The sequence below is a fragment of the Metabacillus sediminilitoris genome, assembly GCF_009720625.1.
In the GTDB taxonomy this organism is placed as follows: Bacteria; Bacillota; Bacilli; order Bacillales; family Bacillaceae; genus Metabacillus; species Metabacillus sediminilitoris.
This window is the reverse complement of sequence record NZ_CP046266.1, coordinates 1432574-1490244: the sequence shown is the minus strand read 5'-3', so window position 1 is coordinate 1490244 and position 57671 is coordinate 1432574. Positions and strand designations below refer to the sequence as shown.

53 protein-coding genes, 3 pseudogenes and 2 riboswitches (2 of these 58 running past the window's edge) are annotated in these 57671 nt (G+C 36.1%); of the genes and pseudogenes, 12 read left to right on the top strand and 44 right to left on the bottom strand.

Annotated elements, in window-relative coordinates; all coding sequences use genetic code 11:
* Positions 1-192, top strand: partial view of a hypothetical protein gene (locus GMB29_RS07240; RefSeq protein WP_136358966.1) — the 3' portion only. 30 nt of this gene lie to the left of the window's left edge; the window shows 192 of its 222 coding nt (coding positions 31-222); the start codon falls outside the window, past its left edge; it ends in the stop codon at positions 190-192.
* Positions 193-280: 88 nt separating this feature from the next.
* On the opposite strand, the gene putP is transcribed toward GMB29_RS07240, so the two are convergent.
* The 8 genes from putP to GMB29_RS07200 all read right to left on the bottom strand — a co-directional run bounded on the left by putP (position 281) and on the right by GMB29_RS07200 (position 10457).
* The gene (putP, locus tag GMB29_RS07235) at positions 281-1744 is read right to left on the bottom strand and encodes a sodium/proline symporter PutP (RefSeq protein WP_136358968.1); all 1464 of its coding nucleotides are present in this window, start codon (positions 1742-1744) and stop codon (positions 281-283) included.
* A 313-nt stretch (positions 1745-2057) separates the two neighbouring features.
* The gene (gene pruA, locus GMB29_RS07230) at positions 2058-3605 is read right to left on the bottom strand and encodes an L-glutamate gamma-semialdehyde dehydrogenase (protein WP_136358970.1); all 1548 of its coding nucleotides are present in this window, start codon (positions 3603-3605) and stop codon (positions 2058-2060) included.
* Positions 3606-3628: 23 nt separating this feature from the next.
* Positions 3629-4546 (bottom strand): proline dehydrogenase family protein, encoded by a 918-nt coding sequence (locus tag GMB29_RS07225; RefSeq protein ID WP_136358972.1) that lies wholly within the window; start codon positions 4544-4546, stop codon positions 3629-3631.
* Between the two features lie 273 nt (positions 4547-4819).
* Positions 4820-5509 carry a YesL family protein gene (locus tag GMB29_RS07220; protein WP_136358974.1) on the bottom strand — a complete coding sequence of 230 codons (690 nt, stop codon included), beginning with the start codon at positions 5507-5509 and terminating at the stop codon, positions 4820-4822.
* Positions 5510-5631: 122 nt separating this feature from the next.
* Complete coding sequence (gene arfA, locus GMB29_RS07215; protein WP_136358976.1) at positions 5632-7149, bottom strand: arabinosylfuranosidase ArfA; 1518 nt, start codon at positions 7147-7149, stop codon at positions 5632-5634.
* A gap of 59 nt (positions 7150-7208) precedes the next feature.
* Positions 7209-8057, bottom strand: coding sequence for a carbohydrate ABC transporter permease (locus GMB29_RS07210; protein WP_136358978.1), 849 nt, complete (start codon positions 8055-8057; stop codon positions 7209-7211).
* A 3-nt stretch (positions 8058-8060) separates the two neighbouring features.
* Positions 8061-8963 (bottom strand): carbohydrate ABC transporter permease, encoded by a 903-nt coding sequence (locus GMB29_RS07205; protein ID WP_227551712.1) that lies wholly within the window; start codon positions 8961-8963, stop codon positions 8061-8063.
* A 186-nt stretch (positions 8964-9149) separates the two neighbouring features.
* Entirely contained in the window at positions 9150-10457 is a 1308-nt protein-coding gene (locus GMB29_RS07200) for an ABC transporter substrate-binding protein (protein ID WP_136358982.1), read from the bottom strand.
* Between the two features lie 336 nt (positions 10458-10793).
* Between GMB29_RS07200 and GMB29_RS07195 the strand changes: the two genes are divergently transcribed.
* The 3 genes from GMB29_RS07195 (at position 10794) to GMB29_RS07185 (ending at position 12701) form a co-directional block, all read left to right on the top strand.
* On the top strand, positions 10794-11702 hold the full coding sequence (locus tag GMB29_RS07195) for an ArsR/SmtB family transcription factor (RefSeq protein ID WP_136358984.1): 909 nt from the start codon (positions 10794-10796) through the stop codon (positions 11700-11702).
* 292 nt (positions 11703-11994) lie between these two features.
* Complete coding sequence (locus GMB29_RS07190; protein WP_136358986.1) at positions 11995-12180, top strand: hypothetical protein; 186 nt, start codon at positions 11995-11997, stop codon at positions 12178-12180.
* A 341-nt stretch (positions 12181-12521) separates the two neighbouring features.
* A complete protein-coding gene (locus GMB29_RS07185) occupies positions 12522-12701 on the top strand; it encodes a hypothetical protein (RefSeq protein WP_136358988.1) in 180 nt (59 codons plus the stop codon).
* Between the two features lie 380 nt (positions 12702-13081).
* On the opposite strand, the gene GMB29_RS07180 is transcribed toward GMB29_RS07185, so the two are convergent.
* The 5 genes from GMB29_RS07180 to GMB29_RS07160 all read right to left on the bottom strand — a co-directional run bounded on the left by GMB29_RS07180 (position 13082) and on the right by GMB29_RS07160 (position 17583).
* On the bottom strand, positions 13082-14512 hold the full coding sequence (locus GMB29_RS07180) for a sensor histidine kinase (protein ID WP_136358990.1): 1431 nt from the start codon (positions 14510-14512) through the stop codon (positions 13082-13084).
* Between the two features lie 7 nt (positions 14513-14519).
* Positions 14520-15728 carry a beta-ketoacyl synthase N-terminal-like domain-containing protein gene (locus GMB29_RS07175; protein ID WP_227551567.1) on the bottom strand — a complete coding sequence of 403 codons (1209 nt, stop codon included), beginning with the start codon at positions 15726-15728 and terminating at the stop codon, positions 14520-14522.
* An 83-nt stretch (positions 15729-15811) separates the two neighbouring features.
* Positions 15812-16057 carry an aspartyl-phosphate phosphatase Spo0E family protein gene (locus tag GMB29_RS07170; protein ID WP_136358992.1) on the bottom strand — a complete coding sequence of 82 codons (246 nt, stop codon included), beginning with the start codon at positions 16055-16057 and terminating at the stop codon, positions 15812-15814.
* Positions 16058-16404: 347 nt separating this feature from the next.
* Positions 16405-16641, bottom strand: coding sequence for a CZB domain-containing protein (locus GMB29_RS07165; RefSeq protein WP_136358994.1), 237 nt, complete (start codon positions 16639-16641; stop codon positions 16405-16407).
* Between the two features lie 42 nt (positions 16642-16683).
* On the bottom strand, positions 16684-17583 hold the full coding sequence (locus tag GMB29_RS07160; protein ID WP_136358996.1) for a methyl-accepting chemotaxis protein: 900 nt from the start codon (positions 17581-17583) through the stop codon (positions 16684-16686).
* 403 nt (positions 17584-17986) lie between these two features.
* On the opposite strand from GMB29_RS07160, the gene GMB29_RS07155 reads away from it, so the two are divergent.
* Positions 17987-18196, top strand: a complete 210-nt coding sequence (locus GMB29_RS07155) for a hypothetical protein (protein ID WP_136359229.1) — start codon at positions 17987-17989, stop codon at positions 18194-18196.
* Between the two features lie 179 nt (positions 18197-18375).
* Here the strand turns inward: GMB29_RS07155 and GMB29_RS07150 are convergent, their stop codons facing one another.
* Together GMB29_RS07150 and GMB29_RS07145 are read right to left on the bottom strand one after the other, a co-directional pair.
* The gene (locus GMB29_RS07150) at positions 18376-18603 is read right to left on the bottom strand and encodes a hypothetical protein (protein WP_155443848.1); all 228 of its coding nucleotides are present in this window, start codon (positions 18601-18603) and stop codon (positions 18376-18378) included.
* A 273-nt stretch (positions 18604-18876) separates the two neighbouring features.
* Complete coding sequence (locus tag GMB29_RS07145; RefSeq protein ID WP_136359225.1) at positions 18877-19854, bottom strand: ring-cleaving dioxygenase; 978 nt, start codon at positions 19852-19854, stop codon at positions 18877-18879.
* 269 nt (positions 19855-20123) lie between these two features.
* Here GMB29_RS07145 and GMB29_RS26920 point away from each other — a divergent pair, with 269 nt between their 5' ends.
* Entirely contained in the window at positions 20124-20291 is a 168-nt protein-coding gene (locus GMB29_RS26920; protein WP_168733995.1) for an SE1832 family protein, read from the top strand.
* Between the two features lie 80 nt (positions 20292-20371).
* On the opposite strand, the gene GMB29_RS07140 is transcribed toward GMB29_RS26920, so the two are convergent.
* The gene (locus GMB29_RS07140; RefSeq protein ID WP_136359223.1) at positions 20372-27211 is read right to left on the bottom strand and encodes a 5'-nucleotidase C-terminal domain-containing protein; all 6840 of its coding nucleotides are present in this window, start codon (positions 27209-27211) and stop codon (positions 20372-20374) included.
* 402 nt (positions 27212-27613) lie between these two features.
* Here GMB29_RS07140 and GMB29_RS07135 point away from each other — a divergent pair, with 402 nt between their 5' ends.
* Together GMB29_RS07135 and GMB29_RS07130 are read left to right on the top strand one after the other, a co-directional pair.
* Positions 27614-28180: a helix-turn-helix domain-containing protein gene (locus tag GMB29_RS07135; protein WP_136359324.1), complete on the top strand. Its 567-nt coding sequence runs from the start codon at positions 27614-27616 to the stop codon at positions 28178-28180.
* Positions 28081-29004, top strand: a complete 924-nt coding sequence (locus GMB29_RS07130) for an IS3 family transposase (protein WP_155443847.1) — start codon at positions 28081-28083, stop codon at positions 29002-29004. Before GMB29_RS07135 ends, GMB29_RS07130 begins: the two co-directional genes overlap by 100 nt.
* Before the next feature lie 51 nt (positions 29005-29055).
* On the opposite strand, the gene GMB29_RS07125 is transcribed toward GMB29_RS07130, so the two are convergent.
* Positions 29056-30159 (bottom strand): 5-methyltetrahydropteroyltriglutamate--homocysteine S-methyltransferase, encoded by a 1104-nt coding sequence (locus GMB29_RS07125; protein WP_227551564.1) that lies wholly within the window; start codon positions 30157-30159, stop codon positions 29056-29058.
* Positions 30160-30447: 288 nt separating this feature from the next.
* On the opposite strand from GMB29_RS07125, the pseudogene GMB29_RS07120 reads away from it, so the two are divergent.
* Positions 30448-30604, top strand: a pseudogene (locus tag GMB29_RS07120) (HD domain-containing protein); the annotation flags it as partial.
* 64 nt (positions 30605-30668) lie between these two features.
* Here GMB29_RS07120 and GMB29_RS07115 read toward each other — a convergent pair.
* The 21 genes from GMB29_RS07115 to GMB29_RS07015 all read right to left on the bottom strand — a co-directional run bounded on the left by GMB29_RS07115 (position 30669) and on the right by GMB29_RS07015 (position 49353).
* Positions 30669-31517, bottom strand: a complete 849-nt coding sequence (locus GMB29_RS07115; protein ID WP_136355651.1) for an energy-coupling factor ABC transporter ATP-binding protein — start codon at positions 31515-31517, stop codon at positions 30669-30671.
* A gap of 34 nt (positions 31518-31551) precedes the next feature.
* A complete protein-coding gene (cbiQ, locus tag GMB29_RS07110; protein ID WP_136355650.1) occupies positions 31552-32328 on the bottom strand; it encodes a cobalt ECF transporter T component CbiQ in 777 nt (258 codons plus the stop codon).
* 14 nt (positions 32329-32342) lie between these two features.
* Positions 32343-32621, bottom strand: coding sequence for an energy-coupling factor ABC transporter substrate-binding protein (locus tag GMB29_RS07105; RefSeq protein ID WP_136355648.1), 279 nt, complete (start codon positions 32619-32621; stop codon positions 32343-32345).
* A complete protein-coding gene (locus GMB29_RS07100) occupies positions 32622-33377 on the bottom strand; it encodes an energy-coupling factor ABC transporter permease (protein ID WP_136355646.1) in 756 nt (251 codons plus the stop codon).
* A gap of 81 nt (positions 33378-33458) precedes the next feature.
* Positions 33459-34103, bottom strand: coding sequence for a 5,6-dimethylbenzimidazole synthase (gene bluB, locus GMB29_RS07095; protein ID WP_136355644.1), 645 nt, complete (start codon positions 34101-34103; stop codon positions 33459-33461).
* A 3-nt stretch (positions 34104-34106) separates the two neighbouring features.
* Positions 34107-34997 carry a GHMP family kinase ATP-binding protein gene (locus GMB29_RS07090; protein WP_136355642.1) on the bottom strand — a complete coding sequence of 297 codons (891 nt, stop codon included), beginning with the start codon at positions 34995-34997 and terminating at the stop codon, positions 34107-34109.
* Positions 34998-35066: 69 nt separating this feature from the next.
* Positions 35067-35669 (bottom strand): cob(I)yrinic acid a,c-diamide adenosyltransferase, encoded by a 603-nt coding sequence (cobO, locus tag GMB29_RS07085; RefSeq protein WP_227551561.1) that lies wholly within the window; start codon positions 35667-35669, stop codon positions 35067-35069.
* Entirely contained in the window at positions 35644-36213 is a 570-nt protein-coding gene (locus GMB29_RS07080) for a nitroreductase family protein (RefSeq protein ID WP_136355640.1), read from the bottom strand. Before GMB29_RS07080 ends, cobO begins: the two co-directional genes overlap by 26 nt.
* Positions 36210-36992 (bottom strand): uroporphyrinogen-III C-methyltransferase, encoded by a 783-nt coding sequence (gene cobA, locus GMB29_RS07075; RefSeq protein WP_136355638.1) that lies wholly within the window; start codon positions 36990-36992, stop codon positions 36210-36212. The genes GMB29_RS07080 and cobA overlap by 4 nt, the downstream gene beginning before the upstream one ends.
* A gap of 131 nt (positions 36993-37123) precedes the next feature.
* Positions 37124-38641 (bottom strand): cobyric acid synthase, encoded by a 1518-nt coding sequence (locus GMB29_RS07070; RefSeq protein WP_136355636.1) that lies wholly within the window; start codon positions 38639-38641, stop codon positions 37124-37126.
* Complete coding sequence (locus tag GMB29_RS07065) at positions 38634-40010, bottom strand: cobyrinic acid a,c-diamide synthase CobB (protein WP_136355634.1); 1377 nt, start codon at positions 40008-40010, stop codon at positions 38634-38636. Before GMB29_RS07065 ends, GMB29_RS07070 begins: the two co-directional genes overlap by 8 nt.
* Before the next feature lie 18 nt (positions 40011-40028).
* A complete protein-coding gene (locus GMB29_RS07060) occupies positions 40029-41153 on the bottom strand; it encodes a cobalt-precorrin 5A hydrolase (RefSeq protein ID WP_136355632.1) in 1125 nt (374 codons plus the stop codon).
* On the bottom strand, positions 41150-41923 hold the full coding sequence (gene cobM / locus GMB29_RS07055; RefSeq protein ID WP_136355630.1) for a precorrin-4 C(11)-methyltransferase: 774 nt from the start codon (positions 41921-41923) through the stop codon (positions 41150-41152). Before cobM ends, GMB29_RS07060 begins: the two co-directional genes overlap by 4 nt.
* Positions 41923-42624: a precorrin-2 C(20)-methyltransferase gene (gene cobI, locus GMB29_RS07050; protein ID WP_136355628.1), complete on the bottom strand. Its 702-nt coding sequence runs from the start codon at positions 42622-42624 to the stop codon at positions 41923-41925. Before cobI ends, cobM begins: the two co-directional genes overlap by 1 nt.
* Complete coding sequence (gene cbiE, locus GMB29_RS07045) at positions 42624-43835, bottom strand: precorrin-6y C5,15-methyltransferase (decarboxylating) subunit CbiE (RefSeq protein WP_136355627.1); 1212 nt, start codon at positions 43833-43835, stop codon at positions 42624-42626. The genes cobI and cbiE overlap by 1 nt, the downstream gene beginning before the upstream one ends.
* Positions 43819-44937 (bottom strand): cobalt-precorrin-5B (C(1))-methyltransferase, encoded by a 1119-nt coding sequence (locus GMB29_RS07040; protein WP_136355625.1) that lies wholly within the window; start codon positions 44935-44937, stop codon positions 43819-43821. Before GMB29_RS07040 ends, cbiE begins: the two co-directional genes overlap by 17 nt.
* Before the next feature lie 3 nt (positions 44938-44940).
* Entirely contained in the window at positions 44941-45588 is a 648-nt protein-coding gene (locus GMB29_RS07035; RefSeq protein ID WP_136355623.1) for a precorrin-8X methylmutase, read from the bottom strand.
* Positions 45578-46384, bottom strand: a complete 807-nt coding sequence (gene cobK, locus GMB29_RS07030) for a precorrin-6A reductase (protein WP_136355621.1) — start codon at positions 46382-46384, stop codon at positions 45578-45580. Before cobK ends, GMB29_RS07035 begins: the two co-directional genes overlap by 11 nt.
* Positions 46381-47265 (bottom strand): sirohydrochlorin chelatase, encoded by an 885-nt coding sequence (locus GMB29_RS07025; protein WP_136355619.1) that lies wholly within the window; start codon positions 47263-47265, stop codon positions 46381-46383. Before GMB29_RS07025 ends, cobK begins: the two co-directional genes overlap by 4 nt.
* 21 nt (positions 47266-47286) lie before the next feature.
* Complete coding sequence (gene cobJ / locus GMB29_RS07020) at positions 47287-48927, bottom strand: precorrin-3B C(17)-methyltransferase (RefSeq protein WP_136355618.1); 1641 nt, start codon at positions 48925-48927, stop codon at positions 47287-47289.
* 45 nt (positions 48928-48972) lie between these two features.
* Entirely contained in the window at positions 48973-49353 is a 381-nt protein-coding gene (locus GMB29_RS07015; RefSeq protein ID WP_136355616.1) for a (2Fe-2S) ferredoxin domain-containing protein, read from the bottom strand.
* Between the two features lie 126 nt (positions 49354-49479).
* A riboswitch (cobalamin riboswitch) is annotated at positions 49480-49669 on the bottom strand.
* A 179-nt stretch (positions 49670-49848) separates the two neighbouring features.
* Positions 49849-50047: riboswitch (cobalamin riboswitch) on the bottom strand.
* Between the two features lie 349 nt (positions 50048-50396).
* Here GMB29_RS07015 and GMB29_RS07010 point away from each other — a divergent pair.
* Both GMB29_RS07010 and GMB29_RS07005 read left to right on the top strand, forming a co-directional pair.
* Positions 50397-50636: a GNAT family N-acetyltransferase gene (locus tag GMB29_RS07010; RefSeq protein WP_136355614.1), complete on the top strand. Its 240-nt coding sequence runs from the start codon at positions 50397-50399 to the stop codon at positions 50634-50636.
* A 143-nt stretch (positions 50637-50779) separates the two neighbouring features.
* Positions 50780-51058: pseudogene (locus GMB29_RS07005) on the top strand (tyrosine-type recombinase/integrase); the annotation flags it as partial.
* 34 nt (positions 51059-51092) lie between these two features.
* Here GMB29_RS07005 and GMB29_RS27965 read toward each other — a convergent pair.
* The 6 genes and pseudogenes from GMB29_RS27965 to GMB29_RS27620 all read right to left on the bottom strand — a co-directional run.
* A pseudogene (locus GMB29_RS27965) lies at positions 51093-51200 on the bottom strand (integrase); the annotation flags it as partial.
* 177 nt (positions 51201-51377) lie between these two features.
* Positions 51378-51518 (bottom strand): hypothetical protein, encoded by a 141-nt coding sequence (locus GMB29_RS26915; RefSeq protein ID WP_168733893.1) that lies wholly within the window; start codon positions 51516-51518, stop codon positions 51378-51380.
* Positions 51519-51569: 51 nt separating this feature from the next.
* Positions 51570-51767: an IDEAL domain-containing protein gene (locus GMB29_RS06995; protein WP_196305231.1), complete on the bottom strand. Its 198-nt coding sequence runs from the start codon at positions 51765-51767 to the stop codon at positions 51570-51572.
* A gap of 294 nt (positions 51768-52061) precedes the next feature.
* Positions 52062-54824, bottom strand: coding sequence for a phosphoenolpyruvate carboxylase (ppc, locus tag GMB29_RS06990; RefSeq protein ID WP_136355612.1), 2763 nt, complete (start codon positions 54822-54824; stop codon positions 52062-52064).
* 287 nt (positions 54825-55111) lie between these two features.
* Positions 55112-55867: an alpha/beta fold hydrolase gene (locus tag GMB29_RS06985; RefSeq protein WP_136355610.1), complete on the bottom strand. Its 756-nt coding sequence runs from the start codon at positions 55865-55867 to the stop codon at positions 55112-55114.
* A 609-nt stretch (positions 55868-56476) separates the two neighbouring features.
* Positions 56477-56608, bottom strand: a complete 132-nt coding sequence (locus GMB29_RS27620) for a hypothetical protein (RefSeq protein ID WP_264766597.1) — start codon at positions 56606-56608, stop codon at positions 56477-56479.
* Positions 56609-56877: 269 nt separating this feature from the next.
* Here GMB29_RS27620 and GMB29_RS06980 point away from each other — a divergent pair, with 269 nt between their 5' ends.
* A protein-coding gene (locus GMB29_RS06980; protein WP_136355609.1) for a YsnF/AvaK domain-containing protein crosses the window boundary here: on the top strand, positions 56878-57671 show its 5' portion. It continues 103 nt past the right edge of the window; only the first 794 of its 897 coding nucleotides appear in the window; it begins with the start codon at positions 56878-56880; its stop codon lies off the right edge, out of view.

The window sequence follows — 57671 nt, the reverse complement described above, 5'->3', positions numbered from 1 at the left end:
TTTTCTATTCCAATCATCGCTATCCTTACACACCATTTTCAAAGACAGTCGAAAACAAAACATAAGATGATCAAAGACGAATTAGAATTGGAAAAACTAAAACATGAAAACTATTTAATAGAAACTGAAAAGTTGAGACTTGAACTCCAACAAAAACTAGTTAACCCAGCGGATGAAAGAAAGATCCTTTGAACTCATACCAAGCTTTGGCCTTCATCTGCGTTTGAGCCTCAAAAAAAATCCCCCTTATACAGGGGGATTTCTTCTATTAATTATAAAGTTACATTGATTTTGTAAACTCATTAAAATCATCATTTACTTGTACAGAAGGTTTTGCTGTTACTAAGCTGACAATGTAAACAGCTAATAAGCTTGCAGCAAAACCTGGTACCATTTCGTATAATACATCTGATAATCCTAATTTAGACCAGACAATCACGGTTGTTGCACCAAAAATCATTCCCGCAAGTGCACCCCATTTTGTCATTCTTCTCCAATATAAGCTTAAAAGGATGACTGGTCCAAATGAAGCACCAAATCCAGCCCAGGCATAACTTACAAGACCTAAAATCGTGTTATTTTGCGTCCATGCCAGGCATAGGGCTAAAATTGATACGACTAATACTGATAAACGTCCCATCAAAACAAGCTCTTTATCTGATGCTGAGCGGCGGAAAAACGTTTTATATAAGTCTTCCGTTAATGAACTTGACGTAACGAGTAACTGTGAAGAAATCGTACTCATAACTGCTGCTAAAATCGCAGAAATTAAAAATCCGGTAATAATTGGGTGAAATAATATATTCCCTAATTCAATAAAGATCGTCTCAGGATCACTAATTGTCATGCCTTCTTTAGAATAGTAAGCAATGCCAAGAAATCCTGTTAACATGGCACCAATAGTAGAAAAGATCATCCAGCTCATCCCAATTCGACGCGCCTTTTTGATTTCTTTAACAGATGTGATGGCCATAAAGCGGACAATGATATGCGGTTGTCCGAAATAACCTAATCCCCAGGCAAATAATGAAATAATGCCAAGAACGCTTGTCCCTTTAAAAATATCTAGTAAATCAAGATCAACTGAACGAATTTCAGCTAGTGCCGTACTAGGACTGCCAATATGGAAAATAGCAACAAGTGGTACTAAAATAAGAGCAACAATCATAATAATTCCTTGAACAAAATCAGTCCAACTTACTGCTAAGAATCCACCAAATAATGTGTATGCTACTACAACTCCGGTAATGATCCATAACCCGGTATGGTAATCAAGATTTAAAATACTATTAAATAATACCCCGCCTGATACCATTCCAGATGATACATAAAAGGTGAAAAAGATAATGATGATGATTCCAGAAAATAAACGAAGGATCATCGTTGTGTCCTTAAAGCGATTTTCTAAATAGGCTGGAATCGTAATAGAGTCATTTGCCTTTTCAGTAAATGTACGTAAACGAGGTGCAACATAAAGCCAGTTAGCCCATGCCCCTAAAGTTAAACCGATCACGATCCATGATGCTGATAAACCTGTCGCATACATTGCACCAGGCAACCCCATCATCAACCACCCGCTCATATCTGATGCACCGGCACTTAACGCTGTTACTGCTGGACCAAGATTTCGCCCGCCAAGCATATAATCTGATAGATTAGATGTCTTCTTGTACGCATAATAGCCAATCAAGAGCATCCCAATCATATAAACACAAATCGATAGTATAAGCTGTATATTAACCATCAAATTCCCCCCATCAACTTTGTATCTTTTTATTTATGAGAACTTCTTAATAAGGAGTTCTCTGTATCCCCATCATTAACAAATTTAACTTGTCGTGCTTTCACACAGTTTCCCCAACATTCAGATAACTCGGAATCTATGAATCCATTTGATTAAATAAGCCAAAATATTTTATTAATATACTATAAATATTTATCAATGGAAAGAAAAATATTTTTACGATTTAAAAAAAATTTTAACAAGTGCGTGTTTAAGAAAAACTTGGCTTTTCGCATCCATTCCTTTCGAAAAGCCAAGCACTTTTTATAACTGATTAAAGCATTTCACTAATTGTTTTTGCTTGCATATGAAGAGCTAAGTAATCTGGACCACCGGCTTTTGAATCCGTTCCAGACATTTTGAAGCCGCCAAATGGGTGGTATCCAACAATTGCTCCTGTACAATTTCTATTGAAGTATAAATTTCCAACATGGAATTCTTGTTTTGCTCGTTCAATATGCTGTCTATTTCTCGTAATCACAGCACCTGTTAAGCCATATTCTGTATTATTTGCAATTTCAAGAGCCTCATCGAAATTCGCAGCCTTTGCAAAGGCAACAACTGGACCAAAGATTTCTTCCTGCATAATTCTTGCATTCGGATCGAGATCAGCAAAGATTGTCGGCTCAATAAAATATCCTTTCGAATCGTCGCCTTTTCCTCCAGTCATTAGGCGGCCTTCTTCACTGCCAATACGGATATAATCCATGATTTTATCGTAAGAACCTTGATCAATAACCGGTCCCATATATGTATCGGCATTTTCAGGATTTCCAACGATTTTTTGTTCTGTGATTTCAACAACACGTTGAAGAACTTGATCATACACATCAGCATGTACAACTGCACGTGAACCTGCTGAGCATTTTTGGCCAGAAAAACCAAAAGCAGACGCGAAAATAGATTGGGCAGCCAGCTCAATATCACAATCTTTATCAACGACAACAGTATCCTTACCACCCATCTCAGCAATCACTCGTTTTAAATGGGTTTGACCAGGCTGAACCTTTGCAGCACGCTCAAAAATACGGATACCAACTTCTCTCGAACCTGTAAATGTAATAATGCTTGTTTTAGGATGATCAACTAAATAATCCCCAACCTCAGCACCGCTTCCTGGAACAAAGTTTACAACACCTTTTGGCAAGCCAGCTTCCTCTAATACTTCTACAAATAATGCCGCAATGACCGGCGTAGCACTTGCTGGTTTCAGAACAACTGTGTTACCACTTACGATCGGTGCAACTGTTGTACCGGCCATGATCGCAAATAAGAAATTCCAAGGCGGGATAACAACTGTCACACCTGTTGACGTATAAATGTATTTGTTGATTTCCCCTTCACGGCTATTAACAGGTTTACCTTTTGCTAATTCAATCATTTGACGAGCATAATACTCCATGAAGTCAATCGCTTCAGCTGTATCTGCATCAGCTTCATTCCATGGTTTCCCAGCTTCTTTCACTAATAGAGCAGAAAATTCGTGTTTTTTACGACGAACAATGGCAGCAGCTCTAAAAAGAATGTTTGCACGTTCTTCGGGGTTCCAATATCTCCATTCTTTGAATGCTTCAGCAGCAGCTTCTACTGCCATTGATGCATGTTCTTTTTTTGCTTTCGAAACTTTTCCAACAACCTCTTCTTTATTTGCCGGGTTATAAGAAATAATTTTGTCTTCTGTTGAGATTCTTTCTCCATTAATAACAAGTGGATATTCTTTTCCCATTATTTGATTCACATTTGCCAGTGCTTCTTCAAATGCAGTGCGGTTCTCTTCTCTCGTAAAATCAGTAAATGGTTCGTGTTTGTATGGTGTTGTCATGTCAATCGACTCCTTTTATCTATTTATTTTTTTGTCATTCCTTTTAGTGCAAACGCAATATTTGCTGGACGCTCTGCAAGCCGTCTCATAAAATACCCATACCAATCATTTCCATACGGTACATAGACACGCATTTTATAACCATCTTTAACTAATTTTTTTTGCGTTGCCGTCCTCATACCATATAACATTTGAAATTCAAATTGATTTGGTAGAATATTGTGATCTTTAGCTAATTGTTTCGTATACTCAATCATTGCATCATCATGTGTCGCAATCGCTGTATAAATTCCGCTAAGCAACTGAGTTTTAATAAGCTTTTTATAATTTTCATCTACATCTGCTTTATCGGGAAATGCTACATTTGGAGATTCTTTATAAGCACCTTTTACAAGACGTAAAAATGGTTTAAATTGATTTAACTCATTTAAATCGTTTTCAGTTCGATATAAATAGGCTTGTAAAACAGTGCTAATATATGTGTAGCGTTGTTTAAAGTCTTTAAAAATATCAAGTGTTTTTTGACAGCGTACTTCATCTTCCATATCAATCGTAACCATGATTTTTAACTTTTCCGCTGTATCTAAAATTCGAGTCATATTTTCATAGACAAGCTTTTCATCAATATCCAAACCTAGTGAGGTCATTTTTACTGAAACTTGAGAATCCAGGCCCTCAGCAGCAATCATTTCAATCGTTTTAATACACTCTTCTGTTCGTTCTTTTGCAACTGAAGTGCTTGTTACAAACTCTCCTAAATGATCAACAGTAACAGATAACCCTTCCTCGTTTAACTCTTTAATGAATTTAATAGAGCTGGGAAAATTTAAACCGCCAACAATTTTACCTGCGGCAATATTCCCTCCCCAATTCTGGGCTGCGCGATTTAACGCTTTATTTTTTGATAGATATAAGAAAAAATCTCTTGTAATAACCTGCACTGTAAACACCCCCGTATGATCAAACCTAGTAAATTTTTTTTATCGTTTTCTTAATAATAATTTTACATTTGTGAACAATTTGTAACAATGTATGAGAAATACAAAGATTCTGATAAAAGATTGTGTAAAAAATACAATTGAATATGTAAATTCAAAAATGCACACGATCATGTCAGTTCCAACTAATTTTTATAAAACTTTACTACTCATTTTCAGCAACAAAAAACGGATTCTCAAAAAAAAAGAATCCGCCTTCTTCATCATTTATTATTTTTATACTCGTTCTTTTAACTTCTCCACAAGTTTTAATTTTTGCTGATAGCCTTTAAGAGTGACAAAACTTATCAGTGTCCCTATAAAAAATGGGATGAACCCTGTAAAAACAAAGAAGCTAATATAAATAATCGTTGCATTTATAACAAATATACAGAGATTGTAAACGGGGTTAATAATCGAAAGAAGAAATGAATTTTTAATAAGTGCAAAGATTTTCAAATCAGTATGAACAGAAGTGGCAAAATAGTAAATGGTGAAATTGAATAAAAAGAATGACGCAATAAGAAAGAAACCACCTATAAATAGATTAACGTTGGAAAAATAATAAATATCAATCCCTACGATCAACCAGATGATTGTAAAGATGATGCCACTTTTTAAACTCTTTGCATAATTTTGTTTATAACTTTTCCAATATGTTTGAAAAAGCGGGACATCTGCATCACCAAAAATCCAATGATGAACAACACCAAACATAGCTGTCGTTGCCGGGAAAAAGAAAAAAGGGGCAAGCATTGCAATGATTAATAGATTCGTAAAAACGGCAGATGCGTTATCAGCAAAAAACACGGGGAGGGTGACGAAAACAACGGGTAAAGAAAATAAAACCCAAAGTACATTAATAACAGCAAATCGCATAATCCATTCTAATAAACGGGTAATCCCTTCCATAAAAGATGTAGCCAACGTAGTTTCTCTCCTTTACATTTACAATTTGACTTTATTGAATATATCATGCCTATTTTTCAAAAAATAGCTGCCGGACGATTCCGACAGCTATTCTTTATTGGCTACTATTATATCAATAATTAGGAGTTTTTTAACCCTAAACGAATAACATTCCAAGAATGTTTTGATAATGGAGCTACAACACTTCCAGCTTCAAGAACCGCTTTCCCTTTGTTATGCGGAGCGACTGCTTGTGATTCCAGAGTATTCACTGCCTTTAAATTTTCATTTTCTAATACAATATGTTCAATAATTTGGTAATCTGAGAAGCTGCGAACATCACATTCTAATGTAAGGCTGTCTTCAAGACTGCGGTTTAAAGCAAAGATTGTTAGTTCTTCCTTTTCTGGATTATGAACGGCAATTGAGTCTAAATAAGGTACATCTGTAAACTCTTTTGAATCATATTTTGGCGAAGAAATAACTGGTTGTAAAGCAATACCGCGTCCATATAATGATACGTGTTGGTATGGATAGAAAATAGTTTGTTTCCAAGCACCGCCATTATTATTTGTCATAATTGGTGCAATTACATTTACTAATTGTGCCATACATGCCATTTTGACACGATCTGCATGTTTTAGCATCGTCATCAGCATGCTTCCTACTAATAGAGCATCCTCAAAATTATAAATATCTTCTAATTGTGGTGGAGCAATCGACCATGGTTCAATTTGTTTATCTGCTTCATTCGAATGGAACCAAACATTCCATTCATCAAAACTTAAATTCATTGTTTTCTTACTGCGTTTTTTCGCTTTAATATAATCACATGTTGAAATAATTGTCTTAATGAAATGATCCATATCCAATGAATAGGCTAAATAACTTGCTGTATCATCATTCCGATTTCCGTAATATTGATGTAATGAAATATAATCTGCTGCTTCATACGTATGTTCTAAAGTTGTTGCTTCCCATTGCGGGAATGTTGGCATAGAGGTATTTGAGCTGCCACATGCTACAAGTTCAATCGTTGGATCAACCCATTTCATTGCTTTTGCCGTTTCAACCGCAAGACGGCCATATTCTTCAGCTGTTTTATGTCCAATTTGCCATGGACCATCCATCTCATTCCCTAGACACCATGTTTTAATTTTATGCGGTTCTTTATAGCCATGCTGCTTTCTTAAGTCACTCCAATATGTACCACCTGGATGATTACAATATTCTAGCAGATTTCTTGCTGCATCAATGCCTCTCGTACCTAAATTGATAGCCATCATGACTTCAGAATTCACTTTTTTCGCCCAATCTACAAATTCATTCGTTCCGATTTCATTTGTTTCGATTGTTTTCCACGCTAACTCTAAACGTCTTGGACGTTCAGCTCTTGGCCCTACACCATCTTCCCAATTATAGCCTGATACCATATTTCCGCCAGGATAGCGAATAATCGGCACGTTTAGTTCTTTTACTAACTCAATCACATCTTTACGGAAGCCATTTTCATCTGCAAGCGGATGATCTGGTTCATAAACTCCGCCATAAACCGCTCTACCTAAATGCTCAATAAACGAACCGTATATTCTAGAATCTACTTCAGAAATTGCAAAATCTTTGTCTACAACCATTTTCGCTTTAAGTGTATTTGTCATTTTTTTATCCCCTATCATTCTTGTAAATTAGTCTTTTACATTTTCAGCAGATTAATCGTTTAACCTTTAACCCCTCCAGCAGTCATACCTTCAATAAAGTAGCGTTGGAAGAAAATAAATACGATTAAAATTGGAATAATCGCCAATACAGATCCTGCAATTAACACATCATAGTTGTTGCCATAAGGTGTTAAAAGAGTGGATAATCCAATCGGAAGTGTTAGTTTATCGCTAGATTTAAGGACGATTAAAGGCCATAAGAAATTATTCCAGCTTGCTAATGCTTGTAAGATTGCCATAGAAGAAAATGCAGGTGCCATAAGCGGCATCATAACCTTAAAGAAAATACCTAATTCTGTTGAGCCGTCAACTCTAGCTGCATCCAATAGATCCCTTGGCAAGCCAGCTGCATATTGCCTGAAGAAAAAGATTGGGATTGGTGCAACGATGAATGGCAGAAATGCTCCTATCAAAGTATCCATCAAGCCCAAATTCATTGTAAGTTTATATAATGGAAGCATGATGATTTCAACAGGCACCATCATCACAACTAGAACCATTCCAAAAATTAAATTTTTAAATTTGAAATCGTAAACTGCTAAACCATATCCAACCATACATGATAATAGAAGACAAAGAATGGTAGAAATGATTGTGATTAAAATACTGTTCTTATACCAGATAAAATATTCCGATGCCCCCGAAAAGATAAACGCGTAATTATCAAAAGACAAAACTTCAGGCTGCAAACTCAAGTTTAAACCAAATCTTAAAATCTCTTTTGACGGTTTGAAGGAAGCTAGTGTTATAGCAACTAAAGGAAAAAGGGCAAAAATTGAGATCACTATAAACAAGATGAGAAGGATAACCGTGGAAATCTTCCATCTTTTTCGCTGCTTTGTTTGCATCAATTATTCCTCCTTCTTAAACATCCCGGATAATGATAACTGAACAAGCGTAATTACAAATGTAAGGACTAGTAAGGTAATTCCAACAGCAGATCCAAATCCTAAATTATTTTGTTCAATTCCATTTCTGTATAAATAACCTACAATTGTTAGTCCCATATCATTTGGTGAATTATTATTTCCATAAAGCATGTAGCTTTCTGCAAACATCGAATAACCGCCATAAATACTAATCGTAAACACATAGATCGTAATTGGTTTTAATAATGGGACTGTTACATTGGTAAATTTCTTCCATGTCGATGCCCCATCAACATCAGCCGCTTCATATAATTCCCGCGGAATATTTTGCAAGCCAGCTAAAAAGTAGAGAAGATTAATCCCCATCCACTTCCAGGTAGCAAGTATAACTAGTGCAAACATGCTAAGCCCTGCATTATTAAGCCAAGCTTTAGGTTCAAATCCAAATATCCCAATGATAGAATTCAATAAAGCTCCTTCTTGACCGCCAAAAATGAGTCTGAAGATAATCCCAGCTACGACGACAGACGTTAATGCAGGGATGAAAATAATCGATCTAAAAAAGTTTTTAGCAACCATTATTTTTGAGTTTAAAAAAACAGCTAAAAGAAGCGGTATCGGGATAAGAACACATAGTGTAAGAGCTGTATAAACAGTACTGTTTTTCAGCGATTTTAAAAAGGTTGGATTCCATAAGTCCTTATAATTTTCAAGGCCAATGAATGTAACTTGACCCGGAAGCACTTCTTGAAAACTCATAACAACAGTTGAAAATACAGGATAAGCAAAGAAAATTGCAAACGATAAGAGAAAGGGTAAAACAAAGAAATATGGTGCAATTTTTTGGGAATAAAGAAGATTTGAAAGTTTCTTCTTCCTCTCCATCTCAATAACTTGATTATTTTGAATATTCAAATTATCATTCGCCATCAGAATCTCCCCTCTAGTAATCGAGTTGACTCATTTTGATCTAACACCCTCACCCTAAATATATAATGGTCTTGCATGATGTAATCTATATACTTAGGGTGAGGGGTCTGACCATTCCCTGAGTCAGCCCCTTAAAATTGATTATTTTAACTGCTCGGACGCTTCCTTCAATACTTTCTCAGGATCTTCTCCATCAACTAGAGTACGGAATAATACTTGAGTGTTCAAAATATCTGTCACTTTTGGTGTATTTTCATTAATATTTACACCTTCAATTTCATCTTTTACTTCTATTAAAGTATCGAAAATATCTGTGCCGAAATACTCTGTGAATTTATTTTCTTCTTTTAATTCAGGCATATCCCATACCTCAGTACGCGGAGGATCGAAACCAAGCTGTTTCCACAATTGAATATTTCCTTCTTTTGAAAGTTTTGCAAAAGCAATGAATTCTTTCGCTAAATCTGGGTTTTCACTTTGTGTCGTAACTGCAGTACCTGTTCCACCCATACCAGCTGAACGCGGTCCCCCTTCTTCCCAAGCTGGCATTGGTTTGATCACAATTTTATTTTTAAGATCTGGCATATAATCTGTAAATCTTCCCATATACCACATCGGCATCCAAACTGATGCAGCACCGCCATTATTCATAAAGCCGTAATATTCTTCAGAGTGATGATTGTTACCAGGAGTCGTAACAGCAATACCTTCTTCAATTAAATTTTGTTGATATTTCAGGATTTCTAAAATTTTCGGATCATCAAGATTTGGATCACCTTTCGCGTCAATTAAATCATCTGAACCTTCTAATTGTGCAACTTGTGGCCATAGTGACCAATGATCAGCAGTTTCTAATGTTGTCATTGGCACACCTGTTTTTTCTAAAACAACTTTACCTGCCTTTGCATAATCATCCCAAGTTTTAATGTCATCTGGATTAACTCCAGCTTTATCTAAAATTTCTTTGTTGTAGTAAATAACCGATGCACCTACGTGAAAATCAATTCCGTAGTAGTTACCATCTTTCGCATAAATATCGAGTCTTGATTGAACGATATTTTCTTTTTCTGGTTCTACTACATCATTTAAAGGTAATAGCTGCGGCTGGCCTTTTAAATAGTTCGGAAACTTTGTTACTTCAATATCTGCAATATCTGGAGCACCTTTGCCTGATTGAATAGCAACTAATAGCTTATTGTGCATGTCATCATAAGGGTATACATTGGCTGTTAAATTAATTTGTTTATCAGGATTTTCTTTATTCCATTCTTTAACCATAAAATCATAGTACTTGCCATGCAATTCATTAAAAGTCCAAAGCTCTAATTTTGTTCCTTTACCTCCACTTTCTTTATCACCATCAGTTGAAGCCTTGTTGCCAGAACAAGCTGCTAAAAACATTGAGAAAACGAGAATAATAGAAATTAAAACAAACAGATGCTTCTTCATTTTTTTCCCCCTTCATTAATATGAACTTGATATATGCTTGATCCTATTAGGATTAAAGCCAACCTTATTTGTGTTTTTATGTAAATTCTTTGTTTTAGATAATGCTAAATCATTTTATAAACCTATAATAATTGCGAATATTTTTAATGTCAATAGAAAAATGAATGCGTTTTCATTTTTTTGCGAATAACCAATATATATCGAGTTTTTAATTACGTTAGCCTAATATCGAGAGAAAATTATTAATTTTACATCTTTCTAAAACAAATTCCTTCTAAAATTCTTTTTTTTATTTTATACTTACCTAAAATAGTAAAATGTAGGGTGGGATTTTCATTGATTCATATAAAGGACTTACGATCAGGATTGAATTTATTTAAAGCTTTAGGTTCTGAAACGAGGATCGAAATCCTTCATCTCCTAACACAGTTTGATAGTTTAAATTTAAATGATATAGCTGAAAAATTAAATTTAACAAACGGTGCCGTTACAACGCACATAAAAAAACTAGAAGAAAATGGATTAATCGATATTACAACAACAGTAGGAAAGCACGGAATTCAAAAAATGTGCTATCTAAATGAAGATGCACTTACAGTTGAATTGCGAAGCAAAGAACCGGAGCATTCATACGAATATGAAATAAGAGTTGGTCATTATTGTGATTATCGCGTAGAACCTACATGCGGGTTAGCAACCAAAGACAGTATTATTGGTGAGTTTGATGATCCGCGTTACTTTGCAGATCCCGAACATATTAATGCAGATATTGTTTGGCTAACAAAAGGTTTTCTAGAATACAGAATCCCTAACTATTTAAAAAAAACCGAGGAATTTAAAGAGCTGCAATTTATTTTCGAGTTAAGTTCGGAAGCACCTGGTTATAACAACGACTGGCCTTCAGATATTTACTTTTATATTAATAACATCGAATTAGGTTACTGGACTTCACCTGGTGACTTTGGGGATATAAGAGGAAAAAACAGCCCAGACTGGTGGCCGGGACACCTTAACCAATACGGACTAGCCAAATTACTGCGGATTAATAACGACGGAACGTTTATCGATGGCTGCCGTATATCTGACATAACGATTTCAGATATTAATCTCAATAAAAAATCTGGGATTAAATTTAAACTTGCCGTATCAGATGAAAACGGTGGCGGTCTAACACTATATGGAAAAAACTTTGGGAATTTTAATCACGATATTATTGCTAGAGTTTTGTACGACATAAAAAAATAAGTGATTGATCCCCTTTAAACTAATCGAGTAGATCCCAAGTGTTGGCATTGACATTACATCTACTACCTAAAGGGGATTGGTACATATGCACAACCGTTTCGACATTATTTTCTCCATAGAATTTTCATTCCCTTCCTATTTCTCCAACCAACTTTTCGTTAAACCTTTCAAGATAAAGAATAGAAAATTTCACTAAATTAAGATAAATTGTGATTAAGGAAAATATTATATAATGATCACAATCATTTCTTAGATTACAGCATAGCTATTATTATATAAAGGAGAGAACGTGATGGAAATAGCAATTATTTTAGTGTTTATTATCGGAATATTAGCCCTTGGCAGTACCATTTTTTTAGGAGGCAAAGGTGACAAAAATTACGATCAAGCAACAAAGGGCAATATATTTCGTCTCTCTTGGATTTATATTATTCTTGGAATTGCTGTCGTTATTGCCTTTGCGGTTTATCTTTTTTAATTTTAAGTTCTCCCAAATTGCTGTTTAAATAATTTGTGGAGAGCTTTTTATTTAGGCTGTTTTCGTAAACTTTGTTGCTATTTCCCAAGTAGTGCGGTGTGGTTGATTGCAGCGAGAAGATGCTCACTTCAATCAACCTTATATAGTTTCGTTATAAAAGCAATAATCCCTTAGAAAAGAGCCTTTTTAAAAAAAATCAATAATTTCACTATTTACCTTAATTGTGAAAACGCATTCACAAACTGTCCACATTTTTTGAAGAAAACGCATACATATTTGAATCATCTTATTATATAATTGAAAAAACAAATAAAATTTTATTATACAAGGAGAATGTCGAGATGAAACAATTTGTATTTTTAATTGATACTGGAGTTGAAAAAAGTGAGCACAAAATTTATGCATCTGGCATGACAGACGCATTAAATCGTATGAAAGAACAAATAAATCGTTTAAAGAAAACGAATGCCTCAAACTTAAAAATTAAATTTAAAGGTGTTATATATGAAAACGCTTACTGATAGCTGTTTGAATGTGAAATCCTATTACTTCGGGATTTAACAAAAATGTTGAATTATATTCTCTCGATCATTTTGTTGGATCCACTTTATTTGGATTAACATTCATTGCGACTCCTTTAAAGATTCATATATATTCATGAGAATATTTACACATTTTCATATAACTTTACTATGTGCATTGAGGAAAATTATCTTATACTACAGGCGTGAATTCACAAAAGGAATTCGCGTCTTAATTTTTGTTATAGAATTTACGATGCTTACTAATGCCGCCTATTTAAAAGACTATTTTTTTTATGTACTTCCAGTTTTTTATACATATCTAAAAAAACCAAAATCCTTAAAATAAGGGTTTTGGTTTTCAGTCATTTTAGATTTATTTAAAAGTCACTAAATGAATACTGTGGCAATAGGATTTGTATGTGTGTTCCATTTGGATTACTATCAACAACTTTAATATCTCCACGGTGTTCAAAAATAATTTTTTTTACGAATGGTAAACCAAGACCTAGGCCTTCCTCTTTATTCGAAGTAAATGGATCAAAAATCGATTCCCAATTTTCGATTGGAATTCCTTTTCCCGTATCAATGACATTAATGATGATTTTGTCCATATCGATGTTTGTTGTGATTTTTATGGTTCTTAATGTACGTTCATTAGGCATAGCTTCCGTACTATTCTTAATTAAGTTAACAAAGACTTGCTTAATATATGTTTCATTAATATAGGCTTTTAATGTTTTATATTTTCTCTCAAATGAAACTCCTACTGCATTTCCTTTTGTAATTTCTGCTGATAATTCGATAGATTGTTCTACGATTTCATTTAGGTCAGCCATTCTATAGTCAATGGATTCATGTTTGATAAACTTCGTATAATTATATGTTAAATTATCAATTTGCCGTGCAGCTTTATGGATCATATCAACCATTTTTTTACCCTGCTGCGGTATTGAAGGTAGTTCACTAAATAATTTTGAATACCCCATTATGATAACAAGTGAATTTTTAACCTCATGGACTAAGCTTGCAGTTAAATTTCCTGTATAGTCCAGTTTTTTCTGACGCTCTATTAAGCGATTATAATTAACGACCATCGCTGTGTTCATTTTTAGAAAAGCAAAGATAATAATAACTGAAAAAATGATTACTCCTAAACTGCTGTATAACGCTCCTGTTCCAGGAATAAAGTTAAGTAATCCTGATACAAAAAGTAAAAAAGAACAAAAAGAAAATGTCGCTAAAAAATCTTTTAAATATTTATTCTGTAGATTTCTCGAAATAATATAGGAAAAACCTAAAAACATAATAAAACTACTTGTGTGATAAGAGTACAGTGACTTAAGAGGGCCATATTCTGGGAAATAAAAATATGTATTCGAATTTATAATTTGTATTTCTTGTAAACCACGAATGCCCAAATCAGTCATATTGACGATATAAACAAAAAGACTCCATATACTTAGTAATATTAATACTTTCCGATTGAATATTATGATCAGAAAGCGATAAAATAAATTGTTTTTAAGATTAGTAGAATGCTTTTTTATCGCTGCATATGATAAATAAAAAACTAAAGGGATCATAAATGTCGGACCAGCTCTAAAAATCTTAAAAAGCCATAAAATAAGTTCTTCCGAAAAAGTCCCTTTCAAATATAAAACGGCAATATCTAATTGCCAACAACTAATTGAAAGCATATATAGAAGTAAAGGAACAGCCAGTTCAGAACCTCTATAAATCTTCACTACAGAAATCGCTAATACGATAGGAATAATTCCAATAATAGCGATTAAAAATGCTATGATCAACTTTATGTCACCTACTATGTTGGTATCTTTTTATATATGCACAAGCATTATTGCCGCCATGACCATGATTTGTTATGGCTACTTCATTTACCTCTTGAAACAACGTTTCTGTTACAATATTCATCGCTTCAAAGCCTTGTTTTTTTGTACGGATCGTTGGAGGAATGAATCCATGTTTTATACTAATCAAAGATGAAATAACTTGCAATACTCCGATTGCTCCATATGGATTCCCAATCATACCTTTAATGGAAGTATATGGTACATGATGATTAAATAATTCGTTTGAACAACGTTCCTCTATTCTATCATTCACTTGTATGCCCAATGCCTGACTATTAATAAAATCCGGCTTTCTTTCTCTAATGACTTCTTTTAAAGCACGGACCATTTGATCTCCCGATTCATCAATAGAATAAATAGAAACCCCATCATTATTTGAGACGACATTCTCTATTTCACCTAATATAGTAGCATTTCTATTTAATGCTGTTTCTTCTCTCTCTAAAATGATCATGCCAGAACCTTCTGAAATAGCAAATCCTTTACTATTTTGATTAAATGGTGCTGCACCGTCATCTAAGCCTTGATTCATTGCGATTGACTTTGTTTTTGCAAAACCATATGTAGCCATTTTGTTTACAAGACTATCTGTACCGCCGACAATAGCCACATCAATCATACCACTCTTTAAATAAACCATGGCATCCTGAATCGCTTCTAAACTTGACGTGCATCCAGTTGAGATTGTTTTCGTCATTCCTTTAATCCCTAAATCGTAAGTTATTGCAGCAGTAATACTATGATAATTAGAGTAATGTGAAAAAGTAATCGGGATATTTCTATAATGTTCTTGATTTACATGAATAATAGACTCCTGGAATACCTTTTCACCTATTGCACCTACTGAAATCCCCATAAAAAGACCTGTTTTTTCATGTGACAGATTAAGCAAACCAGCTTGATTTAATGCTTCCCTTCCAGCAGCCATTCCGAGCAGTGAAGCCCTCGGTAATCGTTTATACTTTTTATCAAACTCAAATTCTTCTAAACCTTCATCGATATACCCAATAATTGTTTTCTCACCATCGGGTGAAAGATTTGTTACAGCTTTTAAACAACAAACCCCATCTTTTAAATTATGCATGAATTGTTGAACACTATTTGTTTTCGGGACTTTTACCCCATAACCAGTTACAACTATTTTATCTTCCAATTCTACCACCCTAATCTCTTAAGCTGTTTCTGATGAATTATATACTAATTATATAGAAGGTTGTATTTTGTCACAGTAAATTTTTATTGAGAAAAATTTATATATGTATCTAATGAATGATTTTTTTTAACTTCTTCGTTGTTAAGACCATTCCCCATGGAGTTGTTACCATCCATGACCATTAATTTTTGATAAATGATGAGCTTTTGATCTAACTCTTGACTTACTTTCAAAACCTCTCCATTTGAATAAATACTAGTGTCTTTCCCTATTATGTATAAATACTCCCGTAAGGACTGTATTTCTTTTATTAATTGAAGCTGATTCATGGTAACCTCCAAATTAACACTATTAACCATTAGATTATACCATCAACAAATTAATTTTTACTGTTTCTTACATTTATTTTTTCGCGATTTTCTTTCATTCGACATTGAGATCATATCCATCAGAAAATAAAGGAGACCAAGAGAAAATCTCATGGCCTAAATTCATCAATAGCTATTTCATTGTTATTGATGAAATTTTTATTATTATCATTAAGATTAATATTTTCTCAACTAAGAGAAAAATTCTACAAATTTACTCTATTTTCATTTCTTTTAGTCCAATCAATAACGCCTCTGTAGCAACATCTAATTCTCTTAAATAATTGTCTATATTACTTCTATTTCCACTATTCACTAGACGGATGACTTCTTTCGAAAGTGTATGAACCTTTTTTATGTGGTTCATATACTTTCGCTATTAGTTCATGAGAAGGATTCGAACGTTTTATCTCTTCTAAGTATTTACCGAGTGTACAAGATGTATGTTCCCCAATACTATGTTCATCCAATTTTACAAAGCCACATACTACATTATAGGCTTTCCACTTCCATAATAAATGTTCAGCAGCTACTGGGATTAACATTTGATTCCCCTTAAAATCTTTAAAATATGGAAGTGCTTTATTTCATAGTTTTTCCGCTAAAGTACTAATTGTATAAATTCCTTGACCTGTTTTCATACAAACTTCTCTTAACGCTAGTGTCTGATAGTTGATTTCACTTATTCTTGCTGTTACTTCTTCTGTTGTTGCAGATTGTTGCTCCACATTCGCAGATATACTTTCGAATACAGAACCAATACCTTCCAATGAATCATCCATCTGATCCATGGAAACGACTGCTTGATTAATATGTTCCTTTCCTTTCGTAAACACATGGACAGCTTCAGTAATCGATTCTTCAGAAACACCTTCTCTAAGCTTCCTTACCATATCTCGAATAAAGTTCGCGGAATCTTTTGTGTTTTCTGCCAGTTTCTTTATTTCCTTAGCTACAACTGCAAAACCCCTGCCTGCTTCTCCGGATCTGGCTGCTTCAATACTAGCATTTAATGATAATAGATTCGTCTGCTCTGCCACTTCGTTAATTATATTAACAACTGTATCAATCTCTTTAGTGCCATCAACAACCTTCTGCATTTTATCCTGAACGATCTTAATCTCATCAAATGACTTATTTATATATTTAAACGCTTCATTTATCGTCTCAATAGACCCTGTCGATATAGATACCGCTTCATTTGTTGTGTTTAAAGAAGTTTGTACATATGTGGCTATTTCTTCAATTGTATCGCTCATCTCTTCACTGCTAGCAGCCACTTCTTCTACTGAGCTTTGCAAAATAATGCTATCTACCATATCTTTCACATAATCCATATGTGTAACAAATTCAATTAATTCACTATTCAAGAGAAACTGTTCTCTTACTTGAGTATTCTTTAATTCTAAAACTTTATTAATCATTTTTTCCAGTTCAGTATTTCCTGGTAAATATGCATTACCAGATATTCCATAGTTTTCATTCATTGATAAACTTTTTCTAATTCATCAATTAATTGCTTTGTATAAGCTTCCTCATTATTTTCTGCCTTTTTCTTCGTTAATATCCCCATTGCATTGCGATGAATAAATGTAATTGCATTAATAGAGCGTTTTCATTTTAAGTAATAAGCTTCATTTTTATCCTAGCATTGTAATCACTTACAAAATTGATCAAAATAACAGCAAAAGTATTAGTTTGGTTAATAAACAAATTAATCTTAAGTAGTAGAATAGCACCACAATTCCTATCAGTCAATCATTTCTTTTAATGGTTATTTATGTATTAATATAAAAAATGGCTATAAGACCAATTTTTTCTTTTTACACTTCATCTAAATGGTCATATAATAAGGAAACGAATGATAACTAATCTGAGGAGTGTGGGACAGTGGCCAAAACAAAAGCAAAAAAAATGCGCGAAAAGCAGGTCCGCGAAGGAAAAATGGATGTCACAATCAGACGTGGAAGCTGGGGAGAACTCAATCCGTGTAGCCGTCAAACGAAATCAAAAAAAGAAGTATTAAAACGCATGGATAAAAAACACCGAAAGAACCATTCTCTAACTAGCTATGATGAGAATGGTTCTTTTACGTTTTAAGGATATGATCACGTGAATACTTCGATTTTTAAACCCAATAAAGCTGATAACAGTGAGGACAAGTGCAATGACTGTTAAAGTGGAAACCTACGTAAAATCCATTAACTCCAAGGGAAGCTTCGGAAAATGCCCAAATGGTGATAGTTTACCGACCCGCTCAGGAAATTGAAATAATCCACCTATATATTGACTACGAATGAAAAAGTTAAATAAATCCATGTCAAACCAGTTTGTTTTGGTGCAAGACTGACAAGCTGTACAGCTAAACTGATCATTACCCACATTGCCGGCAAATAATCGAAATGTACCAAAATCAATCTCCCATTTAAAACAGACGACCGGACAGATCCTAGACCGATTGCAACAAGTAACGACATCATAAATCTGGCCGCAATAGATACAATCAAATAACTTCCTATTACTTGCATGAGTGATACGACACGACGTTTAAAAATTCAGTACGATTCTTTTTCTCTTCACCTCTAAGCTTGAACATGACCATTAAAGGCGGAATCTCCTCGATTTTTCCTATAATTGAAGAAATTACGAAGATTTTATTTTATGTGATATCGGAAATAGGGATGACGAATAGGAACGATTATATAATACACAATTAAGCGCAATCCATAAAATGGTTGCGCTTAATGATGTACAATACTATTTATATTTCTTTCTAGCGATTATTCTTTGACAAATTCTTTTGTACTTCTAACCGTATCAATCGGACGTACTAATTTTTCAATGACTTCACGTTTTGGTTCTAAAAACGGAGGTAAAGATAATTTTTCACCAAGTGTTTCATATGGTTCATCTCCCATAAATCCTGGTCCATCTGTTGCAAATTCAAATAAAATTTGCGGTGCTACTCTAGCATATAAAGATTCGAAAAAGTGGCGATTCACATAGCCAGAAGTCTGGAATCCAAAGCTTTCTATACGTTTTGTCCATTCATCCAACACATCTCTGTCCTCCACACGGAATGCTGTATGATGGACTGTACCGAAGCCTTGACGCGCTTGAGGTAAAATCGTATTATATTCGACAACTACTTGAGCACCATTACCACCTTCACCAACTTCAAATAAATGAAATGAACCCTCTTTCGCAATTTCTTTAAATAACAATACCTTTTCCATCATTTCTTTAAAATAATCAAATTCTGCAATACGAATAAAAATTGGTCCTAGTCCAGTGATTGCATATTCTAATGGAATAGGCCCGTTTTGCCAAGGTTTCCCTGATGCAACACCCTCATTGTTTTCATCAGATATTAATTGATACTGCTGATCATCAAAATCAACAAAAGAAAGTGTTTTTTTACCAAATTGTTCTTTAATACCTGTATGGTTGACTTCTAATCGATCAAATCGTTTTTCCCAATATTCGATAGCTGCATCACTTGGTACACGGAAGGAAGTTTTAAAAATCTCGTTTGTTCCATGTACTCCTTTCGGAATGCCTGGAAAGTCAAAGAAAGTCATATCTGTACCTGCACTTCCTGTGTCATCCGCAAAAAACAAGTGATATGTTTGTATATCGTCCTGGTTAACAGTCTTTTTCACTAAGCGCATACCTAAAACATATGTGAAAAATTCATAGTTCTTTTCTGCACTACTTGTGATCGCTGTAACGTGGTGAATTCCTTTTAAATGGTTCATTTATCCTTCCTCCATTCGAGTATCTATTAATAAAATGTGTTGATTTCAATGTCAAATATACTCTTTTTTGTACGATTTTAATAAAATATCTCTGATTAAGATATTTTGAATTCAAACTAAATTTACCACAAGTATTTTAACCTGTCAATTTGTTAAGAAAGTCATAGCTTTATGAAAAATCAGTATGCAAATGAAAAATAGTGCCTTTTTAGGTGATGATTTGCTAAACTATGATGAGACAACTTTTCTAAATAGAAAGGGGAATTCCAATGGATGCGAGAGAAATTCACGTAAAAATAGACGACTTAAAAATGGAATATATCAAAGTTCAAGGGGATATTGAAAAACTGGAATCAACAGGACATTCAATTGAAAAATTAGATGCAAAGCTAGCAGAAATTGAAAATGAATTAATGCGATACCGTGCTATGCTCTAATATACCTTTGTATTTCTATTTAAATTTTAAATAGTGCCAGGGATTCCCTGACACTATTTTTTATTACTTCATATCAATTATTAATTTTCTTGCAGGATGCTTTTTCCTTTTCTTTGTCGAGAAACAATAAGAGCTACTGCTCCTCCTGCAACAATAACGATTAATCCAATTAATACTAGGTTATACGATGCTGTAGCAGTATTTGGCAGCTTATATCCTGCTTCTGGTGCTGAAAATGTTTCAATCGTATCTTCTGAAGTAATTTCAAACACTGCATAAGAACTAAAGTGGTCAGTAGTTGCTGTTACACGACCATCGTTATACGTACCGCCAATGACTTCCCATTTTTTTGTTTCTTCATTGTAATAATATACTTTTACATTTTTACTATTTTTAACATTTCCCTTTACAACGAATTCCATCGTCATTTCTTGGTCAAATTGATGATATTCAACCTCGTTAGACGTAATTGTAAAATCATATACTCCACTTAGGGCATTATGAATATCCTTTATACGCTCAATTTGAATTGTTGCGTTACCATCAGGTAAATTCGCTGATGGTATTGATAGTTTCATATCTTTGTTTACTACCTGCAATACTAACTCTTTTTCTTTCGCAGTCGCAATCTGCTCGCTTGTAAGATTTAGTTCAAATTCATGTGCATTTCCAACATTTATAACCAACGTTCCATTATTTTTAATGGATTGCAGATCATTTGTGTTAATCAATGCTTTTCCAGCTTTAACTTTAACTTTGATTTCTTTTTTGATTACTTCTTGATCATTATTGCTGTTATTGCCGTTATTGCCGTTGTTTCCGTTGTTTCCGTTGTTGCCATTGTTTCCGTTATTGCCATTGTTTCCGTTATTTCCGTTATTTCCGTTATTTCCGTTATTGTTATCATCTGGATTTTCTATAGGTGTTGGTGCTGAGACAATGCGACCTTCTATTTTAGGTACAATTGTTCCGCGTTTTTTAATGTATTCCATTACTGCTTCATCAAGCGCTGCGAAATCACCTGTAATTGGATATTCAGCTAGAGAAGTGTACTCATCTCCACCCGCTGCTAAGAAATCATTTGTCGCTAATGTATATGTTGCTTCCATATCCATTGGTTCACCGTTGATTTCCATGGAATGTACTCGTTCACCAGCTGGTTTCGATGGATCGATCGCAAATGTGAACCCAGCAATATGTGGGAATGCCCCTTTTGCTTCTGGGTATGAGCTAACTCCATTTTCTAATGAAGCTTTTATTGCTGATCCCTTAACTTCTTGCGTTTGAATGAAATTACCGAATGGCAGCACTGTGATTACTTCACCCTTGGTAATAACACCCTCGTTAATTGACGCACGAATACCGCCGCCATTTGTGATCGCAATTTCTGCACCAGTTGTTTCTAACATTGCGTCTGTGATCAGGTTCCCTAAATTTGTTTCACCTGTACGAACTTGCTCACGTTCTCCATCTAAATGTACTTTTGTTTCTCCTATTTCTTCAGCTAAAATAACATTTTGTTGTGTTTTAATGTCCGCGATTAATGCTTCAATTTCTGGATCAGGTACTACTTCAGCTGTTTCTTCTGTTCTGATTAATGCTGCATCACGACTAATTAGCTCATCATTTTCATCAAATGTTAATTCTACATTACCTAGATTTTCTAAATATTCACCAGTACTTACAATTAATGTACCGTTCATTTCAATCTCATCTTCTGTATGACTATGACCATCGATAATTAAATCGATTCCTGGAACACCTTCGGCTACATCAAAACTTGTATCTATACTTGATGCATCAGTTCCTAAATGTGACAATGCGATAATGGCATCAACATCTTTTGCTTCTAGCTCTTCAACCATTTCCTCTGCAGCTTCTACAGGGTTTGTGAATGTTAAGCCTTCTACGTTTTTAGGATGTGTTTTGTAATGTGTTTCTGGAGTTGATAATCCGAACATACCTATTTCTAATCCATCTACTTCAACAATTGTGTAAGGATCAAATACTAGTTCTCCAGTTTCTTCATTAATAATGTTTGCACTTAGTATTGGGAAATCTGCGATTTCTTCTAATTCAAAAATACGTTCGTAACCATAATTAAAGTCATGGTTTCCGAGTGTCATCGCATTATAGCCAATTTTATTCATGATTTGGACGATACTGCTACCTTCTTCTAATGTTGCAAATGTTGTGCCATGGAATGTATCTCCCATATCTAAAACTAAAGAATGTTCATTTTCAGCTTTGAATTGTTTCACTAATGTTGCTAATTTAGCATAGCCAATTCCACCATTTGAAGTGTCATAACGAGCATGTACATCATTTGTGTGTAAGATGTCGATTGTTTTTGTTTTTGGTTCTTCAGGTGTAGCGGCTGTAACAATACGACCTTCTACTTTTGGTTCTATAGTACTGCGTTTTTTAATGAATTCCATAACAGCTTCATCAAGTGCTGCAAAATCACCAGTTACTGGATATTCAGCTAGAGAAGTATACTCATCTCCACCTGCTGCTAAGAAATCATTTGTCGCCAATGTATAAGTTGCTTCCATATCCATTGGTTCACCATTGATTTCCATTGAATGAACGCGTTCACCAGCCGGTTTAGATGGATCGATCGCAAATGTAAATCCAGCAATATGCGGGAATGCACCTTTTGCTTCAGGGTATGCACTAACTCCGTTTTCTAATGCTGCTTTTATGGCTGATCCTTTTACTTCTTGCGTTTGGATGAAGTTACCGAATGGTAGAACAGTGATCACTTCACCTTTTGTAATTGTACCTTCATTAATTGAAGCACGAATTCCGCCGCCATTTGTGATTGCTATTTCTGCACCTGTTGTCTCTAACATTGCATCTGTGATCAAGTTCCCTAGATTTGTTTCACCTGTACGAACTTGTGCACGTTCTCCATCAAGATGTACTTTTGTTTCTCCAATTTCTTCAGCTAAAATCTCATTCTGCTGTGTTTTAATATCAGCGATTAATGCTTCAATTTCTGGATCTGGTACGACTTCAACTGTTTCTTCTGCCGGGATTAATGTTGCCTTACGACTAATTAATTCATCATCTTCATCAAATGTTAATTCTACATTACCTAGATTTTCCAAGTATTCTCCAGTACTTACAATTAATGTACCGTTCATTTCAACCTCATCTTCAGTATGACTATGACCGTCGATGATTAAATCGATTCCATGTACACCTTCAGCTACATCGAAACTTGTATCTTCACTTGATGCATCTGTTCCTAAATGTGACAATGCAATAATCGCATCAACATCTTGTGCTTCTAACTCTTCAACCATTTCTTGTGCCGCTTCAACAGGGTCTGTGAATTTTAGGCCTTCTACATTTTTAGGATGTGTTTTGTAATAGGTTTCTGGAGTTGATAAACCGAACATCCCTATTTTTAATCCATCTACTTCTACAACTGTATACGGATCATAAACTAATTCACCAGTTTCTTCATTGATGATGTTTGCGCTTAGTACTGGAAAATCTGCTATTTCTTCCAATTCAAAAATACGTTCGTAACCATAGTTAAAGTCATGGTTTCCGAGTGTCATCGCATTATAGCCAATTTTGTTCATGATTTGGACAATACTGCTACCTTCTTCTAACGTAGCAAATGTTGTGCCATGGAAAGTGTCTCCCATATCTAATACTAAAGAGTGCTCATTTTTAGCTTTAAATTGCTTCACTAATGTTGCAAGTTTAGCATAGCCTATCCCACCACTTGAAGTATCATAGCGAGCATGTACATCATTTGTGTGTAAGATGTCGATCGTTTTTGTTTCAGGAACTTTCGTTACATCAACCTGGATTAGAACTGGATCATGGTCACTTGCTCTTCCGTGCTGTTCCATGAATGCAGAGTTGATATTTACTATATCTACTTCTGTTGATGTAGCAAGACGATTATTTACTAAAATATGATCAAGTGTTTGTGAATTTCCTCGATAGTTGTATGTCCAGCGCTCTTCTTCTGGTAATTGATCAACCATATTAACAAGCTCAGAACCTTTTAGTGCTTCAAGAGGTTTAGAAAATTCGAAATCATTCATATCGCCAAGAACGATAATATTAGCATCGTTGTTATCAGCAAGGATGTTTTTAACAAATTTATTGATTTCTGTTGCTAATTTAATTCGTTCTGCTTCACTGCCTAAAACAGGTGGTTGTGATTGTCCAAATAATGGTGAATCACCTGTTTTTGAATTTAAATGATTGTTAATGACGATAACTTCTTCCCCATTAAATTCAAACTCAGCAGCTAATGATTTACGAGTGTCAGGGAACTGATCTGGTGCAATACGACCTGGATTTAATGTTAAACTGCCATTCTCGTAATCTACCGCTTCTGTTGCAGTACCCATGTCACCTTCTGCTAACGTGACACGGTCAGGATTGTAAATATAACCGACACGAATATTTCCACCCGGTGCTCCACCATCTTTTTTATCCTCTGGTGCGATGTCTGTAAATTCATAGCTTGGACCGCCAAGTTCTTTAATTTTATCAACTAATACTTTGTAAGTTTCATCTGCATTCGTTGTACCGCTATCTGTTTGACCATCATTATCTTGGACCTCAACTAGTCCAACAATATCAGGAGTCTTTAAATTCTCGATGATTGATTTTGCAATTTTTTCAACTTTTGCAGCATCTGTTTTTGCTGAAAAGTTCTCCATATTATAAGTTGCGACAGTAAGCTTTTCATCATCTTTTTCTATCGAAGTATTTGCAGGAGTTAAACCGCCATCTTTTAGGCTCGGTAAATTTTCCTTCGTATCACGATAAATTTTGTATGTTCCATAATCGTAGCTTAATACGCCTGCAATTGAACCATCAAATGAATCGCCTACTTTTGCGACGAAATTCTCGTCTGATTTCACATAAAGGATTTCAGGATTTGGATCATTTTTCGTTAGTTTATAGCCGCCAATTTGTGTTTTAAATTGTTCAGTACCATTATCAACAACTACGGCAACATCTCCGTATTCTTGCGGTCCAACAACAGTTGGGTTGTTTAACTGAACACGCATCCCTTCTATACTTTCATAAAAGTCAATCGCATCTTCTTTAGGATCAAATTCCCCAAAAGAATCATTATCGATAATCTGCGTTGGAATAACAAGACCATCTTTCCCAAGCGTAATCGGTTCAGGAAGCTCATTTCCATTTGAAACTACTTCTACACTTGTTGCATTAATTTCTGTAAAAGCTAAATCTGTAGATGCTTTTTCAGCATATCCATCTAAATAATATTCCTTTACTTTACCTGATACTTTAATTAAGTCGCCTATTTTTGCGCCATGATTTCTTTTATAAACAAGCAGACCCTCTGACGTTTTTGAATTATTATCTGGATTTGGTTCTTGAATATAAACATTTGATCCGTCAATATGCGTGACAATTCCGTCAATGTTCGCTACTGTTTTTTCTTTATATGGTGATGTATGGCTTTCACCTTGAATGTCGTGAATTTCTAATTTATCAAGATCTTTGCCGATTTCATATGTGAGTGTTGCCACATCGCTATTATTTAAGCCTTCTTTAACAGCGATCGCTTTTATTGTAACTTTTTCTAAAATTTCAATAGGTTGATCATAAACTGTTGAACCAGTTGTTGGTTCAGTACCATCAGTTGTATAATAGATTTTTGCATTTTCCGTTGACGTAGAAAGTTGAACCTTTGTTCCCAAGGCAACCATCCCAGCTTCTGGATTAGCTGTTATAGAGGCAACTTTACTGCTATCTTCCACAACATCAGCTGTATTTCTTGGTATAATTCTAAATGTGTTAAAAGCATATTCTACTACTCCAGTAATTTGGTCATAGTTTTTATCAACCTCTACTAAATCTGAGTCAATAATAAATGAACCTTTTTCATCAGCAGCAGTATGCTCGCCATAATTATTAACAGACTCAACTGTGAAATTTTTTACCGTTACAAGTTCCCCCTCAACTGCTTCTGCTAAATCAGTCGAAGCAATCACTTGAGGGGATGGAGCTCCAGCATTTTCAGCTACAATCGTTACTTTGTCAACTGTTGCTGTAATTTGTGCCATATCATAGTATTGTTCTGTTTTTCCTTCTGCTTTAACTTTATCTCCAATTTTTACTTTGTTTTCAAGCCCAGCTGCTCTTACAATAATTCCTGCTGTATCATCTTGTATGTAAACATTTGCTTGTCCGCCGGCAACGAAAATGGCTGTTACGATACCTTCTACCGCGACATCAACGTTTTCTGTATGACGAATTTCCTGGATAGATTTGACTACAATTTCTTCTGTAGGAGGTTCTTCAGTTGGTGGTTCCTCTGTTGCTTGACCATCCATTTTATGTGAACCAAGGTTTGTGAATGTGTCGATAGCTGATTGTTCCCAATCTGCTAGATTAAAAGTTTGAGTGCCTTTTGTAATAGAAGATTTTTTTACTAGTGTTAAATTTTCAAGTATTTTTTCTGTTGTACCTACTGTATGAATGACATCGATGGTCACATTATTTTTCTTTAAAACAACTGCATCATCACCGTTAAAATTAGTAACAGCACTTGTTTTATCTGCTTTAGATTTTACTGCATCTCCAGCTTGAGAGTTTCCTATAACATAAACATCGTTGTTTTCTAATGTACCTTCTAAACTTAAGCTCTGTCCTACAGTTGTTGAACTATTGGAATAAAGTTCTACAACATAGCCACTTAAGTCTACTGCACTACCAGTTCCATTATAAATCTCAATTGCCTTATTATTGCTAGATCCTTCAATATATTCTGAGAAGAATAAATCCTCTGCCTGTGATTCTACTGCTTTTACAACTGGACCAATTCCCGTCAAAACAGGTGTAACCATCAATAAAAAAGCTATAAAAAAGAATAAAGCTCTTTTAGCATGGTTAATTGAAACCTTCATTCTATTACCTCCCAATTTGTTTTCGATACAGGTACTATTTTACTAAGTTAATATTTAGTAAATGTTAATTTATTGTAAAATGTGGAATATTTACGTAATATTATGTATTTTTTTGTAATTTATTTTCACTTTACAGCAATACACTTTTACACTTCGAGAGGAATTTGAAGGATTTTACTAGGATATTATTGACATATTTTCAGGTAAAATTAATTTGTGGAGATGAGTCAATTGTCATAACAGGTGATCCTAATCGTTCCTTGCTACCCCAATAGGCTGTTCAAAATAAGGACTTACAAAAACATTGAAAACTAGAAATAATTCTTCTTGCAAAAAAAAGAGCAGAAAACTGTAATGCACCCCAAAAGTTAGAGTGAAATCTAACATTTGGGGTGTATTTTTATGACTAAATATAGTGAGCAATTTAAGTTAATGCTCGTAAAAGAGTATCTAGAAGGGAAATTAGGATATGACCTTTTGGCAAAGAAACATAATATAAAAAGCAGTTCTCCAATTAAGCGGTGGGTAAAAGTATACGAGAAATTTGGGATAGATGGGTTGATGAGGAAGAAGTATAAGGAAACATATCCTGTTCAATTCAAGCTGGATGTATTAAGCTTTATGAATAGTACAGGTTCTTCAGAGACGGAAACTGCCCTTCAATTTGGGTTAACAAATCCTCCAATAATAGCTTCATGGAAGAAAGCTTTTTTGGAAGGTGGCACTGAAGCCCTGGATAGAGCGAAAGGGAGACCGCCCATGTCTGATAAATCCAAGAACCAAAAAAGTAAAATTCCTGCAGAAGAAAAAGAAATGACGTACGAACAAAAATTGGAGAAAGAAAATGAACTTCTTCGCTTAGAGGTAGAATACTTAAAAAAGTTACAAGCTTTTCAGATGGATCCGGAAAGCTATCTAGAAAAGCACAAGCAGCGTTATCATTCGAACTCAAAGAAAAATTCCGATTAAAAGATGTTCTACAGATAGTTGATATTCCTGAATCTTCGTATCACTATCATATAAAGCGAATGAAGGAAGAGAATCCCGATCAAAATCTTGAAGAATGTATTCAATCCATATTCGAGGACCATGACGGCAATTACGGTTACCGACGTATTCATTTAGAATTGAAAAACCGTCAATTAAAAGTAAATCACAAAAAGGTTCAACGAATTATGAAGAAACTCGGACTCAAAGGAAATAAGTTTACACGAAAATCACGCAAGTATAGTTCTTACAAAGGGAATATTGGAACTGTCGCCAAGAACCTTATTAATCGCCGTTTTCGCACAAATGTATGCCATCAAAAAATAACAACAGATATCACAGAATTTAAGTGTTCTGATGGAAAACTTTTTTTTAATCCATTCATGGATATGTTCAATAGCGAAATTCTATCTTATGGGATAAGTAGTCACCCAACACTAGATTTAGTCCTAGAACCTCTAGAAGAAACACTAGAAATTGTGAAAAATTCAAAATACAGAACTACTATGCATTCTGATCAAGGCTGGCATTATCAACATAAAAAATGGGTGAAAAAACTCAAGGAAAATAAAGTTTTCCAGAGTATGTCACGAAAAGGAAATTGTTTAGATAATTCACCGATGGAGAACTTTTTTGGATTAATGAAACAAGAAATGTATTATGGAGAAGCACTATGCACATTTGAGGAATTAAAACAGAAAATTGAGAGATATATCAATTATTATAATAATAAGCGTATAAAACAAAAATTGGCAGGCATGAGTCCGGTTCAATACCGTATCCATACCAGCCAATTAGTTGCTTAATATAAAACTCTAACTTTCGGGGGTCTCTTCAAAACCCTGCTCTTTTTTTCATTAACTCCAAACATCTTGTGCAATCTTGATAACATGTCTCACTTTATCCCATTGCTGCTCTTCCGTTAAAAGATTTCCTTCTTCAGTTGATGAAAAACCGCATTGTGGACTTAAGCAAAGTTGATCTAAGCTAACATATTTACTTGCCTCTTTAATTCTTGCTTTAATTAAATCAGGATTCTCAAGGTCGCCAAATTTAGATGTAATTAAACCTAAAACGATTTGCAGATTACTTCTATTGATATGGCGTAATGGTTCAAATCCACCTGAACGTTCATCATCAAACTCAAGGAATAACCTATCTACATTTAATCCGCCAAAAATCACCTCAGATGCGTGATCATAGCCACCGCTTGAAGTATACGTTGATTTAAAATTACCGCGACAAATATGCATTGTAATGACCATATCTTCAGGCTTGTCCGCGATCGAATCATTAATCACTTTCGCATAGAGCTGTACCAATTCTTTAGGATCTTGTCCATTTTCTTTTAGTTTTTGTCTGCTTTCTTCAGAGAATAAAGATGCCCACGATGTATCGTCTAATTGTAAGTAACGGCAACCTTCATCATAAAATGCTTTAATCGCTTTTTGGTAGGCACAAATCAAATCATCCACTAATTCTTCTTGATTTGGATATACCTGCTTATCAACCTGTGCTCTAGCAATTAACATATTTGGACTCGGGATCGTAAATTTTGCCACATGATCACCAGCAATGGAATGTAGGAATTTGTAATCCTCTACAAATGGGTGCTTACCAAAATCAAGTTTTCCAGTCACTCTTACTCCATGTGCTCTCGTTTCTACCCCGTGAAATTTAAGCCCATTTTCCGTTTCATAAAATTCTGCTCCAATCAGGCCGCCAAGGAAATCGAAATGCCACCATGCCCGTCTTAATTCCCCATCTGTCACTGCTTGTAAACCTACTTCTTTCTGCTTCTCAACAAGACGAATAATTTCTTCATCTTCTATTGAACGCAGCTGTTCAGCCGTCAGTTCACCGTTTTGTTTTTGTAATCTCGCCTTTTTTAAACGTTCAGGCCTTAAAAAACTTCCAACATGGTCTGCTCTAAAAGGTGCTTTGATCATTGTTTTAGTCAAATCTTCCTTCTCCTTTTAAATGTAAAATTTTTCCACAATAAATAAAAAAATAATTATATCTATGTAAGATAGATTAATAGCGCACTCATATTACATGAGTTTGAATTCTCAAAATTTAAAGAATTTAGGTAATATTATCATCCTTTATATCCTTTTATTGCAAGTTATTTGTCTCGAATCTTATTATTTTATGATAATGATCAAGTAATAAAAAGGCGCTTTTCTAATCTTAGCACCTCATTTATGTTAGATAATCGTCTATTATCTTTTACCTATATTGGAGTCAAAGTGGACGTTGATAGTGCTGCAAAGGCAGGTTTTCTCCATGACATTTGCCATTATACTTGGTATAAAAATGGTAGATGGGACTTTGGATTTATATAAACAAAATGATATTCATTCTATCAAATGGGCTGAACAAGCTCATAAATTATTAATTCGTATTAAAACCCTGTCATGCTAAAAAGATAGGGCAGTCTTCACTTAAGAAGGAACTGACCTTATTAAGATTATTTGTTTAATAGATACTTATTGATGATTTTAAATAACTCTGTTTTAGATGCGGGATAATATGTTGCGCCAGAGAGAGCTGATGTTTTCACAAGTATATTATAGACCTCCACTACCCATGGTAGCTCTAAGTGATTATGCTTTATCATATCTTTTTGTTGAAAGACTTCCCACGGTGAACCTTTTGTAATCATTTCTCCATCATTCAAGACGATCACTTCGTCTGCCCATTCGTAAGCTAAATCAACATTATGTGTAGAAACAATAATGGTTCGGTCTTTATGGTGTATCTCGGCTAGTAAATCCATTATTTTTTTGGAGTAGTAAGGATCAAGTCCTGCTGTAGGTTCGTCTAAAACCATTAGCTCGGGATCCATAGCCAAAATCCCTGCAATAGAAACCCTCTTTTTTTGGCCAATACTGAGGAAATGAGGCGGTTTATCCCTTAAAGATTCTGTTTCAGTTCGTTTCATTACTTCTTCGACGGTTTGCTGTACACGTTCTGGAGATAAACCTAAATTTTTAGGGCCAAATCGAATATCTTCATATACACTTGAAGAAAATAGCTGAGAGTCAGGATTTTGAAACACAATCCCAACCTGTTGACGCAGCTTTCGTATTTCTTTTCTTGAATAAGACAGATTTTTTCCATGAAATAAAATCGTGCCTTTTGCAGGCTTAATGATTCCATTTAGAAGGAGAAAGAGTGTTGATTTTCCAGCTCCATTGTTTCCTATTAGAACGATTTTTTTCCCACGTTCAATTGAAAACGTAATATCCTTCAATGCGACTGTACCATCTGCATATTTATAGGTAACATCTTCGAAGGAAAAAATTGGTGTTTTCAAGGCTAATACCCCATTTCTATATTCAATATAGGAGTTAAGTTAGCAGGGTGATGGTAAAAAGTACTGCTAAAGAGAACAGAATACCTGTACAACGATATCTATTGTAAGATATCGTAATCTCAATATCGTATAATCCCTCGTCTCCCCCGCGACTTTCCATGGCAATCTGCAATTCTCTAGCAGACTGGATCGACTTGATAAAGAGACTAACAATGAGTTGTGCACATGATGTCATACATATTTGAAAATTCTGGTAACCTAGTCTGTTAGACTGTGCTAGATAGATTTCCTGCATTTTATTTATAAGTACAAAGATAAAACGGTATGTTAGCCCTACTAATTCAATAAAGAGAACAGGTAGTTTTATTTTTTGTAATACCCACATTAGTTGGTTTAGAGATGTTGTTAAAATAAGAAAGTATAAGCAGCTCACGCTTGCAAGTACGGTTGCCCCAAGATGGGAAACCTTTTTTACACTCGCTAAACTTATATAAAGTTGCCACGAAAGAATGTTCGTAGACCATAATGGTTCTACGTGCACCTCATTTAATGGAGTAATTGTAACGATAATGGCGATGATACTAGTAAAAAGAAAAATAGCTGGCAAAAGTAGTAGCTTTATATAGTGAGATACAGGGATTTTGGCAGCTATTACAATAGTGAAACTCATGACAACAAATGTAAGGGCAGCAATCATTAAATTTTTCGTGATAATGGTAAAAAGTAAAAAAGATAAAGCGAACGCAACCTTTTCAGCTGGATGTATATGTTTTAGTGCATTTGTATAGGCGTAATCATCAATTCTTATCATAGCGTCCCTCTATCTCAGTCTTTGGACTGATACTTTTTTCTTGCTCGACCAAAACCAATTACATATCCAATAAAAACGGCACCTATGGCAGCTTGTAAAGAGAATAAGAGACTTTCAATCTCACCACTCGGCGGCTCCCAAAAGGATGAAAACCAAGGTTCATAGTTAGGTGCTAGTTCTCCTATCATTCCCTTTGCCTGGCCATCTGCTCCGGCAAATTCAGCATTCCCTTGAAGAAACAAAGGAATAATCGCCAATAAAATAACGAATAAAAGTAAAAAAAGGTTTTTCATTTAACTAGCCTCCTTCATTGTAGGCAGGTGATGCAAATCTGGCATATTGTACTTTAATAGCAAGTTCATAACGATGACCGTTAATAAACCTTCACTGATTGCTAATGGTATTTGTGTTAGTCCAAAGATACCGGCAAACTTAGCAAAGGAAGCAAAAAAGCCTCCTACATCAGCAGGGAAAGCAAGTGCTAATTGAACAGAGGTAACGATGTATGTGCCTAAATCACCTAACATAGCAGCTAGAAAAACCGAAACAGCGAATGATACATTCAGTTTACGCCCTAAAATAAATATTCCATATGCAATGAATGGTCCGACAACTGCCATTGAAAAAGCATTTGCTCCTAATGTTGTCAACCCACCATGAGCTAACAACAACGATTGGAATAATAGGACGATTGTACCTAAAACACTCATCGCCGTTGGCCCAAACAAAATAGCTCCTAAACCAACACCTGTTGGATGGGAAGAGCTTCCTGTTACCGAAGGAAGCTTTAAGGCGGATAAGACGAACGCAAATGCTCCAGAAAGACCAAGCATTGTTTTTAATTCAGGATGTTCCTTTACTCTCTTTTGAATAGTTCTCATCCCAATGATCAAAAAAGGAATGGTCATAACCCACCAAAAAACGACCCACCAAAAGGGTAAAAACCCCTCCATAATATGCATAGCATAGGCTTCTTCATAGGAATTCGCCCAGAAATAAACTGTTAAACCTAATACCACGACTAGTGCCCAGTTTAACTTTATTTTCATTGTCCAAAACCTCCAATAAAATCTAGCGGCTTCCTAATAAAAGGTTTTCTATTATAAGAGAGCCCTATTTCCTCTGCTGGTTTACTTATTTCCCCACTTGTCTTTAAAAATTAAATTCTGTAATGATCGCCTCTTCTCCCAGTTTGCTGATTCTAAAATAGGTGCTTTAGGATAAACATCCGTGTAACCGATTGAAATCAATGCAACTGGGTCTATATGTGGAGGAATAACTAAAATATCTCGAACATCTGATTTTTTATAAAAGCTGACCCATCCCATAGCTAATCCTTCAACACAAGACGCTAACCACATATTTTGAATCGCACATGCCGTTGACATCATATCGGTTTCGGGAATTGAATTGCGACCTAAAACATGTGAACCTCCTCTAGTTGGGTCACAAGTCACACATATCGTTAAAGGTGCTTCTTTTAACCCTTCTATCTTTAGTGATAAAAATTTGGAAGCTCGTTCATCTTCTTCATAATGAATAGTAAGGGCTCTTCTTTCTTTATCCGCCGCCCAGGCTAATTGCTTTTTCACTTCATCAGATTCAATTAAAACGAAGTTCCATGGCTGCATAAATCCAACAGAAGGAGCATGGTGAGCTGCTTCTAGAATTCGCCCGATAGCATCTATTGGAATGGGATCTGATTTAAAGCTTCGAATATCTCTTCTAGTCTCAATAACTTTATAAATAGCTTCTCTTTCTTCTTTAGAGAACATGTTTTAACACCTCATGAAAGAATTAGGTTTCAAACCTAAATTTAGGTTCTTATGACAGTAATAAAATGGGGTTGTTTTCGTTTGTTGAATGAATTCTTCTATCTCTAATCGATTTTTTTCTAGGGTCAATTTGGTAGGATCGAATAATATTCCTAGTATAGTCCCACTATGAGCAACAACAACTCCACCTTCACATAAGGCTGCTAATCGTTCTATCTCCTTAAAATACCGTTTTGGCAGTGCTTTTTCATTTACCTTTGCACTCATTGTAGAAGCTTGGCAGATTAAGGCTAGGTCTTTCTTTTTCATACCTTCTTTTATTACATGAAAGGCATGAATAAATGTCTGATGATCATGTTCGCTAAATGGCTTTCTTCGTTTATTAAATTGGATGGTATCAATGCTACCGCCAATATCTATTCCAATGATTCCAAATGGAGGCAAGTAACCAAATGAATCAATGAGTTTCCCATTAATATAGTCATAAGCAACTACACCTTCATACATGATTCCATCTGTTGGCTCAATTTCTGTAGCAATATTGGAGATCACATCATGGCTCAGTGGGATGGAATAGCTATGAGCTACGGCTCTCATCGACGCTACGATATCAGCTGAACTACTTGCCATTCCCTTCCCTCTTGGAATATTAGAACATAGGTGTAGGTATCCCCCACCAGATAGATTAAAAAGCTTAAACATTCTTTTACATGCCATTACAGCTTTTGTTTGGGAAGGTTGAGCAATAATGTTGCTCTTTGTTGGGTCAGGAATAAAAGTAGCTTTACTTTTCAGCAGTGGTACAGGAAGAGTAACTAAGAAAGGCTGGTGGTTTAACACTCCTTGTACGAGCTCACCAAATGTTCCATTGCAAGTGCCATACCCTATTTGCATATTGAAAACCCCTATTATTCTCTTAATCGATGAGAAAGCCCTTTTGGACCATATTCCCAATCCATGCCACTAAAATTCAATTCCTTTCACGGCTGAAATACCCTCATGATAATAATGCTTAACCTCTTTCATTTCTGTAACAAGATCAGCCTGTGCTAAGATTTCTTCCTTCGCCGACCGACCGGTAATAATGAGGTGCATATGTTCAGGGCGTGATTGAATCAGTTCAACGACTTCATTTAAAGGTAGAACGTCTTCTATAGGAAAAGTATGAATAGCTAAGGCGTTATTTAACTCATCTAAAATCACTACATCGTATTCGCCAGAAGAGACCTTGTCTTTTGTAAATTCCCATCCTTTTTTTAACGCCTCTCTGTGCTCCTCTGGGGTCTTTGTCCATGTGAAGCCGATTCCTGTTTGGTGCATTTCAATCCCTATTTTGTCGAACTGAATCTTTTCTCCATACGTTCGAGTTGGCGATTTTATAAATTGGATCATTAATACTCGTTGGCCTCGTCCTGTTGCTCGAATTGCTAATCCAAGTGCTGCCGTTGTTTTCCCTTTCCCATCACCTGTATAAACGAGGGTAAGTCCCCGTTGTTTTTTCAATTGACTCATTTGTTCATCCCTCGCCCTGTTAGTTGTTTTATAACCAAGTTGTTTTTTCTTCAAATGAAGTTCTCTTTGAAGGCTTCATTTTTTGAATCGACTCTTCGTCTGGATAGCCAACGAAAATATTTCCAATCACTTTTTTGTTTTCTGGAGCTCCAATAAATTGATGTAATCGCTCATCATGAACGAGGCCTACTCCTCTTGTTCGCCAAACAAAACCAAGCTCCAATTCCTTTGCGGCTAGCCACATAGAATGAATAGCACAGCAAACAGCATATTCATTATCCTTTGTTGCGTCTTCATCTCCTGGTACAACATCAGATGTCACAACAATATGGACTGGTGTGTTTGTTAATACCTTTATTGAGCTGTTGACTAAATGTGGTTTCGTCGGAAATCGTTCCTCTAAAAATTCCATTGCAAGAGCTTCATAGCGTTTTTTTGCTTCACCCTTAATGACATAAAAGCTCCAGGGTTCTCTCATTCGGTCATTCGGTGCCCAAGTTGCCACTTCAAGTAGTCTTTTTATTTTTTCTTCCTCTACCTCTTGGTCGCGGTAGTCACGAATTGCTCGACGGCTTCCTAGTGCACTTATGATGGTCATGCCTCAATCTCCTCCTTATAATCTTGACTCATTTCTTCAAACCATTTAATTTTTTGGCGTAGGTTTACAACCTCACCAACAATAATAATGGAAGGGTGCTTTATTCCAGCCAGCTGTACTGACTTTTCGATTGAGCTTAGTGTCCCTGTTATAGTTTTTTGTTTTTCCGTTGTTCCCCATTGAATAACAGCAACTGGTGTATCCGTTTTTTTTCCGTTTTCGATAAGCTTTTTGCATATATAATGTAAGTTGCCCACACCCATATAAAAGGCAATTGTATCAATACCTTGCGCAAGTGCGGCCCAATTAAGATGATCCTCTTGTTTTTCGGCACGTCCATGACCTGTCACAATGGCAAATGAAGAGGCATAATCTCGATGTGTAACAGTGATTCCAGCATAAGCAGGTGCAGCAATACCTGACGTAATGCCCGGGACGATTTCAAATGTAATATCATGATCAGCCAGTACTTCTGCTTCTTCGCCAACTCGACCAAAAACACATGGGTCTCCACCTTTTAAGCGAGTAACTACTTTCCCGTCTAAAGCTTTTTCAACTAAAAGCTCATGAATTTGTTCTTGAATCAACTCATGCTTTCCAGGCAATTTCCCACAAAAAATTAATTCTGCGTCAGGTCTTGCATGGTCTAATAATTTTTTATTCACTAATCGATCATATAAAATGACGTCTGATTTTTGGATACACTCTAATCCATAGACGGTAATTAATTTCGGATCCCCTGGTCCTGCCCCTACTAGATAAACATTTCCTTTGGTCAAAATCTTCCCTCTCTTCTATTCAATTACTGATTATTTGTGATACCTGCTGATTGAAATGTCACCATTTCTTTAAGGATAAATGTAGCTCTGTACTTGTTTATTTAATAATGGAATGTCAGGATAAGAATGCATCATAGAGGTAAACTCCTTTGATGGAAATTCTCCATTTCCTGTTGAATCACATCCATATCAACATGCTTACGAACATGAACAGCTAACCGATCGAAAGCTTCCTCACGCAAACGGTTGAAGGAAATACGATCTTCAATTGGGGGTAGCCCCTTTCTTTTGCGAATCGTATTTAGGTACTCTGTGCGAAAGGAATCATTATGAAAAATTCCGTGAAAATATGTTCCTATTACTTGATCATTTGAAGTTTTACAACCGTCAATGCGATCAGAAGACTGAATGAACGGCTCATGATCTCCTTTATTGTTGGTTTCACCCATATGAATCTCATAACCTTTTACACGAAAGGATTTTTGATTAAATACTAGCTCTCCCTCTGAAAGCATGGTCGTTTTTTCTTTAGTCATCGTCGTTGTTAAAGGGAACAACCCGAGAGCATTCATAAATCGATGGGGAGACTCAACCGCATCTGGATCATGAATTTCAGATCCCAGCATTTGATAACCACCACAAATACCAAAGATATAGCATCGCTTTTTTTGATATAGGTCTAGTAACCTTTGAGCAATTCCACTCTCTCTTAAAAATTGCAGGTCCTCTAACGTATTTTTACTCCCAGGCAAAATCACTAGATCTGGCTGCTTTAGCTGTTCTTCTCTTGTAATAAATCGAACATGACAGTCTTGTTCCTGGAAAAAAGGATCAACATCCGTGAAATTCGAAATTTTCGGGTATTGAATGACCGCAATATCGATTTCTTTTTCGTGATTTAACGCTGAAGTATATTGACTTAAAATGACAGAGTCCTCCGCATCTATATTTAAATGGGGAAGATAAGGAATGACGCCTAATACTCGTTTCCCTGTGTATTCTTCAAACCATTTAAGACCTGGCTCAAGTAAGCGAACGTCTCCTCTAAACTTATTAATGATTACCCCAATGATTCGATCATGGTCTTCAGGTTCAAGTAGCTGAAGTGTTCCAACTAAGCTTGCAAATACCCCACCCTTTTCAATATCTCCAATTAAAACCACAGGTGCATTCGCCATTCTAGCTACCCGCATATTAACGAGCTCACGATCGTTTAAATTAATCTCTGCTGGACTACCAGCACCTTCTATAACAATTCGGTCAAATGTATGTGAGAGATGTGTAAGAGACTCCTCGATTAATTTCAAGCCAGTTGAAAAAAAGGTTTTTCGATATTCGCCAGCTTCCATATTTTTATAGGGCTTTCCATGTACAACGATTTGGGATTCATACTCGCGATTTGGTTTAATTAAGATCGGATTCATATCGGTGGTTGCTTGGATAAATGCAGCTTCCGCTTGAACACCCTGTGCCCGCCCAATTTCCTTGCCGTCAATCGTGATATAAGAGTTTAATGCCATGTTTTGTGATTTAAAAGGGGCTGTTTTGTATCCATCTTGAGCAAAGATCCGGCAAAATGCTGTGACAATCACACTTTTTCCTGCATCAGAATGGGTGCCCTGAAACATGATAGGTAACGCTTTACCCATATGCTTTTATCTCCTTACAAAACTTGATCCAGTTTCCGACTAATGCTGGACAGGAAGCAAAATGAAAATGAGTATATCCTGCAACAACATGATGTGTTAAGCAGCCTTCAAGCTTTGTGCCTCTCATTCCTTTTGTTTCATAGGCGTGCTGAATCTCCTTATTTGGTTCAAAGGTTGAGTAATGGAACTCGTGACCTCTTGCTTTCTGATTTTCATTGATAAGGAAATTGCCCTGTCGCCCACTAATTTCTCGATAGCCTAGTGCTACTCTTTTCGTGTGCATCTTCGCAACTCCCGAAATGATTCCGACCATTTCATAACGATTACCATCTGTTGTTTCAATTGAATCGGTCAGGAACATAAATCCCCCACATTCAGCAAGTGTTGGTAACCCCTGTTCAATAGCATACTTGATCGTTTGTTTCGCAATATGACTTTCTGAAAGCTCCTTTGCGAACTCCTCTGGAAATCCTCCACCGATATAAAGACCATCTATATTTTCTGGTAATGGTTCATTAGCTAGTGGAGAAAAATAAACAAGCTCAGCCCCTTGAGCTTCTAAGATTTCAAGATTTTCAGGGTAATAGAAATTGAAGGCAGCATCCTTTGCTACAGCAATTTTCACAGAATTCTCATGCTTTTTTTCAAAAAGAGAAGTGGTTATTTCTGTATCAATTGGACCTGCTTGAGATAATTCAAGCAAGTGATCGATATCTACTGTTTCTAGGACGAGGTCACCTAATTTTTCAAAAAAAGAATCTAGCTCTCCTCTTTCAATAGAAGGGATGAGCCCGAGATGTCTTTCTGGTATTTCAATGTCAAGCTCACGTTTTAAATAACCAATAACAGGCACATTACATTCCTGCTCAATTGCAGTTTTTACTAGCTTAAAATGACCTTCACTTCCAACTTTGTTCGCTATAACACCAACAATATTTGGACCTTTTGAAAGCAACTGAAATCCTTTTACAATGGCAGCTGCACTTCGAGCCATGCTAGCACAGTTCACAACAAGTAAAACAGGACTTTCAGTAATTATGCTAATTTCAGCCGTACTTCCTTCATCTGTTCTTGGATCTTTGCCATCGTAAAAGCCCATTACACCTTCCATGATCGAGATATCTGACCCTTTGCTTCCGTGAGTAAAGATATCCAACACCATCTCTTTGGAAAGCATCCAGCTATCAAGGTTGCGAGATACTCGATTTGTAACAGCTGTATGATAAGAAGGATCAATATAATCTGGCCCACATTTAAACCCTTGAACAGTTAACCCTTTTTTTCTTAATGCTGACATTAAACCGATTGTTACGGTTGTTTTTCCAACGCCACTTCCGGTTCCAGCAATCACGATTCTTCGATTAGTCACCTAATAAATTCCACCTCTCTAATAAGAAATAATTCCGACAGATATCGTTACATTCCCTGATTTTTTCTTTGTGAGTGAAAGAGAGTGTGTACCACTGTATAAGCGGGCAGCAGGTTCACTCACCCCATACGCGCCCGTAAATTTATAAACCGTTTCAGAGGGAAGCTCCAATTGAACTGTATTTAGTTCTTCAGCTGTATAACACATAAATTCCCATTGATATTTTTGTGCGACCTCAATGATTCCTTCTTCATCTTTTTTCAGATCAATGGAACAAATCGCTTTCACGCTTTTGATAGAAAACTGTAATTCCTGTAAAGTATCTAGGATGACTTGTTCTATTTCTTCCTTTGACGTTCCACGGTTACAACCAATACCAAGGACAATCACCTTTGGTCGATAAAGAACTCCGTTTTGAAGAATAACTTGTTCATCCTCAGTCAAATTTCGGTGTGTCACAACAAGGGCTGCTTTTGGCTTCGCTTCAATGGCATTTTTTATCGTTGGATAGATTTTTAGCGTTTCTGGAAGTGGCTTATCATATGTCCACCATTCTTTTTCGCCTGATTCTTGGATAATGGCAACGTGTTCCTCATTGACAACAGATGCACTAACAGGTGTTAATTTATCTGCACTTTCCCAAACCCAGCCAAAGCGACTTCCAAATAAATCAACAGGAATAGTTTTTTGGACGTCTGAAGCAGTTGTTATGACTGGTGTTGCCTGCAACAATTCAGCTACTTCCCTTGTTAGCTCGTTTGCCCCACCTAAATGACCGGATAAAACGCTAATCACATGCTTTCCTTTATCATCGATGACAACAACAGCAGGGTCGGATTTTTTATCCTTTAAAAGAGGAGCAATCATTCGAACGACAGCACCTAAAGAAATAATCATAATAATCCCTTTATAGGATTGAAAAAGGGAAGGTAGAAGCATTCGGACATTTCCTTCAAATAGAGAAATGTTTCGATCACTTTCATCTCCCTTTTCAAACTTACTCATGTAAAATAAATCAGTTTGATGAAAGTTCGCCTGTAAATGGCGTGCTAACTCTACGCCGTGCTTCGTGATGGCCACAATCGCATATGTTCCATTATGGTTCAGTTTGACTGGTTTTCCTTCTTCTAAAACAAGTGTCATTCTTTCACTCCTTTTCGAAAACCATGAGTGAAGGCTTTATCATAAAGCTTTGATTTAAAGTCCTTTTGATGAATGTTTTGATCAAGAGCCCAACCAGCTAAAATCATCGCTTGTTTACGTATTCCATTTGTTCGCATATCGTCATCAAGGTACTCTAGTGTTGATCGGACAATTTTTTGATCAGGCCATGTTGCTTTGTACACGACTCCTACAGGTGTATCCTTACTCCATCCCGCATCTAAAAATTCTTTAACAATCTTTTTGGTGAGTGTTGCACTTAAAAACAACGCAATTGTACAATTGTGCTTTGCTAAATCTCTTAGTTTCTCAGCATCTGGGACGGGTGTTCTCCCTTCTGCACGAGTCAGAATAACTGTTTGGGTAAGTTCAGGAATAGTTAGCTCTGCACCTAAGGCAGCGGCTGATGCAAAAACAGAGCTTACGCCAGGAATGATTTCAACATGAATATCTTTTTGGTTTAAAATTGCAATTTGCTCCATGATTGCACCATAAACGGCAGGATCTCCAGTATGGACACGAACTACCTTCTTTCCTTCCTGAACGCGGTCCACCATCACTTCCACCATTTCTTCAAGGTGCATGCCTGCAGTTTTAATGACTTCTGCTTCAGGTTTTGCTTTTTCAATCAGTTCCGTATTCACTAACGAATCAGCATATAATACCACGTCGGCCTCTTGAAGAAGCTTTAACCCTTTTACGGTAATTAAATCAGGATCTCCTGGCCCAGCCCCTATGATTGTGATTTTCATTATTTTCTCACCACCATTAATGTTAAATATTCGAGTTCTGCTCGGTCTAACTCTTGAATGTCCCAAATGATTTCTTCATCAGATGTTACCTTTGTAACAACGGATGCTTTTTCAACTAAATCTAGCTCACGTAAAATTTGCAGCATTAGATCCATTACCTTCGCGACTTTAATGAAAATCACACAATCATTCTCGACAATGGCTTTTTTCATTGTTTCATAGTCGTCTCTTGCAGGAATGATGGCAACATGGTCATCTCCTTCTGCTAAGGCAATTCCTAGTCTTGAAGCAGCACCATTGATGGATGAAATGCCAGGAACTGTTTGGATGTTCACCTCTGGGTAGCGTTCTTTTACAAGGTTCATCATATGAATAAACGTACTGTATAGTAGAGGATCTCCTTCTGTTACAAACGCAACATCCTTGCCTGTTTTAAGCTTTTCCCATACAAGTTCTACCGTATTGGACCATTCCCGTTCAAGAATGTCTGGATCCTTTGTCATAGGAAAGACGAGTCCTAACATTTCCTTTTCTCCAGGTGTTATGTATACATCAATAATTCGTTGGGCGTAGCTTTTGCTGCCTTTTCTTTTTTTCGGATACGCAATAACAGGAGCTTCTTTTAGCTTACGAAAGGCTTTCACTGTTAAAAGCTCAGGATCTCCTGGTCCTACACCTAAACCGTATAACGTTCCTATCATCATTTTTCCCCTTCCTTATGCTTTGCAGTAATAATATAGATTGGATTTAAGGCATCGAATCGAGTGAGATTTAAAATTGGTTTGCTCCTTGAAATTTGTGAAAGGGTAATGTTGACCTCAAAGCCATTACGTTTAAATCCCTCAACAGCTTGTGATAAATTTTCAATTGTAACGGCATTTAACACGATTCTTCCGCCCTGCTTTAAGCGGGCGCAGCAAATAGATAGAATTTCCTCCATCCCACCTGCTGTTCCTCCGATAAAAATAGCATCAGGGTCTGGAAACTCCTCCAATTTGTCCGGTGCTTTACCTTGAACAACTGTAAAATCCGTTCTAAATTTCTGCATATTTAAACGACAGTTTTCTAAATCGTGGTCATTTTTTTCAATCGCATATACCTGTCCCTCTTTTGCGATCAAACAGGCCTCAATTGCCACTGAACCCGTGCAAGTGCCAATATCCCAAACAATACTCTTTGAAGATAGCTTCATTTCACTTAAACTAAGCGTTCTAATTTCTTTTTTTGTTAATAGTCCTTTTTCAGGTTTTCTTTGATGAAATTCCTCATCATCAATTCCAAACGACCATGTTTTTCCTACAGAAGTCTTTTTTAAAATGACAACATTTAAGGGAGAGAACTCCACGTTTTCCATTTCCTCTAGCTCGTAAAAGGCATAACGCTCGTTTCTTCCACCAAGATTTTCCGCAACAAATGCCTTATATTCTTTCATTCCAAAAGAGCGTAAATAGCCTGCAATCTGAGAAGGACTGTTTGTAGCATCAGTGAGAAGAGCAACTTTTTCACGCCCATTAATTCGCTGGGCAAGACCTTTCATGCTTCTTCCATGAACACTTACAATATAGGCGTCCTGCCAGCTTTCATTTATCTTTGCAAAAGCTTGTTGTAGGGAACTTAAATAAGGATAAACTTCCACATTTAGCTTTTTCCCTAGGTAGCTACCAATTCCATAAAATAAAGGATCACCTGAAGCGAGGACAACGACGTTTCTCTTTTCAGTTTCTAGTTTCGTGACAAGTGACGATAATCCACCTTTAATCATCATTTTTTCTCCGTGAAAATCTTGAAAAAATGAAAGTTGTCGCTCTCCCCCTACAATTACATCACTCTCGTAAATCCATTTTTCATAGATTGGAAGAAGACTTTGTTTGCCATCGTCTCCTATTCCAATTACCTTAATTTTCTCCGTCATGTTTTCCTGCCTTTCCAAGTAATGTACCCTTCATTGTGTACAAACTTGTTTCAATCGAGATTCCGCCACCAATTTCCTTTAATCCGGATGAACAGCAATAGGTACAAAGCAGAGTGAAAAAGTTGTGGTAGCCATTTTCAAAAAGTAAGTCTCCTACTTGTGATGCGGTGTTTGCTTGTTTAAGCATCTCAAGTAGCTCTTGATCGTCTACTCCTGCTTCCATCGCTACATTCGCAAGGAAGTTGAAGTCAACCGGTGCACTTTTTGAATGGACCATCATGACTCCTTGGGCCACCTTCGAAAATTTCCCCATCATTCCGACAAGCGATACCTTCTTTATTCCCTGGCGTTTGCATTGTTTAAGAGTAAAACCTACAAAGTCTCCCATTTCAATAAATGCTTCTTCTGGAAGATCTGGATATTGCTGCATCCCATATTTTTCACTTCGTCCACCCGTTGTGATGACAACATGCTCACATTGACTAGCCCGTGCTACACTAATCGCTTGAACGATACTTGCCATGTATGCAGAGCTTGAAAATGGAATAACGGTGCCTCTCGTCCCTAAAATGGAAATCCCACCAATAATACCGAGGCGTTTATTTAAAGTTTTTCCCGCCATTTTTTCTCCATCAGGAACGGATATGATAATGGAAATGCCTCCAGTAATCCCATGGGTTGTAAGAACTTCCTCGGCTGTTTCAAGAATCATTTTCCTTGGGACAGGGTTAATCGCTGCTTCACCTACAGGGACGGGAAGTCCATCCTTTGTCACACGACCAACACCAATTCCGCCATCAAGTAAGATTCCGGGCTTATCACTCCAAGATACGGTCGATTTAATAAGTGCACCGTGTGTGGCATCAGGATCATCACCAGCGTCCTTAATCGTCCCTGCTTCTGCAAAATCGGACTCGATTACACAGCTTTCCATTTCAAACGTAGCAAACTTCCCTACCGGCAAATAAATCGTGCTTTCTGTTTGTTGTTCGCCAGTGATTAGTGCAAGCAAGGCCGCTTTTGTAGTGGCCGTTGCACATGCACCTGTTGTATAGCCTGAACGCATTTCTTTCTTATCTTTCTTTTTGGCTTTTCCGTCCATTGCTTATTCCTTATCTGCAAGAAGAGAAATTGCATTTAACGCTGCAACCGTGACCGTACTACCACCTTTTCTACCTACATTCGTAATAAATGGTACATCTAATTTTGCTAATTCTTCTTTTGATTCTGGTGCAGACACAAATCCAACTGGTAATCCAATAACTAAACTTGGCTTTGCTTCCCCTTCTTTAATTAATCGAATTAATTCAAGTAAAGCTGTTGGTGCATTCCCAATTGCAAAGATTCCACCGTCAAATTGCGTGATGGCTTTTCTCACTGATATAATAGCGCGAGTCGTATTTAAGCGTTTCGCTTCTTTCATGACATCTGGATCTGAAATGAAGACATGTACCCCACCGCCATGCTTTTCAATTCTTCCTTTACTTACCCCAGCTAAAATCATTTGAACATCCGCATATACTTGTTCTCCATTACGAATGGCATTAATTCCTGCTTGAATCGCTTTATTATGAAATTGCATACTATGACCTAAATCAAAATCAGCAGATGCATGGACAACACGTTGAACGACTTTGTATTGTTCATCTGTAAAGGAATGATCTCCAAATTCTGAATCAATCATATTAAAGCTAATCCCTTCAATTTCTTGTGGTTGAACGGTAAGTGGTTTAAATTCTGTTTTAAAATCCATCTTTTACTCCTCCTATTGCTTCAACATTTTCTTTCGTAAAAATCTTTTTCAAATGGCTGAGAACACTCGGAAAATCGGAAAAGGCATTTCCATATTGAATCTTTGGTCTTTGGATCATGATTGTTTCAATTCCTAGCTCTAAGGCAGCTTCTAATTTTTCATCAACAGAGCCAGCTTTCCCACTTTCCTTTGTGACCATAGTTGTTACGCCATATTGCTTGTATAAAGCAGAATTAAATTCCTTTGTAAAAGGGCCTTGAATGGCGACAATGTCTTTTTGTGGAAACCCAAGCTTTTCGCATTTTTCCATGTTGTCTTTCCTCGGTAGCATACGAGCAATCACACGTATATCTGGTTGATCCAACAACCTACGAGTAAATGTTTCTAATGTTTTACTTCCGGTTGTTAGCATGATGACACCCTTTTTTTCAGCCGCTAGCTCTGCAGCCTGATCATAGTTTTCAACCAATGTAATTTTAGGGTGGTGATAAGATTGTGACTCACGCTCATAGCGGATATAAGGAATTCCCGCTTCTTTTGCACCTAAAAGGGCATTTTTACTTGCCTCTTCAGCAAAAGGGTGACTAGCATCAACAACAGCTTTGAAGCCTTTTTCTTGAATCATGCTCACAAAATCCTGATGGGTTAGTCTTCCAACAAAAACATCTAAGCCGACCTTTTGCATTTCATTTCCTGCATTTTCTGTAACAACGGTTGTCAGAATACTGTATCCTGCTTCTTTTATGGTCATGGCCAATGCTCTAGCATCACTTGTACCAGCTAAAAAGAGAATCATAGTTTTTGAGCCTCATGTTCATGGTGATGATGATGGTGGTGACCATGGTCGTGATCATGATGATGGTGATGGTCAATATGCTCCATTGCTTCAATTCGATAGACACATGTATCACAGTTCATTTTCACTTCACCAAGCAACGCCTCTTGGATTCTATCGTTAATAATGGTTTTTAATCTTGAATGGAACCCGAAATATCCGGCAAGCTTGAATTCAATCCCTGGATGATCTTGCTCAAACTCATTGATCATGTTTTCAAGACGTTTGATTAAAATGCCAGTAAAAAGAAAATAAGGTAGAATGACAATCCTTTTAGCTCCTAGTTTGATACAGCGTTCGACGCCTTCTTTTATTAAAGGATCTGTTACACCCATAAAAGCAGGTTCTACAAATTTGTAGTTCAGCTTCTCCCATAATAAGCGAGTAATTTTATATAAATCACTATTTGCATCAGGATCACTACCACCCCGACCTAATAAAATGACAGCTGTATCTGGATCTTCTTCATTTATTTTCTCGCCGACCTCTTCTAAGCGACTTTTACAAATTTCAATTGTTTCCTCATGAATTCCGAATGGTCGGCCATAAGTAAACGAAACGTGAGGATATTTCTGCTTTGCTTCATCAATTGCTGCTGGAATATGGATTTTCGAATGACCCGCTGCAAGCAACATAAGCGGAATGACAAAAACACTTGTCGCACCCTTTTCTATACATGTTTGAATTCCTTGGTCAATAGTCGGTCTTTCAAACTCTAAAAAACAAGTTTCAACTAAAAGCTTTGAATCTAGCTGTGGCTTTAGTTCTTCAATTGTTTGTCTTACCTGTTCATTCCCTTCTGAATCTCTACTTCCGTGTCCTACTAGTAAAACAGCATTCATATACTTCTCCCCTATCCCTATTTAATCTCCACATGGAGCTGGTTCAATTTCAATCTTTGGCGTCATGTCTTTATATGTATAGCCCTGAATATTTCCTACGCGTTTAAAATATTTAAAAAATCTCTCATTTGGGTGGCCTTTTTCTTTGTATTCGTAGACAATATTTTCAATAACCTCGACAATTTTGTCTGGCTCAATTCCTTCCGCTACAGGCTGACCAGCGTGGGCTGTTCTTCCTACTGTTTTAGCACCTAAAAACAAATCGAATTTCCCTTTTCTAAAGATGATACCAATGTCTTCATTTACGGCGCCAAAACAAGCCATACCACAGCCGTTGAAGCCAATTTTTAACTCCTTAGGTAAATCAAGTCCGCCTAATTTTTGATGGAGCTCTTCCGCATGCGGGATCGAATCCTTCTTTTCCCCTTCACAGAAATCACATGCCTTTAGTTGAAAAACATCACCGATTGGTTCTACTAGAAAACCAACATCACCTAACTTTTCCGTGATAACATCTGGTTCACTAGTTGGGATTCTTAAAATGATTTGATGGTGTGGTGTATATTCCATTGAGCCCTCGCTACCAACAACTTCGGCAAGTGTCATCATTTGCTGTGGTGTAAACTTCTTATTGGCAATTCCAGGGCTAACAGCTAATTCAAAAATGGAGGTTACCGTGTTATTCACTGGTAGTTGTACATGTAGTTGGTTAGTGTTTGTTGACTTGTTTGTTACATGATCCAATTTCGAAAGAGCCTCTAAAGCAATTTGTAACGAGCTTTCTTTATTTTTTTTTGTCTTGTTTTTTGGGGTTAAGACCATATCATTAATGCCTTTATGAAGCGCCCATGGCTCATTTTCGTGTCTGAGACGTTCATGTGGCTTTAATCGTTGCTCAGTTGCACTTAACGTGTATTTTCTTTGATAGCCTCTAGGGGTGATCATTTTATTGTCATATAAAAAAGTTGCTGAATTCCCAATTACAACGGTTGTGAGCATCCCGATATCATGATCAAGCATATGTTCAAGATCTGTAATGACGATATGTTGTCGATCACGATAGGCGCTTTTGACAAGTCCAACTGGTGTAGATGGTGATCTATAGTTTAATAGGATTCTTTGTGCTTCTTGAATTTGTCTAGTCCGGCGGCCGCTTTTTGGGTTATAAAGTGTAACAACAAAATCTGCTTGTGCCGCTGCATCGATCCGCTTTTCGATTAAATCCCACGGAGTTAAATGATCACTTAGACTAATCGTGCAAGCATCATGCATGATAGGTGCTCCTAATAGGGAGGCGCAGGAATTAATCGCCGAAATTCCTGGAATAACCTCCACACTAACACCTGTGGCTTCCTTCCAGCCTTTTTCAATCAGTACTTCATAGACAAGTCCGGCCATTCCATACACTCCAGCATCACCGCTTGAAATAACCGCTACTGTTTTCCCTTCTTCTGCAAGACGGACCGCTGCTTGGGCACGGCTTACTTCCTCAGACATTCCAGTACTAATAATCTCTTGATCTGTTAATAAATCTTGAATGAGTTCAACATATGTTTTGTATCCAATAATACAATCGCTCTCTTGTATGGCATCTTGAGCCCTTTTTGTCATATGTTCAAAACTTCCAGGCCCAAATCCAATAACAAGTAACTTTCCTAACAATGAATATTCCTCCTTTAATAACGTATCAAGTTCTCGTATACGAAACTAAACCTTGCTTTTTTGTTTTTCTATTCCAACAATAGATTCTGAATATTCAGGAGCAGCAAACTGCTGTTGATCGTATGTATAAATCACACTGTCTTCTACGACTTTTCCACCAACAAGGTGATCTTGGACAATTTCTCTTGCTAAATCAGGTGAAGCAGCCTTGTACCACACGCCCTCTGGATAGACCACAACAACACAAGCATCTTTACATCTTCCATTACAACGGGTTCTTGTTGTATGGATTTTATGATCCATATCTAAGTTGGTAATTTCCTCCCTGATCGCCTGTGTGACTTCCTCGCCACCCTTTCTCATACAGCTGCTTCCATTACATATTAAGACATGGTGCTGTGTTTGAGTTAAGTTCCAAGTCGTCATCTAAACACTTCCAATCTATTAAATTTAGGAAAATAAAAAATGCACCCCTATTTAAGCAGAGGTGCATAAAAAATATCGCTAATAAAATAGCATTTTTTATTACACGTCTACCTATATGCCCGTAGGTATCAATATGAAAAAAAGGCAGGTCTCCTGACTAAGGCTCAATGCTTTTTTACGTCTTCCCAATTAGAATCAGTGACATTGTGTAAAAAAGCTCACCATAACAGTGGCGGGTACCGTGTCGGATTTTCACCGACTTCCCTATTAAGCACAACAACAGCTATTGTTATGCACCTTTCTCTCAAACTATTAAATTACTCATCTTAACCTATTACTGGATTTAACAAAATATGTCCACTTTAAAAAATAACAGCATAAGCAAAAAATCCGCTCAGGTTCAACTGAGCGGATGAAAAGGCAAATAACGAAAGCACTCCAAACTAGCAATAATTTGGCTGCGATCGTCTCACCTTCTCACCTCCCGAAGAAACTGAAACTTTATAAATTAAGACAGGTCTCCTGACTTGTGCTTCACCCTACTTTAAGTCCTTCCCATATACGCACCTTTTGTTAAAAGCACCATATACAGTGGTCAACTTATTTCGTCCACACTTACAGTTGCGGGGACAGTTCTGGAATTTTACCAGATTCCCTATTAAGCCTATTAGGCATCTTAATTTACTGCTTTTATATTGAATTTTTTGAAAAGTATCTTTTAAATCAACAACTTTTATCATATAGGGACTTTAGATATTTTTCAATGTATAATTAGTAAATAGGTAAAAAACTTGTAGATCTTAAACAAGATAAAGTTATTATTCTAGTATATTTTCATCGCCACAGCTTAGTTAAGTTTTGAAAAATTTGACCATAATGAAACAGAAAGGGTGTGTTTATATGGTAAATAAAATACAGGAAAAAATTTATTGTGGATTATAAAATGATGATCGATGACCTATCATTCTGGGAGCTCAACTCAAATATTTAAGCTTTGAATACGGCGTTTCTGAAGTAACAATTATGAGCTTGATTATTTTGAGATTAGATTGCTCGCTGTTACTCCAGAAGCTCGCGGAAAAGGAGTTGCGCAAGCATTGGTTCATGAATGTATAAAACGAACGAAGGAAAAAAGGTTTGATGCGATTGTACTCCATACTGCAGACTTTATGAAAAGCGCCATGAAATTATATGAACGAATTGGTTTTGAACGACACCCGCAACACGATTTTGAACCAGCGAATGATGGTGTGGTTGTAAAGGCATTTCGACTTTCGATTTAATCCAAATCGAACGATCAAGATTAAAAGAAAAATAGAAACGGGACATTATGCGTGCCTCGATTTTTGATTAAAGTTTTATTTATATAGCTTTCAAAAATATTTACTATAAAAATCTCGTCTCTATTTCCCACTTAGCTGAGCTCTCCATTTGGTTAAAAAGGTGTCTAGATGAGCGAGATGATAGGGATCCCTGTTTGTTTATTACGAAAAAAAGGCCAAAAAGGCGCATGAGTATTGATAACCTAAGATATATTATCAAACGAATATTTAATCGTGACGGAATAAAAAAGAATATACATCCACATCAATTAAGACACAGCAATGCTTCACATATGAATAATAACGGTGCACCACTTGAAGTGATCCAAAGCTTACTTGGTCATGTGAAGAGTGAGACCACAAAGATATATAACGGGTATTAAAGTATACTCCCCTTTCTTTATCCCCATTCCCATGTACAATGACTAAATTCGCCCGAAAATTAATATTATCGCGATTTAATTTTACAACTTCCCTAATACGGCAACCGGTCGAATATATAATTTCAAATAATGCATTCTCCATTGAAGTATGACAAGCCTCCCTAAGATGTTCAATCTCTCATTATAAATATCCATTCATAAAGATCTTCCTCTTTAAGACATAACAAAAGCGATCTTGATATTCTTATATAGAATAACAAGGTCGCTTTATACGATTTCATTTGTCATTAATAAGTATCCTTTCAATCTGCATTAAGGGTTAATGTAATTTCCCTTCATAACGTTGCTCATGATTAAGATCATCATGATGTTCGGCCATTAAATAATTAAGATAAGAATTTAATTCAAATCGGTCTCCATTCACAAAATCAGCTAGGACTAATTTCTTTTCTCTCGTCATGATGTTTCCTCCTTTTTACTTACTTCTTATTGATTCATTCTTTTTAATTAACTAGGAAATTCTCTTTAATTCTTCTGTTAATCTAAAAAATTCTTCCTTGTTTCTGTCCTGTAAAGAACGGTCAATTTCCAATTTCATTTGTTTAATACGAAAATCACGAAGGACTTTATCTAACAACAATTCAGCGTAAAAGGCATTCAAGGCTGCTATCTCTTTTTGTGGCAATGTTTCAAGTATATATTTTTTCATTGAAAATCCTCTCCTTCACCTAGTTGGTTGCTTTTCTTTTCATATAACCTTATTTCATCCGTACTAAACTTCTACCCTTTCTTATTTGTCACTTTCTTTTACAAATAATTGATCTTTCTCCAATTTTATATGAAATTTCGAGGCTTTTTTATATTCATGTCATATAATATAACGTTTTATTTTTTAAGTAATCATTTGCCGTTAGGATTCCTTATTGCTATACATGTTTTACTTTCAACCATATAGAAAGGACCGTCGATATAAATCGACGGCCCTTAGCTATGCCAGCTGAAATCAACCCGTATTACGTAACCCTGCTGCAATACCTGAGATGGTTAATAACACTTCAGTCAGTAATTCTTCATTTGGCTCTTCTTGCTGACGCAGCTCTTTTATAAGCTCCACTTGCAAGAAATTTAATGGATCTACATAAGGATTTCGATGATGAACAGATTCTTTAATGTTTGGTGTATGGTCTAAGAGCTCTTCATCACCCGAAATTTTTAGTAAAATCGCTTTAGTCTTTTCATATTCATTCGTAATATTACCAAAGATACGATCTGCGATATCTTTGTCATTTACTAGATCAGTGTATTCTTTAGCTGTTGTGATATCCGCCTTCATTAGTGCCATCTGCAGATTATCAATTGTTGAACGGAAGAATGGCCATTCTTCGTACATACGTTGTAATAGCTTAAGATTCTCCTCACCTTTTGAAGCAAAACTTTCCAAACCAGTGCCTGCAGCATACCAAGCTGGTAATAACTGGCGACTCTGTGTCCATGCAAAAACCCAAGGGATTGCACGTAAATCTTCTAAACGTGTACTATTTTTCCGTTTCATTGGACGAGAACCAATCGTAAATTCTCCGATTTCCTTTAAAGGTGTTGCTTCTGTAAAATAAGTTAAAAAGCCTGGATCTTCAAATACGAGTGATTGATACTTTTTAAGAGAAACAGCTGAAATTTCTTCCATTGCGACTTCCCATGCTTTTTCACGAATATGCTGTTGCTCTGATTCCTCTGATAAGTTAACAGATGCCTCAAGCAATGTTGATGTTGCTTGCTCTAAACTACGGTAGGCAATGTCTTCAAGCAAATAACGTGATGATAACACTTCACCTTGCTCGGTGATTTTCACTCCATCTCCAAGTGTTTCGACTGGTTGTGAAAGAATGCTGCGGTTTAATGGACCGCCCCCACGACCTAATGAACCGCCGCGGCCATGGAAGAATTTCAAGCCAATATTATAGCGTTTTGCCATGTCATGGATTTCAATCTGTGCTTTGTAAAGCTTCCAGTTTGCCGTTAAGGTTCCGCCATCTTTACTACCATCTGAGTAACCAAGCATGATTTCTTGTGAATCACCATGGATTTTCAGGTGATTGCGGTAAACATCCATATTAAATAATTTTTCCATAATGTCAGGACCAGCTGTTAAATCATCAATTGTCTCAAGAAGCGGTGCAACATTTAAATGACTTTCAACTGTACCATCGGCGTGTAGTCTATAGATACCAGCTTCTTTCGCAAGTACTAATACTTCAAGCAAATCACTTGCTGCTTCTGTCATACTAACTAGATAAACAAGGATTGATTTTTTGCCGAATGTCTCATGCGCTTTTTTAATCATTGTAAAGACTTGCAGCATTTGTTGCGTTTCTTTTGAATAATCTTCATTTAATAATAAAACAGGACGTGGATCACGTAATACATTTTCCAATGTCTTAATTTTCTCTTCTTCAGAAAGTAGCGAATAATCGTCAGTTACTTTCACTTTACGTAAAATTTCTGTAATCGCTGCTTCATGCTCTCCACTATGGTTACGAATATCTAGTGTCGCTAAGTGGAAACCAAATATCTGAACTTGTCTAATTAATTTCTCCAGCATTTTCAATTGACGATCTGCTGGCTGATGATTATTTACACTACGGTGAATTAAAAATAAATCTTCTAATAATTCGTCAGATGATGTATACCCTATTTCAGATTTTCCAACTTCATTAAGACGTGCGATAATCACAGCGAGTTTACGACGATACACTTCATTTTCAACAGGCCATTTCTTTTCATTTGTTAAATAAATTTTTTCATCGTTTTTTACATTCTCTAGTAATTCTTCACTAATATTAACGCGTGTTATGGAGTGACTGAAGCGTTTCATCACATCAACTAGTGCTTCATTGTATTTCTTTATCGCTAGATCACGGTGTCTTTCTAACGTCTCCCAAGTTACTTCAGGTGTAACATTTGGGTTTCCATCACGATCACCGCCAATCCAAGATCCAAAGCGAAGAAAATTAGGAACTTCCCACTTATGATCAGGGAATTGTTCGATTAAACCTTTTTCCAAATCCTGATGAATATCAGGAAGAACATCAAAGAATGTTTGATCAAAATAATACAGTCCATTACGCACTTCATCAATAACAGTTGGTTTGCGATCACGTAGCTCATCTGTTTGCCATAAAATTGTCACTTCATTTAACAAGCTATCCTCGAGCTTTTTCCGTTCCCTTTTCGTTAACATATTGTTATCTAACGCCTTTAAAATGTTAGAAATGCGTTTTTGTATTTCAATGACTGAGCGCTTTGTTGCTTCAGTTGGATGAGCAGTAATAATTAACTCTAAGGATAATGTATTCAATACATTTTGTATTGTCGCCTCATCAATTTTATTTTCTTTAAGTGATAATAGTGCACTTTCGATTGAGGCTGGTTGAACAACATGATCATCTTGAAGCTGATATTCACGACGTCTGCGAATGCGATGGTTTAACTCTGCGGCATTGATAAGATGGAAGTAAATTGAAAAGGCGCGAATAACTTGGTTACGCATCGGTGGATCTAAATTTACTATCTCTTCTTTTAATTCTTGATAAATTTCTTTATCAAACTGATTACGAAGAGTTTTAGCCATCACTCTTAATTTCTCTACTTTATCAAGTAGCTCTGTTCCTCCATGGTGAACAAGGATTTCACCTAGAATATGACCAAGAGCTTTAACATCCCGTCGTAATGGAAGATTGCTATTATTTGTTTCCATTCTAGTTGTCATAGTGACACCTTCCCTCTAATTTTGTTATTCTACTAAATAGTATGATAATTCTATCATATCACTTCTCAGCGGGAATTTCACGCTTATTTTCGCTAATTGATATCAATGTTAGATCATTCGATAAATTACAATCTCATCCTGATATCATTTCTAATTCACACTGAAAAAGTTCCAAAACTATGTATACCCTACTAAAGAACTCTTAAACCTTTTTATATAAATCCACCACATCAAAGACAAAAGACACATCCAAAGAGCCAGGATAGTCTTTTTGCTATGTCGATGGACTATATCATTTCTTTTTCAAATAAACAATTATTCAAAAACTCTTCATAAAGGTCATTAAAGCAGCTTGGACGGAACATATTTGCAGCATGACCAGCATGTTTTATCTCTTTGTAAATAACATGGGGGATCACTGTTTCAAGATCTGTTAAAGACGATTTATATAAATGATCATGATCACCCATAATCCAGAGAACAGGCATTGTTAACTTTGTTAAATCACTGCGTAAATCATAGTGAAGACGATGATATATTGCATCTATCAGTACATTATCAGCTAATTGCAACCCATATTTATAATAGATTTTATGAGAGATAATCGAATAGGGATCTATCATACTTTCTCTTGGATAAATATCATGTGAATATTTCTTCAACCATACTGAATACTCTTCATCGCGCAACTCCCAATAATGCCGGAATACATCAAATAGTTGTGAAGGAGAATTATAATGACCACCTATAAAGCATAAGCTTTTAACTTTCCATTTCCACTTGTTCGCAAAAATTGTACTTACATAGCAGCCATAACTAAGCGAACAAATATGAGCGTTTTCAAGTCCTTCCTTGTCAAAGAAATCCTCTAATTGTTTGATTAAATTTTCTAATGTAAACTCTACCGGTTTTCCTCTGTCATCACCATGACCAAGTAAGTTGTAGGAATAGGTGTTAAAGCCTTCATCAAAATATTCCATTTGTTTTGTGAAGGCCCTTTTTGTTCCCGTTAACCCGTGTATAAAAACAATGTTCTCTTTCATTCATCCTCCAGAAGATAAAATAAGGCTGTTTTCGTATACTTTGTTGCTTTTTATTAAGTAGTGAGGTGTGGTCGATTTCCGCTACAGTTGCTCGCTCCAATCAACCTTAATTAGTTTTTGCTTAAAAAACTACCTAAAAACAACAATTTTTTAGAAAAGAGCCTAAAATAAAGACTTATGAATATTCCTTTCTATCGATATTAACCAATAATTGTAAAGGAACAGTATCTCATGAGTTAAATTTTTGTAATGGTAATAAGATAAATTCTATACTTTATTAAAAAATGGCTCGGCTCTTTTCTAGAACTCTTTAGGTTGATTGGAGCAGAACGCAAGACTCCTACTCCTCGATCGTAAATGCCTGGGGGTCTCACCTGTCCCGGGGAATGAAAACCTTAGAAGGCACAAAAAAGATTTATACTCATGTAGAAAAAGACAATCTAATTGGATCAGCCTTTTACAAAGCAAAAGGATTCAAAGTTGTCTCTGAATTTGATGATGACTTTAAAGGGCATCTTCTTAAAACAGTTAGGCTGGTCTTAGATATGTAAAGTCTGCTTTTTTGCAGACTTTTTAACATGTGTGATTATTGAGACCTCACCCATTCGATCATTTGAATAATAAGTATAAAATAATCACACCAACAACAATGAATCCTCCAATTGTCGGACTGCCATAAAATGCTCTATTCCAGCCATCATCCGTTTCAATTTTACTTTTTTTACGTTTATCTTCATCCAATTGAATCCCTCAAATCCAGTTTCATTTTTATTTAAGTTCTTTCTCCAACTTTTTACTCGTACATTTTATGCCACCAAAATGGAATGTGTTGATACATCTTTTATATGAATACGATTCAAGAAATATTTAGTTTCATTCATTTAAAGTAATTCATTCCGCCTCCTTAATAAAGCCCAATCTATGAAAAATATTGTTTTACCTTGGACAAGCCGGGTATATATGGAGTGTAGAGGTTGATTAATATTAAAAAACAATGGAGGTAATACCCTATGAGTAAACATGTTTTAGGTGTTTATCATTCAAAAGATGAAGTGATTCAAGCTATAGAAGAAGTTCAAAATGAAGGATATTCTGTAAACGACTTGTCCATTCTTGCGAATACAAGGGACTTCCCTTATTCTATCCAAAATGAAACAGGAGTATCGACCGAGGACCTCGGCGAGGCGGAAAATACCCGAACGTATAAGGAGAAAGGTTTTTTTGAAAATTTATTTTCAGCACTTGAGGTAAATACAACTTCAGATCATAATGAAATCTCATATTACGATCATCTAGTTGGGCTTGGCTTTGATAACGCAGCTGCCCGTGACTATGAAAAGGATCTAAATTCAGGAAAAATTTTACTTCTTGTTGATAGTGGAACAGGGACATTTACTGCTCCTTCAGCAGGCGGTATCACTGGTACCTCTGTAATTGATCAAACAACACTTGATACAGATACACTCGGTACAAATAAAGAACGTTCCCTAAAGCTTCGTGAAGAACAACTTGATGTTACGAAGGAGCGTGTTCAGACCGGTGAAGTAGAGGTTCGTAAAGACGTTGTTGAAGAACAAAAAACAGTTCATGTTCCTGTAACACATGAAGAAGTCTATGTAGAGAGACGGACAGTTGGCGATGCTGCAATAGACGACACAGCAGCAGCCACAACAAAACCAATAGGTGATGAAGAAACAATCCGTGTCCCGATTGTCGAGGAAAAAGTCGAAGTAACGAAAAAACCAGTGGTAACAGAGGAACTGGTCATCGGCAAAAGACAGGCAACGGAAACAGAACAAGTGAC

Coding starts and splice junctions, on each gene's coding strand:
- putP (WP_136358968.1), bottom strand. CDS start 1,744: ATGGTTAATATACAGCTTATACTATCGATTTGTGTTTATATGATTGGG.
- pruA (WP_136358970.1), bottom strand. CDS start 3,605: ATGACAACACCATACAAACACGAACCATTTACTGATTTTACGAGAGAA.
- arfA (WP_136358976.1), bottom strand. CDS start 7,149: ATGACAAATACACTTAAAGCGAAAATGGTTGTAGACAAAGATTTTGCA.
- GMB29_RS07210 (WP_136358978.1), bottom strand. CDS start 8,057: ATGCAAACAAAGCAGCGAAAAAGATGGAAGATTTCCACGGTTATCCTT.
- GMB29_RS07205 (WP_227551712.1), bottom strand. CDS start 8,963: ATGGAGAGGAAGAAGAAACTTTCAAATCTTCTTTATTCCCAAAAAATT.
- GMB29_RS07200 (WP_136358982.1), bottom strand. CDS start 10,457: ATGAAGAAGCATCTGTTTGTTTTAATTTCTATTATTCTCGTTTTCTCA.
- GMB29_RS07190 (WP_136358986.1), top strand. CDS start 11,995: ATGGAAATAGCAATTATTTTAGTGTTTATTATCGGAATATTAGCCCTT.
- GMB29_RS07185 (WP_136358988.1), top strand. CDS start 12,522: ATGAAACAATTTGTATTTTTAATTGATACTGGAGTTGAAAAAAGTGAG.
- GMB29_RS07170 (WP_136358992.1), bottom strand. CDS start 16,057: ATGAATCAGCTTCAATTAATAAAAGAAATACAGTCCTTACGGGAGTAT.
- GMB29_RS07165 (WP_136358994.1), bottom strand. CDS start 16,641: ATGTTAATCCCAGTAGCTGCTGAACATTTATTATGGAAGTGGAAAGCC.
- GMB29_RS07160 (WP_136358996.1), bottom strand. CDS start 17,583: ATGAATGAAAACTATGGAATATCTGGTAATGCATATTTACCAGGAAAT.
- GMB29_RS07145 (WP_136359225.1), bottom strand. CDS start 19,854: ATGAACCATTTAAAAGGAATTCACCACGTTACAGCGATCACAAGTAGT.
- GMB29_RS26920 (WP_168733995.1), top strand. CDS start 20,124: ATGGATGCGAGAGAAATTCACGTAAAAATAGACGACTTAAAAATGGAA.
- GMB29_RS07140 (WP_136359223.1), bottom strand. CDS start 27,211: ATGAAGGTTTCAATTAACCATGCTAAAAGAGCTTTATTCTTTTTTATA.
- GMB29_RS07135 (WP_136359324.1), top strand. CDS start 27,614: ATGACTAAATATAGTGAGCAATTTAAGTTAATGCTCGTAAAAGAGTAT.
- cbiQ (WP_136355650.1), bottom strand. CDS start 32,328: ATGATAAGAATTGATGATTACGCCTATACAAATGCACTAAAACATATA.
- GMB29_RS07105 (WP_136355648.1), bottom strand. CDS start 32,621: ATGAAAAACCTTTTTTTACTTTTATTCGTTATTTTATTGGCGATTATT.
- GMB29_RS07100 (WP_136355646.1), bottom strand. CDS start 33,377: ATGAAAATAAAGTTAAACTGGGCACTAGTCGTGGTATTAGGTTTAACA.
- bluB (WP_136355644.1), bottom strand. CDS start 34,103: ATGTTCTCTAAAGAAGAAAGAGAAGCTATTTATAAAGTTATTGAGACT.
- GMB29_RS07090 (WP_136355642.1), bottom strand. CDS start 34,997: ATGCAAATAGGGTATGGCACTTGCAATGGAACATTTGGTGAGCTCGTA.
- GMB29_RS07080 (WP_136355640.1), bottom strand. CDS start 36,213: ATGACCATCATAAGTGCACTAGGAAGCCGTCGAGCAATTCGTGACTAC.
- GMB29_RS07070 (WP_136355636.1), bottom strand. CDS start 38,641: ATGGGTAAAGCGTTACCTATCATGTTTCAGGGCACCCATTCTGATGCA.
- GMB29_RS07060 (WP_136355632.1), bottom strand. CDS start 41,153: ATGACACTTGTTTTAGAAGAAGGAAAACCAGTCAAACTGAACCATAAT.
- cobM (WP_136355630.1), bottom strand. CDS start 41,923: ATGAAAATCACAATCATAGGGGCTGGGCCAGGAGATCCTGATTTAATT.
- cobI (WP_136355628.1), bottom strand. CDS start 42,624: ATGATAGGAACGTTATACGGTTTAGGTGTAGGACCAGGAGATCCTGAG.
- cbiE (WP_136355627.1), bottom strand. CDS start 43,835: ATGACGGAGAAAATTAAGGTAATTGGAATAGGAGACGATGGCAAACAA.
- GMB29_RS07040 (WP_136355625.1), bottom strand. CDS start 44,937: ATGGACGGAAAAGCCAAAAAGAAAGATAAGAAAGAAATGCGTTCAGGC.
- GMB29_RS07035 (WP_136355623.1), bottom strand. CDS start 45,588: ATGGATTTTAAAACAGAATTTAAACCACTTACCGTTCAACCACAAGAA.
- cobK (WP_136355621.1), bottom strand. CDS start 46,384: ATGATTCTCTTTTTAGCTGGTACAAGTGATGCTAGAGCATTGGCCATG.
- GMB29_RS07025 (WP_136355619.1), bottom strand. CDS start 47,265: ATGAATGCTGTTTTACTAGTAGGACACGGAAGTAGAGATTCAGAAGGG.
- GMB29_RS07015 (WP_136355616.1), bottom strand. CDS start 49,353: ATGACGACTTGGAACTTAACTCAAACACAGCACCATGTCTTAATATGT.
- GMB29_RS26915 (WP_168733893.1), bottom strand. CDS start 51,518: ATGACGAGAGAAAAGAAATTAGTCCTAGCTGATTTTGTGAATGGAGAC.
- GMB29_RS06995 (WP_196305231.1), bottom strand. CDS start 51,767: ATGAAAAAATATATACTTGAAACATTGCCACAAAAAGAGATAGCAGCC.
- ppc (WP_136355612.1), bottom strand. CDS start 54,824: ATGACAACTAGAATGGAAACAAATAATAGCAATCTTCCATTACGACGG.
- GMB29_RS06985 (WP_136355610.1), bottom strand. CDS start 55,867: ATGAAAGAGAACATTGTTTTTATACACGGGTTAACGGGAACAAAAAGG.